Below are 54,731 nucleotides of genomic sequence, written 5' to 3'. Positions count from 1 at the left end.
GGCCTGGAACTGCCGAAGGCGACGGCGACCGGCATCGTCGGCGCCTACGGCGGGTTGGTGTATCTGTCCACCGTGCTCGGCGGCTGGATCGCCGACCGGTTGCTCGGCATGGAACGCACGGTGTTCTACGGCGGCGTGGTGGTGATGTGCGGCCACATCGCGCTCGCGATCGTGCCGGACCTGGCGGGGGTGGCTGCCGGGCTTGTGCTTGTCGCGCTCGGCTCCGGCGCGCTGAAGGCCAATGCCTCGTCATTGCTCGGCACCCTCTACGAGAAGGGCGATGCCCGTTGCGACGGTGGCTTCACTCTTTTCTATCTGGGCATCAATCTCGGTGCATTCATCGGCCCACTGATCACCGGCCTCCTGCAGACCCGTGCCGGATTCCATTACGGATTCGGTGCCGCGGCGGTCGGCATGGCGCTGGGGCTGGCGCAGTACGTGGTGTTCCGCCGGAATCTCGGTACCCACGGCCGGACGGTACCGAACCCATTGCCCCGCAGTGCTATTGGCCGGTTTGTGGGAGCGGCGGTGGCCGTCGTCGCCGTCATCGCGGTGGCTTTCCTGACGGGCTTGGTCAAGCTGGCCAACCTGTCGCAAGTCACCACGGGCGTCATAGTCGTGGCGTCGGTGGCGTATTTCGCCGTGATGCTGACGAGTTCGAAGGTCGCGGCGATCGAGCGGACACGGGTCCGTGCATTCATTCCGCTGTTCATCGCCAACGCGGTGTTCTGGTCGCTGTTCCAGCAGATCTTCACGGTGCTCGCGGTGTACTCCGATGAGCGGATGAATTGGTCCATCTTCGGCTGGACGGCGCCGTCGAACTGGATCGGCTCCATCGAACCCGTGTGGATCATCGCGCTCTCACCGCTTTTCGCGCTCATGTGGACGCGACTGGGCAATCGGGCACCGACCACACCCCGCAAGTTCGCCTACGGCGTGATCGGGATGGGCCTGGCCTTCCTGATGTTCCTGCCGATGGCTGGCACGACGGGCAAGGCGGTGCCCGCCCTACTCGTGGTCGGCATCATGGCGGTGTTCGCCATCTCCGAGTTGCTGCTGTCACCGATCGGGCTGTCGGTGACCACAAAGCTTGCCCCCGAGGCGTTTCGCGCTCAGATGATGGCGTTGTACTTCTTCTCGGTGGGCCTCGGCACCTCGATGTCAGGAGTATTGGCACGCTACTACGATCCGGCCCGTGAATTCGCCTACTTCGGAATCATCGGAGCTGTCGCCATCTTCGTCGGTGTGGTGGTGTTCTTGATCGCACCGTGGATCAGCCGGCTGATGGAGGGCGTGCACTAGCGCCGCGTGGCAAGCGTGACCTCGCCGAAACCGTAATCACCGATCGCAGGAGTCAGCATGGATCCGGAATCGGGTCGACGTAGGAGGCTGACCGATGTCGGTGGTTGCACCTATTGACGCGATGGACATCGGTGATGTGCCGCGGTCCGATGACGTCGAGCATGGCGTGGTGGCGGTGCGCAACTACGGTTTCGCCCACTCGCAGGCCGCATGCTCGTGCGGATGGACCGGCAGGCGCCGTTACCTGAAGGCGGCGGCCGAACAGGACGCATGGCTGCACTCACTGCACCGGAGGTGTGATATCGCTGTCCCGCTGGTGATTCCGGTTACCGCCGCCTGAATCAACCTGCCAGGATCTGCTGCAGCATCGGCGGCTCGACGTTGCCGCCGGACAGGATGAACACGGTGCGACCCGGCGGCGTCGCGCCCTTCCGGTAGGCAGCCAACGCCACCGCACCGCTCGGCTCGGCCACCAGATGTGCACGGTATGCCAATTCACGAACCGCGTCGCGAATCTCGTTCTCTGACACCGTGATCAGGTCATCGAGCACCTTCTGCAGGTGCGCGAACGTCAATTCCGACGGTTGCGACCGCAGGCCATCGGCGATAGTCCGGTTCCTGTCCTCGATCGACCAATCCACCCGGCGGCCAAGGCGGAGAGACTCGGCCGTGTCGGCTGCCAGCTCCGGTTCCACGCCGATCACGCGGGCGTCAGGGCACAACGCCTTGATCGCGGTGCCGATGCCTGACGCCAATCCGCCACCACTGACCGGGATCAGCACGTTGTCCACCGCAGGCAGGTCCTCGGCGATCTCGAGGCCGATGGTGCCCTGCCCCGCGATGACATCAGGGTGGTCGAACGGGGGCACCAGTACCCCACCGGTCTGCTGCAGGACGTCTGCGGCCACCTTCTCGCGCTGGCCCGCGCCGCACAACACCACCTCGGCGCCGTAACCGCGCGTGGCCGACACCTTGATGGTGGGAGTCTCCTCCGGCATCACGATGTGCGCGGGCACACCGTAGACCGCGGCCGCATAGGCCACTGCCTGGGCGTGGTTACCGCTGGAATACGCGACCACGCCGCGGGTGCGCACGGATTCGTCAAGGTGCCCGATCGCGTTGAACGCGCCGCGCACCTTGAACGCGCCGACCGATTGCAGGTTCTCCGGCTTGATCCACAGTGGCCGGTCGTCGTCGGCCCAGCCCGCCGGGACCAACGGTGTGCGCAGTATGTAGGGGCGCACCAGTTCCGCGGCGGCGCGAATGTCGTCGATGCTTACCAGCTGCACCTGTCCAGTCTGCCCGACCGGGCACTCACCTGCGGGTCGCGGTGAAGCTGCGGCTGTCGGCCGACGCCGCATCGACGTCGAAGCCTCGTCCCGCCAACAGCCGACGGAAGAACTCGGCGCTGACCTTTGCAGGCAACCGCACGCCGTATTCGCGCGAGTACACCCTGTCCTGCGGCAGTACGATCCCCTGCGGGCCGCCGGGCGGCGGCGTGAACTCGATGGTGGTGCCGTCGGCCGTCACCGTCGAATACTCGTACTCCAGCAACGGTGCCCAGCGCTCGCCGCTCCGCACCGACACCGCACCGTCGGGATGGACCTGGAACTGCATGCCGCGCTTGAAGAATGGGATCAGGTTGAAGAACAACAGCAGTAGCCCGGGGATGAGCAAGATGAACAACGCATACGCGTGCGTCTTCTCCAGTTCGGCGTCATAGGTCGGGGCGATCATCTCGGCGACCCAGCCCTCGACGAAGACTGCGATGTCGGTGAGCACCTCCGACACCGTCGCGCGTCCGGTGGACACGTCGTAGATCGCGGCCATCGAACCCGCGACCCCGCCGAGGGTGACGATCGCGCCGAACAGAACCAGCCCCCAACTGGTTCGGGAGACGAACCCACCGAGCAGATGACTGGGATCGCGCAGTTCATACTTCGGCCCGCCGAGGGGCTTCGCCATGCACCAGACGGAGATGCCGATTGCGGCGAGCAACGCCAGCCACTCCAGCGGCGAGAAGGACGCCGTCTGCGAGTTGTAGACCGCGAGCCCGAGGAACGTCAGCCAGGCAATCCAGCGCAGCGCCCGCTGCCACCACGTGATTCGCCGCTCGGAGGTGTCGTCCGGCCTCTGGCTCGCCCCCCGCCCGCCGCTGTTCGAGGTTGGTCCCTGCCACCGTTCCGTCCCTTTCACGCGAAGATCCTAACCGTGCTCACCGCCGCAGATACCGTCTGCAGCAAACTAGGGAGGTGCCGGCATTAGGGTGAAGCGGTGAACGCGTACTCCTTCCCGGTCGTGCCCCGGTTCGCGGAGATCGATCAGCAGGGTGTGGTCTTCAACGGTCATTACCTCACCTGGTTCGACGAGGCGTGCACCGGATTTCTCGACCATGTCGGCGTCACCTATCCGGACCTGATCGACACCGGTCACGACATACAGGTCGTGCACAGTGACATCGACTATCTGGCGGGGGTCCGCTGGCGCGATTCGGTGCGGGTCGCGGTGCAATGTGAACGCGTCGGCACCACCAGTTTCACGCTCGGGTTCACCGTGTTGCGGCGTGCCGGCGGCACCGAGGAGCACACCGCCGTTCAAGGACGCAATGTGTATGTCGTTGTGTCGACGGACGACTGGGCCAAACGGCCGGTCCCCGACCAACTGCGCGAGGCGTTGGCCGGGCCGTCGCGGCTATGAGGGGCTACGGTCTTTGCATGGGCCACGATCATGATCACCAACGCGATCTTCCGCCCGGCATGGCCGAGCAACTCGAGTTGGCCTACGCCGGAATGGTGTCGTTCGGGCATCGGCCGTTCCTGACCGAGGTCGGCCAGTTGGAGTCGTGGCGACCCGACGTCGCGATCGTCGGAGCCCCATTCGACATCTCCACCACCAACCGGCCCGGTGCCCGGTTCGGTCCCAGGGCGATCCGCGCGACCGCCTACGAACCCGGCACCTACCACCTCGACCTCGGGCTGGAGATCTTCGACTGGCTCGAAGTCGTCGACTTCGGTGACGCGTACTGTCCGCACGGCCAGACAGAGGTGTCGCACAACAACATCCGTGAGCGCGTGCACGCGGTGGCGTCGCGCGGAGTCGTCCCCGTCATTCTCGGCGGCGACCATTCGATCACCTGGCCTGCCGCGACGGCGGTGGCCGACGTGCATGGGTACGGCAACGTCGGGATTGTGCATTTCGACGCCCACGCCGACACTGCCGACGAGATCGAAGGCAATCTGGCCAGCCACGGCACCCCGATGCGCAGGCTGATCGAATCAGGCGCCGTTCCGGGCACCCACTTCGTCCAGGTCGGCCTGCGCGGGTACTGGCCGCCGCAGGACACCTTCGAGTGGATGCTCGAGCAGGGCATGACGTGGCACACCATGCAGGAGATCTGGGATCGCGGATTCAAGGACGTGATGCGCGACGCGGTGAGTGAGGCGCTCGCGAAGGCCGACAAGCTCTACGTCTCGGTGGACATCGACGTCCTCGATCCGGCGCATGCCCCGGGCACCGGCACCCCGGAGCCCGGCGGTATCACCAGCGCCGACCTGCTGCGGATGGTGCGCCAACTCTGCTACGAGCATGATGTCGCCGGTGTCGACGTGGTCGAGGTGGCGCCCGCCTACGACCACGCGGAACTGACGGTCAACGCCGCGCACCGCGTCGTGTTCGAGGCGCTCGCGGGCATGGCCGCCCGCCGCCGTGACGCCGCTTTGGCGAAGCCGGGGCCCCCGGCAAGGTAAATGCGCTTGCTGCAAGGTATTTAGCCGGCCGTGCGGCCGGTGTCCCGCAATGCATTCATCGGACAGGAATGGCTGTTAGCGTGCGCTTGTGGACCTGCTAGATCGGCTTCGCCTCGATGTTCCGGTCGCGCAGGCCGGAATGGGCGGAGGGCTCGCGGGACCCGAGTTGGCTGCCTCGGTCGCCGCCGCCGGCGGGCTGGGAACCCTGGGCCTGCTGCCACCTTCGGCGTTGCTCACCGCGATTCGCCACGTCCGAGACGCGATCCCGGACCGCTCGGTGGCCGTCAACCTGTTGATGCCGTTTGTCCGCCGCCGCCACGTCGAGGTCTGTGTTCAATCGCGAATCGACGTGGCGGTGATCGCGTTCGGGATGGACCGCAATCTCGTGCAACGACTCTCCGAACAGGGGGTGTTCGTGTTCGTGATGGTCGGCACCGAAGAGCAGGCCCGACGGGCATGCGTCTGCGGTGCCAGCGGTCTGATCGCGCAGGGCGGCGAGGCCGGCGGCCATCTGTCGGGCACGACGCGGGCGCTGGAATTCCTGCCGCGCGCGCTGGCAATCGCCCGCGGCAGGCCGGTGCTGCTGGCAGGCGGCATAGCGACCGGCGACGATACCCGGGCCGCGTTGGCTGCCGGGGCCGCCGGGGTGGTGGCGGGCACGAGGTTCCTGCTGACCGAGGAGTCTCGCGCGCATCCGATGTACCAAAGCCGAATTCTCAATGCCGACAGAACGATTCGGACGACTTTGTTCGGACTGGGCTGGCCGCTGGCGCACCGGGTGGTGGCGAACGCGGCGACCGAGCGGTGGTGTCGTGACGACGGGAGCGCCAAGCTGTTGCCGCGCATGATCAATGCGGGCAGCGGAGTGCTCGCCAGGCTTCCCGACCGGGCGGTGGGGTCGGTTCTGCGAATGCAGACCAGGGCACTGCCGATGTTCTCCCCCGTCACTCCGACCGTCGACATGCCGGACTCGGCCGTTGATCACACGGCGCTGTACGCGGGCGAAAGTGTGCTGAGGATGACATCCGTCATATCCGCGCGGAAGGCAGTGACTGCGCTGCGTCCCAAGTGAACAATGACGGTATGAACGGAGTCTTGTTCTTCGACGGGGCCTGCGGCATGTGTACGCGGTCGGTGAACTTCCTTGTCGAGCACGACAGGACCGGCGATCTGCGGACCGAGCCCCTGCAAAGCCCGGACGCAGCCGAGCGGCTGCGAATCCCTGGCGACAAGTTGCTGGACGCGATGCGGTGGCTGGACGACTCCGGCGCGGTCTTCAGCGGCGCCGAGGCGTGGGCGGCGGCCTGGTCGGTCGCGCTGGGGACGCGGCTGCCACTGCTGATCTACCGCACGCCCGGTATTCGCTTTGTTCAGGACGCGGTGTACCGGTGGGTCGCCAGCCACCGATACCGCTTCCGTGGCACCACGCCGTACTGCGAGTCGCATCCCGTTGCTTGCTGACGGCACAGAAAGGGTTGTCCGCCACCCAATTCCGGTGATCAGACCCACCACTGCCGACGATCTTGAGGCGATCGGCGCCATCTATGCCCACTATGTGCAGGCGGGTGTCGCGACGTTCGAGCTCGTGGCACCGGACGCGGCGGAATGGCGGCACCGGTTCACGGCCGTGACAGAAGCAGGCCTGCCGTTCCTCACGGCGATGCTCGACGGGAGGGTGGCCGGCTACGCCTATTGCGGGCCGTGGAAGACGCGGCCCGCCTACCGGCGCACCGTGGAGGACTCCATCTACGTCGCGCCGGACGCGGCAGGGCAAGGGGTCGGCGGCCGACTGCTCGACGCGCTGCTCGAGCACTGCGCGGCAGCGGGCGTTCGCGAGGTCATCGCGGTGATCGTCGACGCCGGGGGCGCGGCGTCTCTGGCGCTGCACCGCAATCGCGGATTCGTCGACGCCGGACGCCTCACTCGGGTGGGGTTCAAGCACGGTCGATGGTTGGACACCGTGTTGCTTCAGCGAAGTCTGCGGTGATCCCCGTCAGCTGAGTTGATCGGTCACCTCCCGCCAGACGGGGTTGTCGTTGCGATGATCACCGGTGTTGCGGCACTCGCCGTAGAGCTTCATGGTGGCGAAGCTGTCGTCGTTGACGCTGCGATAGAAGATCGCGGTGACGCCCCCTTTGGTCATCTTCTGGCCGAAGTGCTCGTCCGTCGAAGCGGCGCGCGTCCAGCCGTGTGTGGCCAGTGACGCGCCGACGTCGCGCAGGTACTTCACCGAATTGCTTTGCGGCAGAGAGAAATTCAGATAGGCCATGGCCTGGTACGGCGGCTCCGTCTCGTTCATGCACGAGACGAACGCGTAGCCGCCCGTCACGTCTTCCAGATCGGCGACGCCGACGATCTGCTTGGCTGAGTCGAGCACCTGCCGGGCGGCCTGGGCGTCGGTCATCGGCTCGCCCTTGACCTTGACGGTGCCGTCATCGCGGCCGGTGAGCCACAGCAGACCGGCCGCCACCGCGAGCACCGCCGCGAGTGCTGACAGCACCAGCACCGCGGAACGCGACGAACCCAGCCGACTGCTCATCGAGGCCTCGACTGCGAATCTACGCCCGCGATCCCGCTGATCAACCGGTCGCAGACGACGTCCATCTCCCTGCGCGCCTGGTCCGGCTCCGACGCGCGGGAGACGAACAGCGCCGCCTCGTCCAACGCTCCGAGCAGCACGTGGGCGGTCGGCCGCAGCGGCTGTTCCGGAATGGCGCCTTCGGCGACCGCCTGCGCCAACATGCCCTCGATCACCCCGAGGCCGTACTTCTGCCCCACTGCGCGCCACCGCTCCCAGCCCAGCACCGCGGGCGCGTCGATCAGGACGATGCGCTGGACGTCGGGCGCCGAGCAGCGGTCCAGAAACAGCCGGGCGCCTAACCGCATGGCGGCCAACGGGTCAGCCGGTTGGTCCTGCGCGATCTGCCTCGCGATGTCGGTAACCAGATCGCGTTCGACATCCTCATAGACCGCCGCGAACAACGCCGCCTTGTCGTCGAACTGGTGATAGAGCGCGCCGCGTGTCACGCCGGCGGCGGCGACGATGGCCTGGGTAGACACGTCGGCAAAGCCCCTGTCGGCGAACAACTTTCGTGCAGCCTCGATCAGTAGCGCGCGCGTGGCGGCGGTGCGCTCGGCCTGGGTGCGCCTGGTCGGGGTATCGGCGCCCGCTTCGTCGTTGACTTTCATACAGACTGCACGTAACTTCCATACTAAGTGTTTGTAAGTTTGATCGAAAGGATAGCGAAGATGCCGCAGGTCGCGTTGGACCAGGCAACGATTGACTATCGCGTGTTGGGCCCACAGGACTCGCCGCATCCGCCGGTGTTGTTCGTGCACGGCATCCTCGTCGACAGCCGGCTGTGGGACCCGGTGGCGGAGGCGTTGGCGCGGCGGGGCTTCCGCTGTTACCTGCCGAACTGGCCGCTCGGCTCGCACACCATTCCGGTCACCGATCCTGGCGCGCTGTCGCCGCGGGGGGTGGCCGCGATTATCCACGATTTCATCGGGGCGCTGGGCCTTTCGGACGTCACGCTCGTCGGCAACGACACCGGCGGCGGGCTGTGCCAACTGGTCGTGGACGCCTACCCGGATCCGATTGGCAGGATGGTGCTGACCAACTGCGACGCGTTCGACAAGTTTCCGCCGTTCCCGTTCACGCTGGTGTTCGCGATGTTGCGGGGGCCCGTCTCGATCAAGCTGCTGTTCGAGCAGATGCGGATCAAGGCCCTGCGGCACTCACCGCTGGGGTTCGGCCTGCTGCTCCGCCCCGACCCCCAGCTCACCGCGTCGTGGCTGGAGCCCGCCCGCACCGACGTCCGCATCCGACGTGATCTGGCCGCGCTGCTGCGCTCCGTCGCCAAGACCGACCTGGTCGACGTTTCGACCCGGCTTGGGCGGTTCACCAAGCCGGTGACGATCGTCTGGGGTCAGCGCGACCGCGCCTTCACACCGGCCCTCGGACGGCGGTTGGCCGCACTGTTCCCAAACGGTGCGCTGATCGAGGTGCCCGATGCCAGGACATTCGTCTCGCTCGACGCGCCGGGGGCGGTCGCCGACGCGATCGCGAAGGTGGGCGCGACCGCGTGATCAGCCCTTGGTCAGCGTGTACTGGCAGATGTCGGTGTAGCCGTCGCGGAACAACTCGGCGCATCCGGTCAAGTACTTCATGTACCGGTCGTAGACCTCTTGGGACTGGAGCTTGATCGCATCGTCTTTGCGCGCCTGCAGCTTGTCGGCCCAGATTTCCAGCGTGCGCGCATAGTGTTCGCGCAGGCGCTGGGCGCGGGTCAATTCGAAGCCGGCCTTCTGCGCCTGCTCCACGACGACGTTGAATTTGGGCAGGTCTCCGCCCGGGAAGATCTCGTCCATGATGAACTTCGAGAACCGAAGCAGCTTCATGGTCAGCGGCAGACCGCTTTCGACGAACTCCTCGTCGGTGGGCTTGATGATGGTGTGCAGAAGCATCACGCCGTCGTCGGGCAGCAGTTGGAAGGCCTTCTTGAAGAAGTCGTCATAGCGGTCGCGGCCGAAGTGTTCGAACGCCCCGATCGACACGATCCGGTCGACGGGCTCCTCGAACTGCTCCCAGCCGGCCAGCAGCACCTTCTTGTTCCGCGGGCTCTTGGACGCGGCGAACACCTTTTCGACGTGCGCCTTCTGATTTTCGCTGAGGGTGAGACCGATGACGTTGACGTCGTAGCGCTCCAGCGCACGGTTCAACGTCGCACCCCACCCGCACCCGATGTCCAGCAAAGTCATCCCGGGTTGCAGGCCGAGCTTGCCGAGGGATAGGTCGATCTTGGCGATCTGGGCTTCCTCGAGCGTCATGCCGTCGCGCTCGAAGTACGCACAACTGTAGGTCTGCGTCGGATCCAGGAACAGCCGGAAGAACTGATCGGACAGGTCGTAATGCGCCTGCACGTCCTCGAAGTGCGGCTTCAAATTCTGTGTGTCGCTCGTGGTGTCTGGCAAGGTCAGCCTTTGGCTTTGTAATTGGTGTGGACCGGGCTCCACGCGTTTCGAGAGCCACACCCCCGTCGTGAGGGCAGTGTACGCACAATCGATGTGAAGAGCTTTCAGCGCCCGCGCCACGTCGACATCGTTGACAATGTCAAGAAATTAGTTGACGATGTCAACTATGCCTGAGGTGGTCGACGACGTCCGTGGCTTCAACCGCTTCTACACCAAGGTGTTGGGGTTGCTGCAGCCCGACCTGGCCGGCTCGGCTTTCGGGTTGACCGAGGCCAGGGTGCTGTTCGAACTGGCGCATCGCGGTGACGTCGCGGTTGCCGACCTCCGCGGCGATCTGGGTCTCGACCCCGGCTACCTCAGCCGCATCCTGTCGAACTTCACATCGGCGGGCCTGGTGTTGCGCGAGAAGTCGGCGGTCGACGCGCGCCGCCAGATGGTGCGCCTGACCGATGACGGCAGGCGTGCATTCGAGGAGTTGGACACGTTGCAGGCGGGTGCGATCGCAACGATGCTGGCGCCCCTCGACGACGGCCAGCGCGCGGATCTGGTCACCGCGATGGGGCGGATCCGCCGGGCGCTGGGCGACGAACCACGCCGCGGCGGGCTGGTCCTTCGCGGGCCCGCACCGGGCGACCTCGGCTGGGTGGTCGACCGGCACGGCTACCGGTACGCGACCGAGTACGGGTGGGACGCGACGTTCGAGGCGCTGGTGGCCCGGATCGTCGCCGACTTCGCCGAGCGCAGCGACGCCAAAGGGGAAGCGGCGTGGATCGCCGAGCTGGACGGCGAGCGGGTCGGCTGCGTGTTCTGCACCAAGAATCCCGATGAACCAGGCGCCGCGCAGTTGCGGCTGCTGATCGTCGAGCCCTCGGCGCGCGGTACTGGCGTCGGCAGCCGACTCGTCGACGAATGTCTGCGATTCGCTCGACGGGCAGGTTATCGCCGAATCACCTTGTGGACCAACGATGTTCTGGTGGCCGCGCGCCGGATCTACCAGCGGGCCGGCTTCCAGTGCGACCGTCGCGAGCCGCATCACAGCTTCGGGCGCGACCTCGTCGGTGAGTACTGGTCCCGCGACCTGTGACCGGTCAGGCAGCAGGCGCAGCGCCGAGGACCCGCTGGATGTCCGGCTTCATGGCCTGCAGCTGACCACCCCAGTAGCCCCAGCTGTGTGTGCCGTTGGGCGGGAAGTTGAAGACGCCGTTACTGCCACCGGCCCGCGTGTAGGCCGCTTGGAAATCCTTGTTGGTGCGGATGGTCAGGCCCTCCAGGAACTGCGCGGGAATCTGCGCATTGCCAAGGCCCGCATCCAAATCCGTGGGATTGCCGTTGCCGCTGTACACCCAGATCCGGGTCCCGTTGGAGACCAGGCGGCCGATCTGCAGCATCGGGTCGTTGCGCTGCCATGCCGGTCCGCCGTATGGGCCCCACATGTCGAGCGCGTTGAACCCGCCTGCGTCGCCCATCGCGATACCGACCAGCACCGGCCACAGTCCCCTCGACAGATTCAAGAAGCCCGACAGTGCACCGGCATAGACGAACTGCCCGGGGTGGTAGGCGGCCAGGATCAGCGCCGCACTGCCCGACATGGACAGGCCGACAACAGCATTGCCGGTCGCGCTGATGCCCTTGTTGGCGGCCAGCCAGCCGGGCAGTTCGGAGGTCAGGAACGTTTCCCACTTGTAGGTCTGCGTGGTCCCGTTGCCGACCGCGGGCCGGTACCAGTCGGTGTAGAAGCTGGACATGCCGCCGACGGGTGCCACGACCGACAGTCCAGAGCCGTCGAACCAACTGAACGCGCCGGTCTCGATGTCCCAGCCGTTGCGGTCGTCGCGGGCGCGAAGGCCGTCGAGAAGGTAGACGGCCTTGGGACCGCCGCCCTGGAATTGCACAGTGATGTCGCGACCCATCGAGGGGGACGGAACGTTGAGTACCTCGACCGCGGCGCTAGCCGGCGCCGTGCCCCCGATGAAGCCGACCAGCACTGGTAGCAACGCTGCCACGAAGAACGCCGCCGACAGTCGGCGGATCCATTTGCCTGGTGCCTGGTGATTGCCTGGTGTCTGGTGAGAGATGTTCATGGTCCTACTTCGGTCGTCCCGACACCGGGTTAATCGCGGGCCAACAGCACTCAGTTACACCCCGATGGGGGGACAATCGAAGCGAGCGGAAGCGAAAGGAGCGGGCGATGAAAGCCAAAGTTGGCGATTACCTGGTGGTCAAGGGAACCACGGTCGAGCAACACGATCAGCGTGGAGTCATCACCGAGGTCCGCTCGGCCGACGGTTCGCCGCCGTACGTGGTCCGGTGGCTGAGCACCGATCACACCGCTACGGTGTATCCGGGCCCGGACGCAGTCGTCGTCACGCCCGCCGAACAGGAGGCGGCGGACGCGCGGCACCGATCTCACTAGTCGTTGACCAAACGGGACGGAGGCTTGCCATGACCACGCCTGAGAACATCGCGTTCGGCGACGACGACGCGTGGCTAGAGGCGGACCGCGTCAAGCGCGAACGGGGTTGGGACGCCAACGAAGCCGATGTGATCGAGCAGGCCATCGCCGTGCCGGACGACGAGTCCGAATTCGACCGCTGAGCGGTCAGTTGTGGATGGCTGACGACTCCTTGAGCAGCAGACCACAGCCGTTGCAGCAGATGCTGATTCGAAGAGCCTGGCTTGCCGTGTGGGTGGCGAGCCAGGCGCGCAGCGCGGGCAGTTGCTTCTCGACCGACACTTGCTTCACCCCGAGTTCGCTCAGCAGCGTGTGCAGACACCTGGGTTCTGTTGTGACGGCCATGCTGTCCCCCTTCGACGGCCCGTCGACCGATTTTATGTCGATGCGTACCGTCGCGAGGCGGTTTGCTCAACCGCTGTATCGCCGCCTCGGCAACCGCGAAAACGATAACTGCAGAAGGAGAATCATGACCCTCGGTGATGCCGTCCGGCCGTGCGCCACAGCACTGTGCGCGGCATTGGCCGTTGCGGTGTTGCCGGCAGCGCCCGCGCGAGCCGACGACCCCAACCCACTGGTGGCATTGGTGGACGCGGCCGCTCAACGGCTGCAGACGGCGGACCCGGTGGCGGCGACCAAGTGGCTCAAAGGCGGCTCGATCGAGGACCCGCCGCGCGTCGAACAGGTGTTGTCCGCCGTCGCGTCCGATGCGAATCACCGGGGCGTGGACAGCAGTTACGTCAGGCGGCTCTTCACCGATCAGATCGACGCCACCACCGGCGTCGAATACAGCCGGTTCGGGCAGTGGAAGCTCGACCCCGGATCGGCGCCCGCGGTGGCGCCCGACCTGACGGCGTCGCGCGGCATCATCGACCGCTTGAACACCGAGATGGTCCAGCAGATCGCACTGCAGTGGCCGGTGCTGCACTCCCCCGACTGCGGTCGTCTGCTCGACGAGGCGAGAACAGCGGTGGTGAGCGCAAGATCGCTCGACCCGCTGTATCAACAGGCACTGGATTTCTCGACGCACTCCTACTGCGGTGGTTGATGTTTTCGAGAAAAGATCGCACTCGGTGACCTTCGGCCGGTCCCCTGCCCTCCTGTGCGAGGTGCCCGGGGTCGACTACGACGTGGCAGCGACGATCACCATCGCGGGCCTCGTTGCTCTGTAGTAAGCAGGAGATCATGAATCTCCGCGAGGCACGAGAAGCCATCGGCGCACTTGACGCCGGACCGGGCGAGGCAGCGCACGTATTCGGGAAGGTGTACGAGACAGCCGACGGGACAACGATCGTTCCGGTCACCACCGGCCGCGAACCGGCGAAGGCCGCGGGCGTGTTCGTGGTCAAGGATGGCGAGGCGTCGTGGATACCCGCCGTGGATACCGGCCGCATCGCGATAATGGGGATTGTGGTTGGGTTGGTCGCCACGGCGCTGGCCGGCGTGGCTATGGTCCGTCGGCCGCCCTGGCCCGATCTGCACGGCGATATCTCACGCGCAGGCTAGTCGCCGCGGCAACCAACACCGCCATGGCCACCAACCATGGCCACGCGCCGTGCTGGTGTACCCAGCCCGCGACTGCACCTTGTACCCGGCCCGCCGCCGCGATCACCGGGTCTTCGGCGCTGCCGTTGCCGCTGAACAACCGAATCTCGTAGAACCCGTAGTAGCCGACGTAACCGCCGACCACGACGAGTAACGCACCGCTGATCCTGTTGACATGCGGCACGATTCGGCGCATCCGATCGGCGACGGCGGACGTGGCCAGCGCGGCCCCCATCGCGAGCACACCGACCACGAGGGCGAAACCACCCACGTAGGCGAGATACACCGTCGCTGCGCCGACAGCCGAGCTGCTGCGAAGCCCCGCGGCGGTGACCGCGAGAAACGGCCCGACCGTGCACGACAAGGATGCGATCGCGTAGCTGATTCCGTAGCCGAACATCGACCCCAGTCGCGCCGTCGGCGCCCACTGCGCGCCCCGTGCCAACAGACGCACGGGGCTGATCTCACGCCCGGTGAGCAACCAGATGCCAACGGCGACAAGCCCAACGCCGATGACGGCGGTGACGTACGGCAGGTAGCGCTGGACGGTCGAAGCCACCGAAACGGTGAGCAGGCCGAAGCCGCCGAAAACCGCGACGAAGCCCAGCGTCATCGCTGCGCTTGCGGTCGCCGCGCGCATCACCGCGGCGCGTCTGCGCGCGTCCCCGTCACCGGCACCGCCGCGCACCACGAGTGCGAGATACGCGGGCAACATGGCGAATCCGCACGGGTTCAACGCCGCCACCAAGCCGGCCCCGAAGGCCAGGCCGACCAGGTCTTGATCCACGCTGTGGCGCGCTTCTAGGTCAGCGCCGCTACCCGGTCGGACAATTCCTGCATCGGCATCGCCGAAGTCGGGTTGTTCACGAATGTCGACGATCCGTCGGACCGGTAGAAGACGTAGGCCGGCTGCCACGGCACGTTGTAGCGCGCCCAGATCGAACCGTCGGCGTCGTTGAGATTGGTGAAATTCAAGTTGTACTTGGAGACGAAGTCCTCCATCGCCGACACGTCGGCGCGCGCCGCCACCCCGACGAACGTGACTTTGGGGTTGGCCGCGGCGACCTGGCTCACGCCCGGCGCCTCGGCGTTGCAGAACGGGCACCACGGCGTCCAGAACCACAGCACCGAGGGCTTGCCCGTCAGGCTCGCCGCCGAGAAGGACGCGCCCGACAGCGTCTTCCCCGTGAACTGCAACCGGTCGTTGGCGACGGCTGATGGTGCGGTGATGAGGCCGAGCGTCAGCGCGGCCACCGTGGCGCTGAGGACAAGTGATCGGGTCAGTCGCGAGAACCGGGCGGTCATCGGGCAACTCCTTCGGGCGTGGGAGTGCGTGGCGAGCCTGCGTCGCACACTTCTATACACGATGCCACCGTCGTCGCGGTTCAGGCCGCGAGGCGCAACGCAAAGGCAGCGGGCCGCGTTTCGACCCTCAGACGCCGGGTACGCACGCAGCGTGGGCAGCGACCGAAGCGCCGGCGACTCTGGCGGCCAAGACCCCGACGCCGACCCTGAGATGAAGACCGAGAAAGCCGCGCGGCAGCCCGATCAGGCCGAAGGTGACGACGACTCGGCAGAGACAGATCCGGCCTGAATCCGCTCAGTTCTGCCGAGGCCCCAGTTCGGCAGTGAACCGGTCGATGAACCCTGCCATGTCGGCGGGCAGGGCGGGCCGGATGACGAACTTGGTCAGGCCCGCCGCCAGATAGGCATCCAACTGCCGGTGCAGTCGGGGCCAACCGCCCGCGATCAACTCGGTGGGATCGACGTCGGGTCTGCGCCGCTTGACGGCCGCGACCAAGGCGTCCGGCACCTCGCCGTCGCTGACTGCGAGGTTGATTCCGAAGTGGTCGGACTCGATCTCGCGACCCGCTGCGGCGGCTTCGCGCTGAATCTGCTCACGGCCCCGACGGGCCTCATCGGGGGTGAGGAAGCTACCGAGCCAACCGTCGCCGAGTTGGCCGATGCGGCGAAACGCCGCGGGCGCCGATCCCCCCAGCCAAATGTCGAGCGGCTTGACGGGGCGCGGTTCGATGCCCGCGGCGCTGACCGCGAAATAGTCGCCGTCGAACGCTACATCCTGTTGCTCCAGAGCCGATCTCAGCAGCCGCAGCGATTCGTCGAAGACGGCGGCACGCTGGCCCTCGGGCACCACGAAGAGCTCACGCTCTGCGGGGATCGCCGAGCGTAGGCCGAACACGGGCAGCACCCTCTTGGGGGCAAGACCGGCCAGTGACGCCAACTGTTTGGCCACCAGCACCGGGTGGCGACCAGGTAGCACCGCGACCGAGGTACCGACCTTGAGGTTCGTCGTCCTGGCCAACGCGAAGGCCATCCCGACGAACGGATCGACGGCCTTCGAGTACACCAACTCGGAGAACCACAGCGAGTCGACACCGGTCGCTTCCAAGTGGTCGACGATGCTCGCCAATTGCTCCGGACCCGTGTCCGCGCCCAACCCGATGCCGAACCGAATCTTCACTGACCCGATGCTACGGAAAGGCGCCAAGAACCCTTGTGCGCAGTTGACTCACGGGCCACAGTGAACAAATGAGCGATCCGTGGATTCGGGATTGTGTGGTCCAGCGGATCATGTTCCGCGGTGGCCTGGTGCTCAGCCTCGATGACAACGAACTCGTCATAGCGGTGCCGTTCTATCTCACACTGCCGAAGACGGCCACCGACGACGAAGAGGCCGTGCTGATCAATCCGAAGGCCCTGCGGCCCGTGGAACGGGCGTTGTTCGACTTCGCGGGATCGGTGTGCACGTACGCGAGCTGGGACGAGGACGGCAGCCTGCACCTCGGGTTCTCCGACGGCCACGAAATCCACGCGCACAGCGACGGGCACCAGACGGCGTGGGAGCTCTACGGCAAGCACCACGGGTATGCCGCCTGCCTGGCGCGTGGGCAGGTGCGCGTCGTCCGGCACGACCTGCCGGAGGACGAATCGGCTGAACGGTAGCGGCTAATCTGGCGGGCGATGAATGAACGGGTGTTTGCCCTCGCCGTGGCGGCGATGTTGCTGCTGACGACTTCGGGTTGTGGCAGGCAGTCGCCGCCGCAGCCGTCGACCGGTCCCGGCACGTCGTCGCAGACCCAGAAGCCGATGGCCGACGAGCTCGCCCGCCGCCTCGACGCCGCCGTCGATCACGCCATGACGGCAGCGGCGGTGCCCGGCGCGATCGTTGGTGTCTGGGCGCCCGACGGCGACTATGTCCGCGCGTTCGGCGTGGCCGACAAGGCAACCCGAACGCCGATGAAAATCGACTTCTACAGCCGAATCGGCAGTCTTACAAAGACATTCACGGTTACCGCCATCCTGCAGCTCGCCGATCAAGGCAAGCTCGGCCTCGACGACTCGATCGCGGAGTTCGTCGACGGGGTGCCCCTTGGCGATCGGATCACCTTGCGTCAGTTGGCCCAGATGCAGAGCGGACTGTTCAACTACAGCGCGTCACCGGAGTTCCAGCATGCGCTGTTCACCGATCCGCGGCGTGCCTTCACGCCGCGCGAACTACTGGCGTATGCGTTCAGCCAACCGAACCAGTTCCCGCCCGGCGAAAAGTTTGAATACTGCAACACCAACACGATCCTTCTCGGCCTGGTGGTGCAGAAGGTCGCCGGACAACCGTTGCCCTCGTATGTCGAAGACCACATCCTGACACCATTGGGCTTGCGCCACACCAGCTTTCCAACTGGCAATGCGTTCCCCGACCCGCACGCTGAAGGCTATACCGAGCAGACCGCGGACGGTGAAGAGGCCATCGCCACAGAATGGGACCCGTCGTGGGCGTGGGCCGCGGGAGCGATGATCTCCACGCTCGACGACATGCGCGCGTGGTCGGTCGCGTTGGCGACCGGCACACTGCTGACCCCACAGATGCAGCAGCAGCGGTTGCAGACGGTCGCCTCCCCGGGGCTGCCGGCCCAGGACGGATACGGCTTGGGGATCTTCAATCTCGGCGGTTGGGTCGGACACAACGGCAGCCTGCCCGGGTATCAAGCGGTCGTGGTGTACCTGCCGCAACGGCAAACCTCGTTGGTCATTCTGACGAACACCGACATCGAGTACCGGGGCGGTGAAGCAAGCACCACGCTGGCGACCGCGATCACGAAAGAGCTGACGCCGGACCATGTCTACTCGCTCGGTCCGCAGATGCCACGGTGAAAGGGAGGTAACAATGCAAGGATCGGCGACCGTGACCATGGCCGCGCCGGCAGACAAGGTCTGGGACCTCATCGCCGACGTCCGCAACACCGGCAAGTTCTCACCCGAAGTGATGGAAGCCGAATGGCTCCACGGCGCAACAGGTCCGGCACTGGGGGCGCGCTTTCGCGGGCACGTCAAGCGCAACGAGATCGGACCGGTGTATTGGACGACCTGCCGCGTGACCGCGTGCGAGCCTGGCCGCGAATTCGGCTTCGACGTGTTGATCGGTGACAAGGCGGCCAACACGTGGCACTACCGGCTGACCCCGGTCGACGGCGGCACCGAGGTCACCGAGTCGTTCCGGATGCCCGACAGCCTGTTCACGAAGCTGTTCGCGGTGTTGGGCGGTCAGCTGCGGCAGCGACGCAACATCCGCGACATGCGCACCACCCTCGAGCGCATCAAAGCCGTTGTCGAAGCGCCCGAGGGTGGGTGACGCGGGTTACTGAACCCCGATACCGAAGACCGGGACCCAGAGGCCGAACAGCCAGAAACCCCACTGGTGGAAGCCGTCATCCCAGACCGGGTTGACGTCATAGCCCCAGTAGTTGAACGGGCGCGGCGGTCCGCCGGCCCACTGATACGCCGGCGGTGGGCCCCAGCCCCACGGCGGCGCACCCCTGCTGTCGTCCCACCAGTCGTGCCTGTTGTTGGCCCACCACGGACCCTTGTCCCAGTCGGCGTGACGGTTGCCGTCGCCACACCACGGCGGGCAGTAGTCATCGTGCCCGTGGCCGTTACCCCGGCCGTTGTTGTCGCCACAGAATGGCGGGCAGAAATCGTCGTGTGGCTTCAGCGGTGCAGGCGCAACCGGGTCGGCGGATGCGATGGCCCCGCCAGGCCCGATGGCTCCGAATCCGAGCGCACCGACGATCATGGCTGCTGAGACGAACTTAGACAGCCCCATCGTGTATCGACTCCCAACTTGCGGCTCGACGCCGCATGCCGACGCCGAGCCGTCACTATTCATTCTCAATCCGGAGCAACGCAAGCCGTTGACTCCTCCGTGGATATCGGTACGGAAAGCTGTGGCGTTACCAACCGATGTCGTTGGCGGATCAGCGTTTTGCGGAAATCACCAGGCACGCAGGCGACGCCTTTGATCGCCGATTGCTCGCCGTGAAACGACGCGTGCGGCAGTGCTGTGTCGTTGCTCACACTTTCGGCGTTGACGTCGGCGTCAACATGCACGCGTTGGCGGTGTCTTGAAATTGCTCCGCTGCCCGTATGCGGCTGGTAGAACGAATGCTGCTTCCGCGAGCCGAAGGAGTCACCGATGGGCAAATGGTCACGCGAGGAACTCGAAGAGGCGTTCGCGGCTTATCAGCGCGACGTGGTGGAGGTCGGCAAGACGTGGGACTGGGCAGGCTACGCCGACCATTTCACCGAGGACGCCAAATACGTCGAGCACGCGTTGGGCAACATGGAGGGCCGCGACAACATCCGCGAGTGGATCGTCTCGACCATGAACGCGTTCCCCGGCAGCGAGATGCCGTCCTATCCGGTCGAGTGGTATTCGATCGACACCGACAAGGGCTGGGTCATCTTCAAGAACATCAACACGATGAAGGACCCCGGCGACGGCAGTGTGCACGGCGCGGCGGTGATCACGGTGCTGGAGTACGCAGGCGACGGGAAGTGGAGTTACGAGGAAGACGCCTACAACCCGATGAACTTCCTGATGATGATCCAGGGATATGTCAAGCGCTGCCACGAACTCGGCACGCTGTCCGAAGACGCCCGCGCGTTCGCCAAGAACATGAATTGGGAGCTGGCGTAATTTCTCTCGCGAGCAGACGCAAAACTGCCCATTTTTCGCGATTTTTGGGCAGTTTTGCGTCTGCTCGCGGAGGGTGATTAGCGGATGACGAAGTCGCTTGGATCGGCTTCGCGGGTCCACGCCCAGTAGTCGACAAGCCGCCACGGGCTCAGTCCGTAGACCTCGCCGAACTTGTTCTTGTAGAACGAGTGCTTGATCGACGGCTGCGACCACACCAGCTTGCGCATCTCCGCCTGGCTGCGGTCGAGCCAGTCGGCGGTCTTGTCCTTCCGCGGTTCCATACAGCGATGGCCGCCGTCGATCAGCAGCTCCAAACATTGTGTGATGTACCGCATCTGACACTCGGAGTGAAATATCAGGCTGCCGCCGCTGGCCAGGTTGGTGCCCGGCCCGTACATGCAGAAGAAGTTCGGAAAGCCCGGCACGGTGATCCCCAGATAGGCCGACGGCCGTTCACCCCAACGCTGGCTGAGGATTTCACCACCACGCCCGACGATCGTCATCGGCCACAGCATCTTGGTCGCCCGAAATCCAGTGGCGTACACGATGACATCGGCGGGATAGCGGACACCGTCGTCGTCCACCACCGCGTCCGATTCGATGCGAGCGATGCCCGTCCTGACCAGTTCGACGTTGTCGCGGGTCAGCGTCCGCAACCAGCTTCCGTTGTCCTGCAGGGTGCGCTTACCCGTCGCCGGGTAGTCGGGCAGCACCTTGGCCAACAGGTTCGCGTCGTCGCCGACTTGGCTGCTGATCCATTCGGTGAACATGATCCGCGTGATCTCGTTGATCTCGCTGACGGCGTTCTGCTGATCAGAGTAGTCAGGGTCGACGTACGCGGCGGCAAGGCCCTTGTCGCAGCCGGGCCAGAACAACAGGAATCGGTACCACCGGCCGTAGAACGGCAGGTGCCGCAGTGCCCACTGCACCCCCGGGCCGACCGGTTCGTGATAGTTCGGATTCGGGAACATCCATTGCGCGGTCCGCTGGAACACGGTCAGCTGCCCCACCGTGTCGGCGATGGCGGGCGCGATCTGGAATCCGCTTGCGCCCGCGCCGATCATCGCGACGCGCTTACCCCGCAGATCGACGGAGTGGTCCCACTGCGACGAGTGAAATGCAGGCCCGGCGAAGTTGTGCTGCCCCTCGATGTCCGGCAGGTTCGGCCGGTCGAGTTGTCCGACGGCGCTGATCACCGCGCGCGCCGTCAGCGTCGACGTAGCTCGGTCGCGGTCGCGGGTGAACACCGTCCAGGTGGCGGCGTCGTCGTCCCATACCGCCTCGGTCACCTCCGTCTCCCACCGCACATGCCTGCCGATGTCGTGCTTGTCCATCACCGCCTGGAAGTAGGCCTGCAATTCGGGCTGCTCGGCGAAGAAGTGCGTCCACTGGTCAGTGGGCTCAAAGCTGTAGCAGTAGAAGTGGTTTCCCACGTCGACTCGTGCGCCCGGATAGGTGTTCTGCCACCAGGTGCCACCGACACCCGCGTTCTTCTCCACGATCGTGAACGCAATGCCCGCCTCTTTCAGCCGGATGCCTGCCAGCAGGCCCGATTCCCCGCAGCCGATGACCACGACGGGAAAAGCTGCGGGGGTCCCCGGCACCGACCTGGCGTCGCGACCGTCGAGTTCCATCTCTTCGAGCAGCATCGGCACGTACTCCGGCGGAACAGGCTCGCACACCAGCCACTGCATCATCTCCTGCAGCAGTTCCGGCCCGATCGGTTCCGGCTCCGGGCAGCCGCGGTCGCGGTAGTCGGCGATCACCTCGCGCGCGAGCTTGCGCACCGCGGCCTTGTCCTCCTCGGACATGTAGCCCTGCACTTCGTTGAGAAACAGTCCCGCAGGCTTGAGTTCACCGCGGATCAGCCCTGGGTCCCCCGACATGTGCACCAGCGACAACATCAGCGTCGGAATGCTGACGTCCAGCAATGCCTCGGCGATCTGCTCGTCGGGCGTCGTAAACGGTTGCCCTGCATGTGGGTTGCGCACGCTTCGGTGCTACCACGCCGGACGTCGAATTGGAACATGTTCCAGAAATCCGTGACGGCGGCCTGGCCGGACCCTACGCTCGGGGCATGGGTATCGCCGCGCGCGTGAATGGGACGGCTCCCCCGTACGTGCCGCTGTCCGACGTCAACCTGGGCTCATGGGATTTCTGGGCGCTCGACGACGACATCCGCGACGGCGCATTCACCACGCTGCGCCGGGAGGCGCCGATCTCGTTTCACCCCGCCTACGTGGTGGACCCGACCCTCGAAGTCGCCGGTCACTGGGCGGTCACCCGCTACGACGACGTCTTCTACGCCAGCAGGCACCCGGAGATCTTCAGCTCCGCCCAAGGCATCGTGATCGGCGATCAGAATCCCGACCTCGCCGAGTACTTCGGGTCGATGATCGCGATGGACGACCCCCGGCACACCCGGCTGCGCAACATCGTCCGCAGCGCGTTCACGCCGCGGGTGCTGGCGGTGATCGAGGACTCGGTGCGCGACCGTGCGCGAAGACTTGTCGAGGCCATGGTTAGCGAACATCCCGACGGCAAGGGTGAGGTGGTCGCCGAGCTCGCCGGGCCGCTGCCCCTGCAGATCATCTGCGACATGATGGGCATCGCCGAAGAGGACCACGAGCGGGTCTTCCACTGGACGAACGTCATCCTCGGCTTCGGCGACCCCGACATCGCGACAGACCCCGACGAGTTCTTCAAGGTCGCCGTCGACATCGGCGCGTTCGCATCCGAGCTTGCCGACGACCGCCGAGCCCATCCCGCCGACGACCTGACCACCAGCCTGGTGCAGGCCAACGTCGACGGCGAACGGTTGACCTCCGCGGAGGTGGCCTCATTCTTCATCCTTCTTGTCGTCGCGGGCAACGAAACCACCCGCAACGCGATCAGCCACGGCGTACTGGCGCTCAGCCGTTACCCCGAACAGCGCGACGACTGGTGGTCCAGCTACCGCGAGGCGGCGCCGACGGCCGTCGAGGAGATCGTGCGGTGGGCGTCCCCGGTCGCCTACATGCGCCGCACCACCACCTGCGACACCGAGTTGGGCGGCGTGAAACTTCGGGCCGGCGAGAAGGTGACACTCTGGTACGGCTCGGCCAACCGCGACGAGTCGAAGTTCGCCGATCCGTGGAAGTTCGACGTACGTCGCCAGCCCAACCCGCATGTCGGCTTCGGCGGCGGCGGCGCGCACTTCTGCCTCGGCGCCAACCTGGCCCGCCGCGAGATCACGATGGCGTTCGAGGAATTGCACCGGCAGATACCGGACATCACCGCCACCGAGGAACCGGACCGGCTGCAGTCGGCGTTCATTCACGGCATCAAGCGGCTGCCGGTGTCCTGGACACCGCCTCGCTGAGTTCGGCGCGCGTCGGCCCGTCGGGAACCGGCGGGCGCCATCCGCTCACGAAGATCTCACGAGCGCGGTCATGGGCCTCGGCGAGGCTGGCGGGCGGTGCATCCATCGTGGTGTAGGCGCCGACGATGTCGGCCACCCCGGGATCGGCCGCGCCGGCCGCCACGATCAGATCGGAGGGCAATCGGCGGTTGACATCGACGTCCCCGCCCGCCCACCGGCGCATCCGGTCGGAGTCGGTGTAGCGGTGGTCGTCGAACCACGGCCGGATGTGGTCCGTGCACCATCTGTCGAATTGCTCTGTGGCCGTTGCGATGTCCGCCTGTTGCCCGTCGAGGATGTGGATGAGTTCACGAGCCTGCATCAACGCCAACGAGATCCCCCGCCCTGCCAGCGGCGTGGTGGTGCACACCGCGTCGCCGACGGAGATCAGCCCGGGTAGTGGGGGCCGCCCCGCGGCGCCGAGCTGTCCTCGATAGCTGTTGTACAGCCGGCCTCCCGGCAGGGCGCGCGAAACAGGCTGCGCCCGAAGCGGATCGATCCATTCTGACAGCTGCGGAATGGCGCGCACCGCGTCGTCGAACACCACGTCACGGGCCAACATCCGCAGCCGTTTATCGGTCCCGTCGTGCGTGAACGTGATGGAGAACGCGCCGTTGTCGTGAAGGAACGCGATGGCCAGGTAACCGGACAAGTTCAGCGACAAGCCAATCGGTGAGTTCATCGGCCCGGTGTCTGCGGTGTCGTGCAACCGGTACTGTCGCGTCACGTACACCGCTCCGCAGTCTTCGCCCTCGGCAGGCGGCCGGATGCCGTCGGTGAACCGGCTCGATCGGCCCGAGGCGTCGATCACCAATCCCGAAGACACCGTCGCGCCATCCACCGAGACCCCGATGACTTTGCCGCGGTGCTGCTCGATGCGATCGACATGCCCGCACTGCATGGTGACGCCGGGTTGTGCTGCCGCGTGGGCACGCAACACCCGCTCGAAAGTCGCGCGGCGGCACAAGATCGCCATCGGTCGCCCGTCGGCACCGATGGCCACCTCCGCCCCGGCCGCGAAGAGGCTGTCGAGCACATCGGGCATCTCGGCTGCCAGCACGTCGAGCACTTGGCGCCGGAACGTGTGCGCGTGCTGGAACTGCATCACGCCCTTGCGCTGCCATACCTGGCCCTGGTCCGGCGGCGGGCCGGGATCCCGGTCGACGACCAGAACCTCACGTCCCCGGCGCGCCAATCCGATGGCGATGAACAACCCGGTCGGCCCGGCCCCCGCTACCACGGCTCGCATACCCGCTCCAATTGAGGTAATCTATAGTGTAATGAATACACTCAGGGTTACCTAGATGGCCGCCGCTGTCAAGCGCGAGTACCGCTCGAATCTGCGCGCAGCGCACGCGGTCGAGACGCGACGCCGGATCGTGGCCAGCGCCGCTGAACTGTTCGTAGCGCACGGTTACGGCGCGACGACGGTCGACGCGGTCGCCGAAGCCGCAGGGGTCAGCCGCAAGACGGTGTTCACCGCGGTCGGAAGCAAGCTCGATCTGCTCATCACCGCGGTGGACTGGGCGGTCGCTGGCGACGACGAGCCGGTGCCGGTGGCCGATCGCACCGAGATGCGGGAGGCCTTACAGCAGCGCGATCCCGGCGTACTGCTGACCCGACTGGCGCATTCGATCACATCGATCGGCGCTCGGGTCGCGCCGCTGTACGGCGCGGTGGAGGTCGCTGCGGGCCTGGAGCCGGGGGCGCGCGCAGTCGTGGAGAACGCGCACCGCGGCCGCCTCGACGACGCCCGCAAGGTGGTCGACAGGTTGCGCGATCTCGACGCGCTGACCGGCGATCTCACCTACGAGGAAGCGGTGGACCTGGTGTGGCTGGCGACCGATCCGACACTGTTCGACCGGCTGGTTCACAGGCGCGGCTGGACGGTGGCCAGGTTCGAGGAATGGTTGGCCGAGGACCTGTGTCGTCAGCTGCTCGGCGGGTAACCCCGCGGGCATGCCTTGGGATCGTTTCCGCTCACTGCTGACCTCACCCGGCCCCTACGGCTCGGTGTATTTCGACTGGAACTCAAGAGGCGTGCACTGCGCGAACAGCTCGAGTAGCAGGGCGCCGACCCGGCTCTGCCGGCAAGCATCGAAGCGGCCATCGCCGGAGGCCGTCCCGCCGTGGGGCGCAGTGGCCGCGCGCGCTGACGGCGTGCTCATCAACGAACACCGGACCGGCCCGACGGTGCAGGTGTCGTCGCTGCCCTACACCGTGCCACTGGTCGAACACGGCGACGAGCACGTCACCGTCGCGCCCAACGAGAACGTCCTCTCCGAATTGGGCACGGCGCCGACGCAGACATTGCCCGCCGATGAGGCGCTGCCCATGCTCGCGGTTTCCACCGGCGCAGCGCTGGTCCGCACCGACAAGCATCGCCCCTCTGTGTCGGGGCGGTGCTGCGGTACTCGCTGCGCTGAGACCTAATCGCCGAGCTTGGCGATCAGCGTGTCGTCGAGGTGCTGGCACAGTTCGGCTGCGTTCTCGAAAACGGCTTGCGCACCGGCCTTTTCGAGCTCACCGCGGGAAACGCCGCCACTGAGAACGGCGATCGTCGGCAGCCCTGCCCGGTTGCACGCCTCGACATCCCATACCGCGTCGCCGACGAACACCGCATGGTCGGCGTCGACGTTGGCGCGGTCGAGTGCGACGCCGACGATGTCGGGTTGCGGCTTGGCGGTGTCGACATCTTTCGACGAGGTCACCGCCGCAACCAGGTCGTCGCTGGCCAGCACCTCCCGCAGGATCGCGAGCTCATCCTCCGGCGCCGACGTCGCCAGCACGATCTGCAGGCCAAGCGCATCGACGGCCTCGAGGAGTTCACGTGCACCTGGCAACCGCCGCAACAGCGACGTGGTCTGCTTGTAATAGCGTGAATGGAGATCCTTCAGCCGCGACTGGGTATCGGCGTCGGCGTCGCCGGTCAGCGATTTGACCAATGTCGAGCCGTCCATTCCGATGCACCGGTGGATCCGCCAGTCCTCGACGTCGAGGCCGGCTTCGTGGAAAGCGCGGTGCCACGCGTACACGTGCAGGTAGTTCGAATCGACCAGCGTGCCGTCGATGTCGAACAGCACCGCCGCCCCTCTGCCGCCCGTCACCTGCGCGGTTGCTGCTGTGGCGGGGTGTGCGGTTGCATCGGTTGCTGCTGCGAGGTGTGCGGTTGCATCTGTTGTGGCGAGGTATGCGGTTGCATCTGTTGAGTAGAGGTGTCCGGATGCATCTGCTCGGCGTCGTTGCGCCGCGGGTCGAGCTTGTCGGCGTGCTGGCGGCGGCCTTCGAGTTCCTCACGTGACGTAGTCGCCGTGTCCCGGTGTTGCGCCGCCGAGCTTTGCAGCCGGGCCGCCTCGGCCGCCTTCGCGTCGGCCTCAGCCTTGGCGGCTCGCGCCTTGGCCTCGGTTTCCTGGGCCAACGCCTCGCGCTTCTCAACATGACGGGAGTCGCGGTGAACTTCCTGCCTGATCTGTTCGGCATGCGCCTGCCTGCGCCGATTGCGCGCATTCCTAGCCAGATATACCAGCAGGGCGATGAGGATGATCGCGATGACCACCGCGACGACGATCCCGATCACGGTATTGGTGGCCATGACGGCTCCTTCCGTTGGTGTCCGTTGACGAACCCACTAATTCCGCCGGATGCCCTGGATATGACGTCCTTAAACCGCTGCCAGGGGTGAAGCCTGACGGAACACCGGTTTGCCGAATCGTGCGCCCGTTCGGCCGCGAACCCGCTCGCACCGAACCGACGTCGCCGCCGAGCGGACAAAGTCAACCGGTCATCAACGGACGCAACGGATCTAACCCATCGGACGTCGGCTGCCGCGAACGGTTACGTGACGGTCAGGGTGCCGTGCATGGACGAGTGGTACTTGCAATGGAACGCGTATTCGCCCGGTTCCTTGGGCGCGGTCAGCGTGCCCTGCTCCTTGCCGTCCACCTCTACGTCGAACTTGCCTGCCGCATCCGACGTCACCGAATGCTCGGCGGAATCGTCGTTCTTGACGGTGATCGTGGCGCCTGCGGGCACCGTGACAGGCTGGCCGAAATTCATGTTGGCAATCGTGATCGTGGCGGCACTCGCCGCGGCAGGGGTGGTGGCCGTATCCGACTCCTTGTTGGCTTGGCTTGACCCGCCACACGCCGTGGCCAGCGCTACGACCAGACAAATGGCCGCCAACAACAACGCGACTCTGTTCATCGTGCTCCCTCTCGATTGATCCTCGAGAGACACGGTTGGCGAACCGGTTTGGTTCACATCGACGTCTGTGGATTCTCGTCAGAAGTAGCCGTTGGCGGGCGGCCATACCCCGTTGACCGCGTAGTTTCCTGCGGCATAGGCCTTGTAGGCCAATGGATTATGACTTGCGAGCGTGCGGGTGTTGCGCCAGTGTCTGTCCAAGTTCAGTTTGCGGGCCGTCGCCGACGCTCCCCCGGTGTCGAACAGTCGTTCCGCGGCAGCGAGGGTCAGGCGCTCCGCCACCAGCTGTGCCTTGGCGATGGTGATGGACAGCTCGGCCAGCGCGTCGGGATCGGCCTGCCTGCCGGAGTCGACTACGGCGTCGATCGCGGCGGCCGCGGTGAGCACCAGCGCTTCTGCCGCCGCCGCGTTCGCCGCGATGTCGCCCACTGCGGCCAGGACGAACGGGTCCTCGGCCGCAGAGTCGGCTAGCGAATGCGACGCGGGGCGCGCCTTGTTCCGGACGTACGCCACCGCGTCGTCGTAGACGCCGTGCGCAATACCGGCCGCCACCGCCGCCAGGTACAGCTGGAGGAATGCGGTGGAGTGTCCGAGGTGCGCGCCGTCAGACACCGTTGTCACCTCGACCGGTTCGACGGCGACGTCGGTGAACCGGGTGCCCCCGCTGGCGGTGAGTCGCTGACCGAATCCGTCCCAGTCGTCGAAGAGCTCGACGCCGGTGCGGTCGGTCGGCACGATGGCCTGCAGGTCTCGGCCGTCGGCATCGACGGCGGACACCGCGATCAGATCGGCGAACAGCGTTCCGGTGGAATAGAACTTGTAACCGTTGAGCCGGAGCACCCCGTCGGCGCCGGCCAACAGCGTGGTGTCGGCGCTGCCGGGGGCCTTGCCGTTGGCGTCGGTGACGGCGTTGCCGAAGACAACGCCCGCATTCAAGACGGGATACCATTGCGCCCGCTCGGCCTCGTTGGCGCGGTTGCTCAGCAGTCGCTCCGAGAACCCGAAATGCGCCCGAAGCGATTGCGCCACATTGGAACTGCCGCGCGCGATCTGCACGACAGCGGAGACGACGTCACGTGCGCCGCCACCAGGGCCGCCGTAGCGCGTCGGTACCCGCAGGCTCAGCAGGCCGGCGCGACGCAACCGTTCAATGGCGCCGTACTGCAGGACACGGCCGCGTTCGGCGGCGGCGTCGGCACGGCGCAACTCCTCGACGATGTCGGGCAGCCGGGCCAACCGGTCTGCGACCGAGCCGCCACGCGGCTCTTCGGAAAACGCGGGGCGTGCCTCGATGGCTTCAAGGGTCACAATTTCTCCTAGCGGAAATGCGGAATGATCTTGTCGGCGAACCGGTCCAGTTCTGAGTCCAGTGGCTGGAACTGCAGCACGAACAACTCCACGCCCGCCGCGTGGAAGGCCTCGATGCGGTCGATGACCTGGGAGTAACTGCCGACCAAACCGGCCAATGTGCCGCCGTTGGAGCCGACGCGGCGAGAGCCGGCCAGCACCTTGTACATCTGGGTGTTCGGGTCGGTGCCCGACGCGGCCTCGGGTCTGCGCTCGCCGTCGACGAGCGACTGCAGGTACTCCAGTTCGGCCACCGCCTCGGTCTCGGTGTTGCGGGCGATCACGAAGGCGGACAGGCCGAACCGCAGCGGCGCACGGTCGCGGGGCCGGGCCCGCAGGTCGTCGATGACGTCGATCGTGTCGGCCAGCGGCCGTCCGTTGATGAAGAACACATCGGCGTGTTGCGCGGCCAGCGCACGGGCCGGTTCGGACTCACCCCCGAAGTACACGGACGGCGGCCGGTCGGGCATCGGACGGACGAGCGCGGGCTGACCACCGCCGCCGGCGATGTCGACCTGCTTGCCCGCCAACAGGTCGAGCACGATCTCCAGCCACGTCCGGGTATGGGCGTAGCGGTCATCGTGGTCGGCGGCGTCGAGGCCGAGCGCTTCCAGTTCGGGCAGGAACCAACCACTGACGACATTGATCGACAGCCGGCCGGCCGCGATGTCGCCGATATTGGCTGCCAGCTTCGCGAACACCAGCGGGTTGATCAGCAGCGGCTTGATCGCGCCGATGAGCTCGATGCGACTGGTGGCTTCGGCTACGGCTGCCAACGTCGACCACGTCTCGAGCACGTCGTCCTCCACATTGGAGGGATGAATCACGTGCTGCGCCAACAGAGTCGAGTCGAAGCCGGCCTGTTCCGCCCGGACCAGCAGGTCGCGGTTGCGGCGGTACCCGGCATCCGGCGCGTCGGCGGGGTGGTGACGAGCGCCGTGGTTGCCGTAGACCGGCGCCCACACACCGAACCGTGGTGACGTCATGAACTCGTCAGGTAGCGCTGGCGTTCCCAGTCGCTGACGTGGTTGGAGTACTGCTGCCATTCGCTACGCGCGATGGCCGCGAAGTCGCGGACGGACGCTGCGCCGAGGATGTCCAGAATGGTGTCGTCCTGCGTGGCGAGCGCCAGCGCGACACCGAGCGACTCGGGCAGCGGCGTCCCGGTGAAATAGAGGTTGCCGCCTTTCGGTTCCGGCGGTCGACGCTTCACCCGCAGCCCTGCCACCACCGCCGCGAGCGCGGAGGCGACCAACCAGTAGGGGTTCGCATCCGATGCGCCGCTGCGCAGTTCGATTCGAGTGGCTGCCGGATCGGCCTCGATGAGCGAACGCACTGCAGCGCTTCGGTTGTCGCGACTCCACGTCACCGTTGCTGGAGCGAAGGAGTCCGGAACGAACCTGCGGTACGCGTTGACCGAGTGCGCGCCGAACAATGTGATCGACGGCAGGTGTTCGAGCAGCCCTGCGATCGAATGCAACGCCACATCGTTCTCGACGCCGTTGTCCGAGGCGAAAGCCGCTACGCCGTCACGCCACAACGAGATGTGCACGTGCTGGGAACTGCCGGAGTGTTCGGAGAACGGCTTGGCCATGAAGCTGGCGATCTTGCCGTGTCTGCGCGCAACCTCCTTTGCGGCGTACTTCAGTCGCGCCGCATCGTCGGCGGCCGCCAGCGCGTCGGTGTAGACCAGGTTCGTCTCCACCTGGCCCGGCCCGTACTCGGTTTGGATGCCCTCCAGTCTGGTGAAGGCGCCAAGCGTTTCGTTCAGATCGGTGATCAGCGGGTCGAGGGCGTTGGCGTTTTCGAGTGAGTACGCGTGGATGTCGTGCTGAAACGGCGTCCCGTCCGCGGTGAGTAGATAAAACTCGAGTTCCACGCCGATCTTCGCGGTGTAACCCAGTTCGGCTAGTTGAGCCAACACACGTTTCAACACCGAGCGCGGGTCGAGCAATGACGGATTGCGGTCGTGCGCAACGATATCCGAGATGACGTGGCCGGCTCGTCGTCGCCATGGCAGCGCTCTGAAGGTCGCGAAGTCGGGTACCGCGAACACGTCGGGGTAACCGCCTGCCCAGTTGGTCAGCCCGAGGTCGTCGATGACGGTCCCGTCGGTGTTCCAGCCCAGCGAGGCCTCGCAGAACGCGAACCCGTCGCCCTTGGCGCGCTCGAGGAACTGCCCGGCCGGTATCCGTTTGCCCTGCGCGTGGCCGAACGGATCGCTCCACGCCACTTCGATCTCGGTCAGTGAGCCGTCGGTGATGCCCTGCAGCAGATCACGTTCCGTCATGCTGTCGCCTTTAAGACGCGGGTACCCACCGTGGCGCCCACCACGAACGAACCCACGAGCAGGCCAATGATGACCCACGCCAGAACGCTGGAGCCGCCGACGAGATCCCTCAGGTTGGCCAGTATCAGGATCAGCGCACCCGTCAGGCCGACCAGTCCGAGGAAGGGCGCGATGCGCACGCGCCACTGCGAGTGGCCGCGCCGGTCAGACGCGAAGAACACCAGCACCGCGACGCTGGTGGCGATCAGCAGCACCACGAATCCGACCGTGGTGGTGCCCGCGAACCAGGTGTAGAACTGCGCGGCCGGGTCGAGCTCGAAGGCCACCGCGAGTATGACGCTGACCGCGACGACACCGGAGATCCACAACGAAGCCTGATGCGGTGAGCCGTGTTTGGCGTGCGGATAGCTCAGCGACTCGGGAAGGACGTCGCGCTGCGACAGTGCGAAGACATACCACGATGCGACGTTGTGGAACGACAGGATGCAGGCGTACAGGCTGGTGAAGTACAACACGGTGATGATGTCGTTGCCGACAACGCCGATGTAGCGCTGCGCGGTGTCGGACAGGAAGGTGCTGCCCGACTGGGTGGCCCTGCTGACCGCTTCTGCGTCGCCCCATCCAGACACCAGCGCCCAACTCGTGACCGCGTAGAACGCGCCGATCAGGATCAGCGCGGCGTAGGTGGCGCGCGGAATGGTGCGCTCGGGTGTGCGGGCCTCGTCGCGGAAGATCGCCGTGGCCTCGAAGCCGACGAAACTGATCAAAGCGAAGAGCAGGCCGATCCCGACTGATCCAGAGAAGATCACGCTCGGATTGACGATGCCGGTCGACAGGCCGTGATCGCCGCCCCGCGCCACGATGACCGCGTCGAGCACCAACACGATGACGATCTCCGCGGTCAACAGCACCGCGAGCACCTGGCTGGACAACTGGATGCTGCGGTAGCCCAGGAAAGTGGTGAGGACGAACGCGACCGCCGCGAACAGCCACCACGGCAGCGCCGGGCCGCCGAACAACTCGACGACGGCCCCACCCGCCGGGCCGAGCAGGCCGTAGACGCCTGCCTCGATCGCCACGTAGCTCACCAGTGCGACGAAAGCGATGCCGATACCGGCGGGGACCCCCAGTGCGGCACGCACATAGGAGAAGAAGGCACCGGCCTCTTCGACATACGGTGTCAACGCGGTGAACCCGACGGCAAACAACAGCAAAATCACCGTCGATGCGATGAACGTCGCAGGGAACCCCGCCCCGTTGCCCGACGCCAGACCGAGCGGCACCACGCCGCCGATCACGCCGAGCGGGGCGGCTGCGGCGACGACCATGAACACGATCGCAGGCACCCCGAGGTTGCCCTTCAGCTGACGCCGCGGCGTCGCCGGCCGCTCGCCCAAAATGTCTGGGCTGGTGGTGATTTCGGACATGTTGACCGCCCTATCGGTGGAAGTTGGCTCGACGATAGGAGGAACACCCTTGGCGGCACCATATCTGGACTCACCATGAGTCATACGTGGTCACGCGGATACCGCACGAACGCGGATGCGGTTCGGCGCAGCGTGACGGGTTACAGGGTGGCGGTCAGCGGACCCATCGGCTTGCAGATCGGCTGCGGCGGGTTGCCGGTGTTGGCGCATCCCCTTCCGGTGGCGGTGTACGTCGCGCCGGGCCGGTACGGCTGAAAGAAGATCTGGGCGGAGAGGATGCCGACCTGCTGCGCGCATTGGCCAGGACCGTCGCTGCCCTGCATCTGGACACAAGCGACGGTCTGATACGCCACGGATTGGTCACAAGCCGCAACTGACAGCGTGGCCGTGACCGCGTTGGTTCCGGACAGCTGGACGACATGAGGCGGCGACAACGTGTACTGGCACGGCGGCGGGCTCAGGTCGGCGCGTGCCGAGGCAATGGCGCCCGCCAGCGCCAGCGTCACCGCGGCGGTCAGGATCATCGGCGACCGGAGCATCTCTGGATGGTAGTTCACCGAAGGTGCTGTTCATCGACGATGAACAGACACAGCGTCACTGCGAGGAATCCGGCGGGCAGCCAGATGGCGTGCACTCCGAGCGCTCGGCTGGCGAATGCCCCCACCACAGCCCCGGTGGCGAACGCGAGTATCAGCGTGCCGTACACGCCGAACGCCCGTAGCGACCCCGGTCGCCTTTCGACGAACCCGTCGTAGCCTGCCTCGACGAAGCGCATCAGGTTGCCGGTGGTGGCCACCGGCAGATAGACGAGTTCACCGATGTTGCGGAACAGCCCGATCTGCATCGCGGCCAGAAACGAGATCGGCACCGTGACGTAGCTGTGCGGGACGGAGGCCGGGACGAATCCGATCGCGGCCAGCGCGAGTGCCTGGACCGCCATCGTCCACACCAGTGGCCGGGATACGAATCGTTCCGTCCGTCCGGATTTGATGTGCGACGCCAGTCCGACGCCGGCGATGAAGGCGAGCAACGGCCAGAGATGGGCAAGCGCCGCGGCCCACTCCCGGTTCGAGGTATCGATGGCGCCGAAGATGACGTTGGCGGTCTGCACGTTGGCGAACACCCCGCCGCGCGAAATATAGGTGTGGGCGTCGAGGAACCCGTTGGCCAGGGTCAGCAGCAACGCGAACCACAGGCTTCTGGTGCGCTCGGTGTCCTCGGCCACCAGGCCAAACTAGCGCGGTCAGCGTGCGCCCAAAGCGCTCAGCATGCCCGCCGCCGACCGCGGCCAGGTGAATTGTTCAGCGCGTCGGCGCGCGCTGGTGCGGCGCAGCGGTTCGGGCTTGCTGATTATCGACGCGACCGCGCGGGCGATGGCGTCGGCGTCGTTGTCGGCGGTAGCGCCGCTGTCGGTGGTCAGGATTTCGGCGAGCGCGGACGTGCGGGATACCACTGCGGGGGTGCCCGACGCCAGCGCCTCCAAGGCGGCCAGCCCGAATGTCTCGTGTGGGCCCGGGGCGAGAGCGATATCAGCGGTCGCCAGAATGGTCGCCACCGTGTCGCGGCAGCCGATGAAGCCGGTGAAGTCGACCGGCAGGCCGGCGGCGCGCCGTTCCAGCCGCGGGCGCATCGGCCCCTCGCCGACGACCACCAACCTGGCGTCGACGCCGGAATCGCGCAGTGCGGCAACGGTGTCGATGCTGCGGTGGGCATGCTTCTCGACCGAAAGGCGCCCGCAATGCACCAGCAGAGTCTGGTCAGGACGAGCCCAGCGCTGCCGTACCGTCGCCGAGTGGCGACGCGGATGGAACTGGTCGAGATCGACACCCAGCGGCACCGTCTCGATGTTGGTCGCATGGATGCGGTCGAACTCTTCGCGCGCGAACGCCGTCGTGCAGACCACTGCGTCGTAGCTGTTGGCACTGCGGCGGTTGGCCATGTTGGCGACCGATCGCGCGATGCGTCCTGGAAGTAGCTGTCCGACAAGGCGATCCAACCGCTCGTGGGAAATCATCACCGTCGCCACCCCGCGGCGGCGACCCCAGGCGCCGAGCGAGCGAAGCGTCAGCCGGTCCGAAACCTCCAACGCGTCGGGTGCGAGGTGTCCGAGCAGCGAGGTGACCGGGCCGGGCAGCACTGCGCGATAGCCGCCGGTGAACGGGATCAGCCTGGCCGGCAACGAGATACGGACAACGCCCGACGGCAGTTCGCGCCATTCCGAGTTTTGACCCGGCACGACGAGGAAGACCTCGTGTCCGGCGGCGCGGTACTCCGCGCCGAGGCGATCCACCGCCGTGCGAAGCCCACCCGAACGCGGGCCGTAGAAGTTCGCAACCTGCACAACCCGCATGGGTGAGATCAGAACCGGCACGCGTGTTCGGTCAACAACGCGACATCAACCAGTCAGAGAACTGCCGGCGAACAGACGCGAACTTGCACAGAATCGACGCAGAATAGGCAACTTTGCGTCTGCTCGCCGGGGCTTCAGCCCACGTACTGCGTCATCCAGTCCTGGACGCGTCGCCAGGCGTCGTCCGCGGCGGCTGGGTTGTAGCGGTCACCCGTGTCGTTGAAGAAGGCGTGGTTGGCGTTCGGCTCGGTGACCAGTTGGTGCACCATCCCGGCGTGTTCCAGCGCCGCTCGCACGACCGGTTCGGTGGCGTTGACACGCTGGTCCTGCTCGCCGTAGAAGGCAAGCACCGCAACATTTTTCGAGTTCTGAAAATTGGGGTTGTCCGGCGCGGGTCCGTAGAACGGCATTGCTGCCGCCAGGTCGCCTGCGCCCGCGGCGAGCAGCTGCCAGGTCAGGCCGCCGCCCATGCAGAACCCGACGACGGCGAGTTTCTTGCCAGGCACCCGACGCGCCAACTCCCCCACCCCGGATTTCAGGTTCGCGACGAAGTCCTGCGGAGGGATCTTGCCCAGCGCCGCGGTGGCCGCGGCCGGATCGGTGAACGTCGCCGTGCCGCCCTGCCCGGACAGCAGGTCGATCGCCAGGGCCGAATAGCCGATACCCGCGAATCGGCCCGCCACCGACCGAACCCAGTCGGTGAGGCCCTTGTTCTCGTGGATGACGAGAATGCCGCCCTTGGCGTTCGGCGCCTCGGCCCAGGCCGCCTGCAGTTGACCCTGCGGGCCGGCCCAGGTGATCGGTGAGGTCGGCAGCGCCTTCGCCGAACCCGGCGGAGTCGTCGGGGCGCTGGCCGGCCCGCTCGACGTGACCGGGGCGCTCGAGGTGGCGGGTTTGTTCTCCCCACACGCCGCGATCACCGCCGTGGCGGCCGCGGTGCTGAGCCCGAGTAATGCGAGCCTGCGCATGGCCTCCCGGCGCGACAACAACCCGTCGACATGATCTGTGGCAATTTCTTCGGCGATATAGCGCTGTAGCGGCGTCACATTGGCGAGTATGCCCCTATGAACTGGACGCCGGATGCAGATGCGCTGCGCGGTCGCATGGCACTCGTTGCCGGCGCCACCCGCGGGGCGGGGCGCGGTATCGCCGCAGCGCTCGGTGAAGCGGGCGCTACGGTGATCTGCACCGGCCGAAGCAGCGTGTCGGGCAATTGCCAATCCGACTATGACCGTCCGGAAACCATTGAGGAGACAGCCGAACTTGTGACCTCCCTCGGTGGGGTCGGCATTCCGATACAGGTCGATCACCTCGACGTCGCGCAAGTGCACGCCCTTGCCGACCGAGTCCGCGACGACCACGGCGGCATTGACATCCTCGTCAACGACATCTGGGGCGCCGAGGTGCTCAAGGGTCAGCCGCCGACGTGGAACCGGCCGATCTGGGAACACAACCTCCGCGACGGTCTTCGCATCCTCGAACTCGGCGTAGGCACCCACCTGATCACCGCTCACTGCTTGTTGCCGCTGCTGGTCACCAGGCCAGGCGGCCTGCACGTCGAAGTCACCGACGGAACAAAGGAATACAACGACCACTCCTACCGGATCTCGGTCTTCTACGACCTGTCCAAGGTGGCGGTCAACAGGCTCGGCTACAGCCTCGGCCACGACCTGGCACGGTTCGGTGCCACCGCGGTGGCGGTCACCCCTGGCTGGCTGCGCTCCGAGATGATGCTCGACAACTGGGGCGTCACCGAAGAGAACTGGCACATGGCGTTGGACCCGAACCGGTCCGACGGCCCCATCGCTCCCCCCGGTTTCGCCGTGTCGGAGTCACCGCGGTTCGTCGGAAGGGGCATCGCCGCGATGGCCGCCGACGAGGACCGGGCACGCTGGAACCAGCGTTCGGTCACCTCGGCCGAACTGGCTCGGGTGTACGGCTTCACCGACATCGACGGCCACCAGCCGGACGGCTGGGCCGAGGTATAGACCCAGCTCAGCCCGTAAAGTAGACAATTTTTGCAATCTGTTCACGGATTTCGTTGACACCCGCAGGCATGGCCTGTTCTATGGCGTGGTGACCTACGACACCATCATCGCCAACGGTCGCTGGTTCGACGGCACCGGCGCTGACTCCGCGGTGCGGAACATCGGCATCCGCGACGGCCACGTCGTGGCCATCACGCACGACGAGTTGGACGGTGCGCACTGCTCGCGCGTCATCGACGCGACCGGCAAGTGGGTGCTGCCTGGCATGCTCGACATTCACACCCATTACGACATCGAGGTGCTGAACGGACCGTCGCTGTCCGAGTCGTTGCGGCACGGCGTGACGACCGTGATGCTCGGCTCGTGTTCGCTGTCGAGTGTCTACGTCGGCGGCGAGGACGCCGGCGACATCTTCGGTCGGGTCGAAGCGATCCCCCGCGAACACGTCATCAACGCGGTGAACACGCACAAGACCTGGACCAACGCCGAGGAGTACGTTGCTGCCCTCGAGGCGCGTCCGCTCGGTCCCAATCTGGCTGCGTTCATGGGCCATTCCGACATGCGCGCTGCCACCATGGGGTTGGACCGCGCGACGCGCAAGGACGAACGCCCCACCAAGCGGGAGCAGGCGCGGATGGAGCGGATGCTCGACGACGCGCTGCGGGCTGGTTTCGTCGGCATGTCGTCGCAGCAACTGCTTTTCGACAAGCTCGACGGCGACGTGTGCCGATCGCGCACGCTTCCGTCGACGTACGCCAAACCGCGCGAACTGCGCAGGCTGAAGTCCATCCTGCGACATACCGGCCGAATCCTGCAGTCGGGTCCTGATATACAGAACCCGCTGAACCTGGCGTCGCAGTTGACCCAGTCGCTCGGCATCTTCCGCAACCCGCTCAAGACCAGCCTGTTGTCGGCGGCGGATGTGAAGTCCAACCCGTACAGCATTCACGCATTGGGTCCGGCCGCTCGGCTGATCAACCGCCTCGGCGGCGACTTCCGCTGGCAGCATCTGCCGGTGCCCTTCGAGGTGTACGCCGATGGCATCGATTTGGTGGTTTTCGAGGAATTCGGCGCCGGCGCGGCCGCGCTGCACCTTCGGGACGAAGTCGAGCGCAACGCTCTGATGCGTGACGAGGCGTATCGCCGCCGGTTCCGCAAGGACTATGAGAGCAAGTTCGGTCTTCGGGTGTGGCAGCGTGACTTCTTCGACACCGAGATCGTCGACTGCCCCGACGCTTCGGTGATCGGCAAGTCCTTCGGTGAGGTGGGCAACGGTCGGGGCGGCCTTCACCCGGTCGATGCGTTTCTTGACCTGGTGCTCGAACACGGCACGGAATTACGTTGGCGGACAACAATTTCCAATCATCGACCTGAGGTGCTCAAGAAGCTGGCGCGCGACTCCGGTATGCAGATGGGTTTCTCCGACGCCGGAGCCCACCTGCGCAACATGGCGTTCTACAACATGGGCCTGCGACTGCTCCGGCACGTCAACGACGCGCAGAAGGCGGGAAAACCGTTCATGACGGTCGAGCAGGCAGTGCACCGACTGACCGGTGAGCTGGCCGACTGGTACCGCATCGACGCAGGCCATCTGCGCCGCGGCGACCGGGCCGACATCGTCGTCGTCGACCCGGACCGTCTCGACGCCACACTCGACGCATACGCCGAGGACAGGGTCGAGCAGTACGGCGGGCTGTCACGCATGGTCAACCGCAACGACGACGCGGTCAAGGCGGTGTTGGTCGGCGGTCGTCCGGTGTTTTTCAACGGCGTGCCGACCGATCTCGTCGGCACGCAACGCACCGGCCGCTTCCTGCGCGCCGCTCACAGAGCCCGGCTCTTGCAGAAAGCGAGTTACTCAGTGTCGGTTGAGGAAACAATCCATAGCATGTGGAAGGCGTTGTCGGCGCGGGACTGGGACGGGATGAAGCCATATTTGGCCGACGAATGCATCTATTACGACGTGCCCATCGGTCCGGCGGCTGCGGCGAAGGGCCCGGACGACATCGTCAAGCGCATCAGGATTGCCTTCGATCAACTGACCGCTTACCAGAACTTCCCCGGACTGCTGCTGGTTGACGGACCGAACGCCATGTATGAACACCATGAGGAATGGCATTGGCCCACAGGAGAATCCGCCGTGAACCGATTCGTCACCGTGCATCGGGTCGAGAACGGCAAGATCACGCTGTGGAAGGACTATTGGGATATGGCGACGCTTGCCAATTCTGCACCGCCTACGTGGCAAGAGGATTTGATGAAGGCCGATATGTCGTGGATGTTCGACGCGACCGGCTTGGTCTGACCCGAAAACACGCGGGATGAGCCGTTTCAAACCGGGTAATGCGTCGTGATGCCAACCTGCCGTTCGGGATTCGGGTTCCCTTAGGGCAAACGCGAGACTGCGGGCCCAGCGATATGTCATGCTTTGCTCCCAAAGAGGGGATCCGCTATGCATGCCGCCGTTCGTCCGTTCATCACCACAGGCATTGCGCTGGTGGGGGCCAGCGTCGTCGCAGTCAATCCGATCACGCCGGCGTCTCCACCCGATGACCACATCGTGAACACGGCGGTGCAGTTGACGGCCGTCCCGAGCGCCCTCGAGTTCTACCCATACGTGGTTCGGGCCACGCTCGAGAACGCCGGCATCATGGTGCAGCGGTATCTTGCCGAACCGGTCCCCATCGTCCGCGCGCTTCTCGGAGCGGAGGTCACTGCGCCGACGGACGTCCTCACGGCCCTCGGCCGGGTCGCAACGTCGTCCGTCAGCTGGGCGGTTCCCGGTGCACTCGGCGCTCTTCACGCAGTGGGAGACGTCGTAGGCGCAGGCTTGGCGCTCAATCCCGTCGACTTCGTGAATGCCCTTCTCAACGTCCCGCTGCGGATCGTGGATTCCCTGCTGAACGGCTACACCATCACGTGGTTGCAAGCCGATGTGGAGGGCCTCCTCGGCCTCGCAGGCTCGCTCATCGCGCTGAACCAGGCGATCGGAGCGGCCATCTCGGGGCTCTTGCGTCCCGCCTCGACAGCATTACTTGCTGCCGACGAGCTACCCCGGCCTGCAGCGATGAGGGTGAACCTGACAACGAGTCCGGCGGTGAACGACGACCAGGGGTCAGTAGATACGCGACTCCCCGAGCCCGGAGCCGACAGAACCACCCAGGTTGCCGATGGACCCCATGCGGGCACAACCGTCACAACGAACGAACTCTCTCAACCCGATTCGAATGCGGCAATCCAAGAACACCGTGAAACCAGCACACCCGCTGCCGAAGGTGCCGACGAACCCGACGAACCCGGCCAACCCGATGCACCGCTTCGGACCGGGCGTGAACTCGATACGTCGGTCGCGGAAGCGGCCAACGCCAGCCATGGACTCACCGACGCCCGGTCGCGCGCATCGGCAGAAGGACAGCGCGGACTCGACACCGCAACGACGGCAGTCACCAACCCGGGCAAGCATATTCGTGACGGCAACAAGGTACGCCCGAATCAGGCGGGTGGTGAGGGTGCGTCGTCCGGCAGCGATGACGGGAACGCCGACAAGCCACCAGCTGACACCGACACCGCGTCGGACGGTGCCTGACCGATGTTTGATCTGAAGATCACCGGCGCAACGGTCGTCGACGGAACAGGAGCCGACCGGTTCGCCGCCGACATCGGCATCAAGGACGGTCGAATCGCTGAGGTGCGCAGGCGAACCGGTGACGACCCAGGGCTGGAAGGGTTCGAGTACCCGGCTGCCGAGACGATCGATGCAGCAGGGCGCATCGTCACGCCGGGGTTCGTCGACATCCACACCCACTACGACGGCCAGGTCAGTTGGGATCCGCTACTGGCGCCGTCCAGCCTGCATGGCGTCACCACCGTGGTCGGCGGGAACTGTGGCGTCGGCTTCGCCCCGGTGACGCCCGGTCGTGAGCAGTGGCTCATCGAGTTGATGGAAGGCGTCGAAGACATTCCGGGTTCGGCGCTGGCCGAGGGCATCACCTGGGAGTGGGAGAGCTTCCCCGAGTATCTGGACGCGATCGAAAAGCGGCCGTTGGCAGTCGATTTCGGTACGCAGATCGCGCACGGCGCGGTCCGCGGCTACGCCATGGGCGACCGAGGGGCCCGTAACGAGGAGGCGACCGACGACGACATCGCCGCGATGGCCCGCATCGTCGAGGAGGCCATCGAGGCCGGCGCGCTTGGTTTCTCGACGTCCCGCACGGAAGGGCATCGCGCGGTCGACGGTCAGGCCGTGCCGGGCACCTACGCCGCCGAGCGCGAGTTGTTCGGCCTGGGCCGGGCGATGGCCGCGGCCGGCCGTGCCGTCTTCGAGGTGGCCCCGCAAGGCGTCGCCGGGGAAAGCCCCGCCGAGGCGTCGCTACGAGAACTCGAATGGATGGTCAAGCTGGCGGTCGAGATCGAGCGGCCGGTGTCGTTCGCGATGATCCAGACGCCGGGCGCTCCTGACCTGTGGCGAGAGATGCTCGAGCGCGCGGGCAAGGCACTCGAGAACGGTGTCGAGGTCTACGCCCAGATCGCGGCGCGGCCGTTCGGCATGTTGTTCGGCTTTCCCGGATACCACGCGTTCACGCATCGCCCCACCTTCCGCCAGTTGAAGGCCGAACTCGACCGCGACGAATTGTCCCACCGGCTGGCGGATCCGGCCGTACGTGCCGCGATACTGGCGGAGCCCGATCTGGCGCCGGACCCGACCGTGTTGTTCGACGCGATGTACGGCCTGATTCAGCACAGTGCCGACAACATGTATCCGCTCGGCTTCCCGCTCGACTATGAACCCACAGCCGATCAGACCGTCGCGGCGATCGCCGAGCGACGCGGGGAAAACGCGTTGGCCACGATGTACGACCTGATGCTCGAATGCGACGCCGGGGCGATGCTGATGCTGCCGTTCTACAACTACGCAGAGGGCAACCACGACGCCATCTACGAGATGCTCACCCACCCCGCTGCCGTGTCGGGGCTGTCCGACGGCGGAGCGCACTGCGGCCTGATTTGCGACGCCTCCTATCCGACGTTCCTGCTCTCGCATTGGGCGCGCGACCGCCACCGCGGTCCCAAGCTGTCGCTGGAGTATGCGGTGCGAAAGCAAACCCGTGATACTGCAACGCTTTTCGGTTTGTCCGATCGCGGAGTGATCGAGGTGGGCAAGAAGGCCGACCTCAACGTCATCGACATGGACGCGCTGGCGCTGGACCTTCCCCGAATGGTTTACGACCTTCCGGCTGGCGGCCGACGGCTGATCCAGGGCGCCAGCGGATACCTAGCGACCGTGGTCAGTGGAGCGGTCACCCGACGCGGCGGCGTGGACACCGGCGCGAGGCCGGGCAGGTTGATCCGCGGCGTGCGGTAGTCAGGCGAGCGCATAGACGCGGTTCGCGTTGCCGTGCGCGATCATGTCCACCACCCGTATCGCTTCGGCTTCGCTCCATTCTCGCGCGTCGACGAAACCCTGAAGCACGTGTCGCATCCCGTCCCGCCACAATCTGGCCCCGAGGTAATGCAGTTCGGGTGGGCCGAACGCATCCGACGAGTAGAGGATCTTCCGGAACGGCGCCAGCTCCAGCAGGCGACCGATGAAAGGCCCCGAGCGCGCACCGAGGTGGTTGATCGCGAGCCCACCGTCGAGGTAGACGTTGTTGTACGCCTGCGCGAGATAGCCTGCCTCGCGTTCGTACGGATAGCAGTGCAGCAGCATGATCGGGGTGTCTCCGCTTGTGCGCAGGAAATCACGCAGATGCAGCGGATTTACCTTGGCCAAGTCGCAGTCGCGGTCCCCGAAGCCGACATGAAACTGTAGCGGCTTGCCGAGGCGCAGGGCCTGATGCAGCCCGAACCGCAACAGCACCCGGTCGGTCAGCCGAGTCTGCCCGCTGTCCCGCCACCGACCCGCCGCGTCCGCCACCTCCGCGGCCGTCGGTGCGGACAGGTCGCCGTCGAAACCGCCGCGGTACGCCAGTATCGATTTGGTGGCGATCGCCGTCGCTGCCCGCTCGTCCAGAATCCGCGTGAACGCACACGCGTAGTCTTCGTCCGACGTAACGGCGGCCTCCGCCACCGATTCCAGCCTGACGATTTCGTGTACGTATCCGTCCGACAGCTCCGCGACGACGTCGAGATCGGCAACCCCGTCGGCGAATCCGGTGTCCACCAACCAATCCGACACCTTGGCATGTGACAGGAACAGCCTGGCCAGAGCGTCTTCGGAGTGTTGACTGCGGCGACTCCAGTACGAGTCGGCGTCGACGTGTCGCGGCAATCCCAGCAGCGGTGCACAGTGAGCGCGGACGGCGAATCCGAGTTGGGTGTCGAACGCCGAGTCGAAGTCGGCGAGAGGATCGGTGTTGGCCTCGTTGAGCCCGTTCTCGAACCGTGTCCGGTCCGGCGGGTCCAGCCAGCAGCCGTGCACATGATGGTCGACCAGCGGCACGGTCTCGATGTGCTCGGCCAGCAGAGACAACCTCATACACTCCACGCCAACCGGAACTTTTCGGCGAGTTCGTCAGCGCTCAGATTGCCGTATGTCCGAAGCTCGTAACGCCGGACGGCCAGCACGGCATCGACCGGTTCGTCGCCGAGAATGCCACGCATCAACGCGGATTCGTCCAGCGCATCAAGCGCGTCGGCCTGCTTGCTGGCCAGCAGTTTGGTACCGGCCTGTGCCCGCTGTTCAGCGGTGAGCTTGGCAGGGTCGACGGTGGTCTCCGGCGGTAGCCGCAGCTCGCGCTCGATGCCGTCGAGGGCGAGTCCCAGTATTGCGGCAGTCGCGAGATACGGATTGGCCGACGGGTCGATGACCTTCACCTCCACGTTGGCTCCTTGCGGATTGCTCGAGCCGCCGATCAGGTACCGCACTGCGGCTTCCCGGTTTTCGGTGCCCCAGCAGACATATGCACCCGACCAGAGTCCTGGCTGCATACGCAGTCCCGACACCACAGAGCCGGACAGGATGCCCTGCGCTTCGGCCAGCCCGGCGAGTAGACCGGCGACGGCCGACTCCCCCTCGGCTGTCATCCCACCTGCCTTCTCACCGCCGGAGAACAACGGCGTCTCATCTCGCTTCATCGAAAAATGTTGATGTGCACCAGATCCGACGCTGCCGGCAAAGGGCACCGGTGACAGGCTGACCCGCAAGCCGTATCGCCTGGCCACTCTGCCGATGATGATGCGGATCAGGACCAGCTGGTCGGCGGCGGCGACAGGTGAAAGTGGTGACAGCGAGATCTCGAACTGGTTGCGTCCATACTCGGGATGGAACTGCTCGATGGCGACGCCTGACGTCGTGGCGGCGTTCGTCACGTCTCGGACGAAGCCTTCGAACTCCAGCACCCCGGCCAGCCCGTACTGCGCCCACAGATGCGACGGCAGCTGACTGCCGTCGGGCCCGACGAGAACGAATTCCACCTCATGACCGACGACCGCGTCGATGCCTGCGTCGGCAAGCCGGTCCTCCATCCGGCTCAGCGCACCCCTGGTGCAATACGGATCCGGTGAGCCGTCTTGATTGAAGAAAGCGCCTGGGGCCCAAGCCAATCCGTCACCAAGGATGCGTAGCGCGCCCAGGTCGATTCTGATCCGCTGATCCCCCACCACGCCGGTTCGCTCACCGAAGACGGTGCCGACTTGATCGATGGCGAAGACATGCCAGACGGGGCTGGCGCCGAGGCCGGGGTCGGCGAACGTGCCCATCCGTCGAAGCGGCACGGTTTTGGCGTGCGTGAGGCCGGCCGGGTTGACGACCGTCCCGATCAGCGTGGCGACTCCGTCGGCTTCCAGTTGGGCGATCGCCGCGGCGGCGAGCGGTTTGGCTGCCATGACAGCCATTGTCCAATGATGCGACCCGAGTTACAGCGTGATCTTGCAGCTTTGGCCGATGTCGAGCGTGCGCAGCATCCGGCCCATGCCGAGCCACATCGCGCACGACAGCGCGAGATCCGTGAGCAGTTCGTCGCTGAAGTGCTCGCTGCAGCGCGTCCAGAAGTCCTCGTCGTCGCGAAGTCCGGTGTGATCGCCGGCGAAGCGCTCGGCGAATTCGGCCGCGATCCGTTCCTGCGCGCTGTAGCCCGGCCAGGTCCGCCACTCGGCGGCATGGTCGTACAGATCCTCGTCGACGCCGGCGGCGATGCCTTCGGAGTCGCGGGTGTTCTGGCACACGACGCATTCGTTGTCGAGGGCGATGACCATCCGAGCCAACTCACGCACCCGCATCGGCAGTCGGTTCTTGGTGTACACCGCGTTGGTGAACCTGGCCATGGCGACACCGATGTCAGGGGATTTCGTCACCCAACCGGCCGCGTCGTCGTCAGCGAGAGGTCCGATCCGGCTCATGGCCCGAATAATACGTGCCGAGACGGCAGAATTGGAACGCGTTCTAGAAACTGGTCCCGGTCGCTGCTAAAGGGAAGACGGCGGCCGCGACACGCACTGCGCCAGGTACAGCTGCTCGCCCAGCTTGTCCATCAGCTGCAACTGGGTCTCGAGGTAATCGATGTGTTCCTCTTCATCGGCGAGGATTCTCTCGAACAGATTCGCTGTGGTCGCGTCTTCCTTCTCGCGACACATCACGATGCCCGGCTTCAGCCGCGCCATCACTTCGTACTCGATGGCGAGGTCGGCTTCGAACTGCTCGCGCAGGGTTTGACCGACCCGCAGTGAGAACAGTCGCTGATAATTCGGCAGCCCGTCCAGAATGAGAATGCGGTCGGTGATCGCCTCCGCATGCTGCATTTCTTCGAACGATTCTTTGCGGGTGTGCTCGGCGATTTCGGTGAATCCCCAATTAGCCTGCATTTTGGAGTGCAAGAAATACTGGTTGATCGCCGTGAGTTCGCTCGTCAACTGCTCGTTGAGCAGTTTCAGAACATCGGCATCGCCTTGCATGGTCGCTCCTATGCAACGTGGGGGCTGAGTGAAGCTGCGCGGTCCGTGGTGCCCCATCAATCTAGTGCAGGCGCCACTCCGAGGGCCGCCATATGGGCTGGAGGCAGACGTGTTTTGGCCCTCGTCACCACCTACTCTGGACTGGCTACGCTAAGTAAGGTTAGACTGCGCTAACACCGCCAGCCACCTCGATCAGACAGGGGAAACGATGAGTGAGTCCGATTCACTCTCACTCATTCTTGCCTGCGATTTCCGAATCGGCGAGCGGTTCTGATCCATGTTCGTTTGCCTCTGCACGGGTACGACCAGCCACGCGGTCAGCGAAGTCGTGGCGAACGGCGCGACGACGTCCAGACAAATTGCCGAGGCCTGTGGTGCGGGTGGTGACTGCGGCCGTTGCCGCCGAACCCTGCGCGCGTTGATCGAAGCCCACTACGCCAACCGCGCATCCGAACCGGTCAGCCACTAACCCAACAGCTGTCGGACCCGTTCGACACAGAATCCCGCGAGATCGGATTCCGCGGTCAGCAGTCCCTGATCGCGGAGCCGACTTTCCAGTCGGGACACCGGAATGCCCATCTGGACCGCCGCGAGCACCTCGTTGTAACGCAGATTGCAGACCCCCCTGCCGGACATGTGTTCATAGCGAGCCACGGTTTCCTCACGGCTCGGCGTGCCTGTCAACCGCGCCACCCCCTGGTACTCCGAGCAGGCCCAGTCCACGAACAGCAGCCACGCCAGGTCCGCCTCGTGATCACCGATACAGGCGAGTTCCCAGTCCAGCACCGCGGCGACTTCAAACTGTGGCCCGTAGAGGATGTTCGACAGCCTGCTGTCACCCCAGCACAGCACCAGGTGTTCGGGCTCGTAGATGTTCTGGCGCAACCACTCCGCCGCGTCGAAAAGCTCCGGATAGCTGCTCTGTGCCGAGCCCCAGGCGAGCACCTCATCCAAGTACTCGACGGCCTGCTGCAGCGGTTGCTCTCCCCGTCGCGGCGCCATCAGCTTGTCCAGCCGCAGGCCGCGCCAGTCCAATGCGTGCACGTCGGCGATCGTCTGCACGCACCCCCACCACATGGTGGCTCGTTGGTCGGGCGTCGCGTCGAAATACAAGCCGTCCAGGTGATACGACGGGAAATCGCTCGCGCTGCCAATTGTCCGAACTTGTTCCATCACGAAGTAGGGCGTTCCGAGATCGTCGGACTGGCGGTCCAACCAGCACACGGTCGGCACCGGAATCGGGGTGTCACGCAGCCGGTTCATCACCATCACCTGACGCGTCAGGTCGTAATCCGGGTAGAGGCTGACAGCGGGCGGCCGCCGAAACACCAACCGTTGCAGTGTCGTTGGTCCGGTTCTGCCGTCCCGTTCGAGGTCGAACACGAACGTCTCGGTGGACAGCCCGCGGTCGGCGGGACGCCAGTTGACGATGCGGGCGTCGGCCGCTCCCGGAATCCGCCGTCGTACGATCGGCTCGAGAAGCGAGACGATCTCGTCCGCGGCGGGACGGGAATCCATCAGAATCAGTTCGTTCTCTTCTGCGTGAAGTCGGCCAGCGCGTCGGCGTTGGCCGCGCCCCCGAGAAGCTCGGCGAAGTGTGCGATCTCTCGTGCGGTCGCCGCCGCAATCTCCCCGCGAACCGGTTCCACGATCGTCCGCTTGACCGCCATCAGACTGGGAATGGGTCGGGAGGCGAGGATTTCGGCATGCCGTCGCGCTTCCGGCAGTAGGTCGTCGGGTTCGCACACCTTCCACGCCAGCCCCATCCGGTGCGCCTCGGTCGCGTCGACCCACTCCGAGGACATCAACAGCCACGCGGCGTTCTGCCTGCCTATCAACTGAGGCAACAGGTATGACGACGCTGCTTCGGGCGCAACCCCCAAGCTGGTGAACGGCGTCTTCAGCCGCGCGGTCGAGGACATGAAAACCAGGTCGGAATAGCCAATAACCGTTGCGCCGATGCCGACTCCGACCCCGTTGACCGCGCAGATCAGCGGCTTGGGCAGGTCGGTGAGTGCCTCGATCATGGTGGTGAAGTGGCTGCCCTGCGAGTTGAACTCGGGATCGGTGATGCGCCGGTGCATCTCCTTGAGGTCGTTACCGGCCGAAAATGCGCGTCCAACACCGGTCAGCAACACGACCGCCACCTCGGGATCGGTTGCGGCCTCGCGCAACGCAATCGCGGTTGCGTGATACAGCTCCTCGTTGAACGCATTCAGCGCTTCCGGCCGGTTCAGGGTGAGCGTGCGCACCCGGCTCTCGTCGGAGATTTGCAGGACCACGCCAGCAGCGTAATGGGTCAGCCGTTGCTGTAGACGCGGGTGGGTGCGATCAGCACCACGGTGCGGCGCTGTTCGGCCATCACCCTGTCGTATTCATCCCAGTCGTCGTGCGTGCCGCCGGCCGCGGTGAACACCTCGCGAAGCAGCAGCCGGAGCTGCTCGGCATCGGCGAGCCAAGGCGCGGTATCGTCGGGCCCCGCGAGCTCGGCGCGGCCCTCGACCGCCGCCCACATCCAGCCCTTGCGGTAAGTGACCGTCAGCTGGGGACGCGCCCGCAGATTCGCCAGCTTCACCTTTCCGTAGGTGACGAAGCCGAGCACTTCGTCCCCGGTTGCCGGATGTGCCAGCTTCCCGACATTGACGAGTGAGGTCTGGATGGTCTCGTCGGCGCGCAACGTCGAGACGATCGCGAGTCCGCTCTCGTCGGTGGCCAGCGCGACCGCTTCGTCAAGTGTTGTCATTGAATCCCTCCCCAGCAAAAGGCGTCCGGAAGACATACCGGCTCGTCGGCACGGTGTCCACGTCACGATTGGCGCCGAAAGCGGTGGTGCTGGCGACCATTTGCTCCATTCGGTCCCGCAGATCACCGTCGTCGGCCGCGCCGAAGAACGCGTGCAGGTCGGAGGTTGCTTCGATCGGGAAGAGCTCCTCGACGATCGCGTCGATGACGGGAGCCTCCGTCGTCAGCGGGTGCACCACCTTGTTCTGTATGTAGCCGAACGTCGACTGGGTGGCGATGGCGACCGGAGTGTGATCGATGTGCCAACGGTGCCGCCATGTCACGTCGTCGAGACCGGCGGGCCGTCGCAGAAGCGCGACGTTCGCCAGCCCGGGAGTGCGGTCTCCTGGGGCGGTCCGCGGCGGTGGAAGGGGTACCGATTCGGTCACCAGATACCCGGCCACCAGCTCGCACTCCTTTTCCAGCCGAGCGATAGCGGTGCGCACCTGTTCGCCGTACGACTGCTGCGTCCACAACGTCACGAATCCGACCACCGGCGGCTGCAGCGTTGTCAGGGTCATCAGCGAGGCGCGCACCGCATCGTCGCGCGCATTGACCACGAGCCCCGGCACGTGGAGGTCGAGCAATTCAGCAGTGACATCCTCGCGCAAGCGACTGCACCACGCCTCGTCGACATCGGCGTCGCGTAGGGTGATGATCACTTTCTCCACGGGACGACGCTACGCCTCCAGCCTCTCCCGGATCCTGGCGAGCCGTCGTTTCAGCTCGGCCTCGTCGATGATGCCCCGTGCCACCAACGAATGTGCCAGTGCGACGAGTTGGTTCTCGGGGTACGGCAGGCTGGCGTAGACCGTCGCCGACAGCTGGTCCTCCTCGTCGCGGCGTTCCTTGAAACTCGGGACGCTCTCGTCGCACGACGCGCGGTCCAGCGCATCGCACATGCCGTCAAGACTGGTCTTCCAAGGCGGCACGGGATTTTCGACGCCCCACTTGGCGGCCATCACCGGCCAAGTCTGATTCCGTTCGACGATCTCCTGTAGGACCTCGATGCGCTGACTCATCCGGCGTTCCCGGGATGGATCGCCGGCCTGGTGTCGGTGATGACATTGGTGGTGACGTCCGGCTTCGGTAACGCGACCCCGATCAGGCAGTCGCGCGTGATGATCTCGACCAGTTGGTCCTCGGTCCAGTCTTCGGTGCCCTTCGGCTGCAGAGGCATGACCATGAACCGGTGCTTCTGGTTGGAATCCTGTACATGCACGGTGATTTCGTCAGGGAGATAGAGCCCGAACTCCGCCAGCACCTGACGCGGCCACCGCACCAGGCGCCTGCGGTAATTCGGAGTGCGGTACCACTCCGGCGAATTGCCGAGGATCGGCCTGGGATAGCACGAGCACAGTGCGCACACGATCACGTTGTGAATCGTCGGGGTGTCGGCGAGGATTTGGAACGCCGTGAAGTCACTCGGTGTCCCCCACCCGGTGGGGTGCAGCCAGTCGACACCGACCTCCTTGCTGGCTGTCATCGGTTCTGCCAGCGCAAGCGTCTTGAATTCGGGATCACGCCACGCCTTGGCGACCAGACGGGCGGCGGGTGTCGGGCCGATCTGTTCGGCGAACTCGGTCATCAGGCGATGTTCTTCCGCGGTGAAGATCCCCTTCTCGATGCACAGTTCGCGCAGCGCGATCTCGAGCACTTCGAAGTCGGTTATCTCATCCACCATCGGCGCGACGGTGCGCTCGTGGTCATGGTCATGGTCATGGTCGTGGTCATGGTCGTGGTCATGGTCATGGTCGTGGTCCGTCATACGAAGTCCTTCCTGGACAAGCTATTTCGCAGCCTCGAGCCAATGCTCGGGAATTTCGGTCGAGATGATGTCCTGAGACGTTCCGGTGTAGCCGTAGAACAATTCGGCCAGGTTGAACCGGACGATGTAGAACCATTCCGGTTTCGCGGGACGGTCCCATGTCTCGTCCTCCGCGGCGGGGCTTTCGTATGCGACCGCCTCGATCTCGCCCCTGGCGCCGCGGACATACTCCGGGGTGCGGGTGTAGAAGATCACCGGAAGCTCACGCACCACCACCTGGTCGCCGACCTTGAACCTGGCGGGGCCGGCCTGGCCTTCATAGCACTGCGGATCGCCCTTCCCTTCCGCTTCCTCGGCATGGTTGTTGCGCTTGACCGTCGAGCCGTCACCTTCGGACTTCGGCTTGGCCTCCGGCATTTTCCCGTCGAGTCCGCTTGCGTAGCGTTCCTTGACCTCGGCCATGCGCTCGGTCAACTCGGTGAGGCCGATGTGTTGCTTCTCCACCAGGACGCGGGCGACCGCAATCAGCCAGCGACCGTAGTACGGCAGCCCCAGATACTGCGCCCGACCGACATCGACGTTGCCGATGCGGCGGCGTTCCTCCGACAGCCAGATGCCCCGCCACCCGAGCACCTCACAGATGACGTACGTCATGTGCTCCCACAGCTCGTACTGTTTGTTCTCGTACTTCATCGGGGCGTCCGGCTCACCGCCGACGTCGTGAACGGGTTTCAGGTACGCGGTGATGCGCTCATGGTCGAGCATGTCGGGCGTCGGTGCGTCGGGGAGCTCCGGATACGCGGACTTGAGCCGGGCTACGAGTTCCAGCTGGGCGGCTCGCTCGGCGGCCGTACTCATGTGGGCTCCCTTCGATTCTCGGACAGACCGCCCCATCGCGCGCAATGGACGATCGCGGCGCTACAACGGAAAAACCTCTGAGTACAGGACTTCGGATGGAAACCAGCAACACCGTCGGCGTTGTCGGCCATCGGCACCTCCGGCGGAGACGTGTGATCCGGTTAGCCGACCGTACCTCTCATAGCCGCCTCACGTGGGCAAATCGCCGACTGAGTTCAGCATCCGCTGTGCCACAAAGGTTTTGACGGGTTCGCTAAATCGGGCCGGAGTTTGCGGCGACGTCGACCGAAATTTCAGCGCGTGTGTTCACCGTTTGTGGCGCTCAGAGGGGCCAAAATGGTGCGATGACCACGGGCGGTGGCGTGATCACCCCGGCGGGCCGCGGATGGGCCAGGACGTTGCGGTTGACCACACCGGACATCGGAGCGGTGGCGCGCAGCCTGCTCGGCCTTCTCGCGGTGGCGGCCGTGGCGCTGGCGTCCGCTTCACCCCAAGCCGCTGTCTGGGCCGCTGGCGCCGCGGCTATCGCGGGCGCGATCGCCGTGCAGGACAGCCCCGCGGGCCGCGTCCCGCTCGTCATCGTCGTGTCGCTGCAACTGGGCTTCGTGGTGTTCCTCGGTGCAATCACCGCGCCCTACCGTGTGGTGTTCATCGCTGCCGTCGCGCTCTGGTGCTTCGCGGCGGCCATGCAGTGGGCGCTTGGCAGTAAACCGGCTTTGGTCGCCACGGCGGGCGCGGCCCTGTTGGTGATCTCGCCGCCCGTTCACTCGTCGCCGGGCGCGGTGGCGTTTTCGATAGTGCTGACCGTGGCCGCAGGCTGCATTCAGGCCGCGCTCATCGCGGTGTGGCCACCCCAACGCTGGCGCGGGCAACGGGAAGCGCTTACTCGCGCTTACCAGGGACTGGCCGGCGATGCCCGGCGCATCGCGGCCGACAGGACCGCTTCGGTGGGTGTCGGACCGCTGACGTGGCTGCGGGAGGCTTTCGTCGACAGCGACGCGATTCGGCGTCCGCTGGCCTATCACGGCGGTTACCGGTTGCCCGAGCGCCTGACCGCGACTCTGGGTGCAATGCGTGGCGGCGATGAGGCGGTGACGGCGCTGCTGGTGCCAGCCGCGGATTTCCTCGAAGCCATCGCGAGTCATCACTACAGCGCGCGGCGTGACGCCGAGTATGCGCTCGCCCGCGTCGATACTGGGGTAGCTGGCGTGGAAGAGCCGCAATCAATTGTTGCGCAGCGTCTTTCACAACAGCTCCACGAAGCTTTCGCGTCGCGATTTGGCGAATTCCGCCGTCCGGACCTGGTCGGCTCCATGCTTGCGGCCGTCGCGGCGATCCGTGAGCATCTGACGTGGACGTCGCCGGTGCTGCGGCACGCGGTCCGGCTGACGGCGGCCACCGCGCTGGCTGTCGCAGCAGGCCGATACGGCGTCGTCGGGTATGGCCAGTGGATCGCGTTGACCGTGCTGATGGTGCTGCGCCCGGAAACCGCTCACACGTACACACGCTGCGTCGGACGGGTGGCGGGCATTGCCCTGGGAATCGTTGTCACATGGTTGTTGACGTTGGTGTGGCAACCGGTCGGTTCGTCGGCCGCCGTGGTGTCCGCGCTTTTTCTGGCATTGACGTACGCGGTGACGCGGTACGGGTACCTGGCGGTGAGCGCTGCGCTGGCAGCCGCGGTCGCGTTCCTTCTCGACATCAATCCCGCGGCGGCACATGGCGCGGCCGTCGAGGATTTGTTGTTCGCGGTCGTCATCGGCGGCGGGCTGGCGGTGGTGGCCCATGTCGTGTTTCCGGACCATGCGCTGATCCGGTTGCATCAGCGCGCGGGCGAATTGCTGAAATCCGAAATCGACTATGCCGCAATGGTGATCAAGGCCTTCGTGCACGAACTCGATGACCCCGCCGAATCGCTGTCTTCTGCGTGGCAGCGGGCGTTCCGGGCACGCGCGGCATTCGAGGCGGCGTCGGGCGCGACTCGGACGGATTCGCGCGAGCTTCGGCGGTGGCTGCGGTCGTATCGGGCGGCGCTGAATGGCGTCACCAGCGCCTGCACCGCTCTGGAGGCGACTTTGACCAGCGAGCCATCCACCGCGCTGACCCCGGAATTCGTTGCTGCCGTGGATGATTACGTCGACGCGCTGCGTGGTGGACCACCCAACGCGGCCAAGCCATGGACCGTCGACATCGCCGAGTTGACCGCGGCGCATCAGCAGGTGCGCCAGCAGGGTGCGAGGCTCGCGGCCGACAACGCCGCCGCACGAGTGCTGGTCGCAGAGGTCGGGGCGATCACCAGGAACCTTGCGGACATCGCCACCAGTCCTCAGCCTGCCGCGTCCTAGCACGTGGGTGTGACATTTTGGGGTGGTTATCCCCAGGCTGGTGTTTGTCCACAGGTGGCGGGTTGGCCGCTGGGATTGGTCGGGGGTGGTGGATAACGTTGTGGTGTGGGCGAATTCATGACCGGTGCGGCGGCGCGGGAGCAGTTTGACGCGCTGGCCGATCAGGTCGATGCCGCCTATGCCCAGATGCGGCAGTTGTGCTCGACGGAGGTAGGTAATGCGTATCGGACCCGGTTCGCCGAACGGTTGGAGACCCAGGCGCGCGCCAATCGGGGGTTGATGTATCGGTTCTTCGGTCAGATCGCCGATCCGCCCGATGAGGCCAGGATGGCCCCCAGGATGGTCAACAGTCTGGCCGCGCGGTTGCGGATCACCCCCGGTGAGGTCAAACGCCGGATGACAACGGCGGCCACGCTGTGCCCGCGCCGCCAACTGTCCGGTGCACCGCTGCCACCGCAACTGCGGTATGTGGCCGCCGCCGTCGCGACCGGGCAGATCGGTGAGGACCATGTGAAGGTGATCGCCAAGGCGATCAAGGATCTGCCCGCCAATGTGTCGGTGCGCGACCGCGACGAGGTGGAGGCCTCGCTGGTGGGTGAGGCGCGCAAAACTGATGCCGAGATCGTCAAGAAGCTGGCCGAGCGTGTCGATGAGATCTTCAACCCCGACGGCGACTTCACCGATGAGGATCGTGCGCGGCGGCGCGGGCTGACGCTGGGCCCTCAAGGCCACGACGGAATGTCGAAGCTATCCGGCTATGTCGACCCCGAAACCCGCGCCTACGTGGAGAGCTGCGCGGCGGCCGCACGCCCGGGTCGCCACCTGCCCGGCGGCGGCATCGACGCAACCCCTGACGACCGCAGTGCCGCGCAGCGTTGCCACGACGGAGTCAAACTCGGGCTCAAGGCCGGCATCGCCTCGGGCGGGTTGGGCAGCCATCGCGGGATCCCGGTGACGGTGATCGCGCGCACCACCGCCACCGAACTCAACCAGGCCGCCAACGCCATGACCGATCCGGCGGTGCCGATGCCGGCGCCGGCGCGCACCGGTGGGAACACCTGGTTGCCGATGCGT

At 65.8% G+C, this 54,731-nt stretch carries 64 protein-coding genes and 1 pseudogene (1 of these 65 running past the window's edge); 29 read left to right on the top strand and 36 right to left on the bottom strand.

Annotation, left to right across the window (positions count from 1 at the left end; all coding sequences use genetic code 11):
• Together ACGFK1_RS19345 and ACGFK1_RS19340 are read left to right on the top strand one after the other, a co-directional pair.
• On the top strand, positions 1-1,302 hold the 3' portion of the coding sequence (locus ACGFK1_RS19345; RefSeq protein ID WP_393432583.1) for a peptide MFS transporter. 165 nt of this gene lie to the left of the window's left edge; only the last 1,302 of its 1,467 coding nucleotides appear in the window; its start codon lies off the left edge, out of view; it ends in the stop codon at positions 1,300-1,302.
• A gap of 94 nt (positions 1,303-1,396) precedes the next feature.
• Complete coding sequence (locus tag ACGFK1_RS19340) at positions 1,397-1,642, top strand: hypothetical protein (RefSeq protein WP_393432580.1); 246 nt, start codon at positions 1,397-1,399, stop codon at positions 1,640-1,642.
• Position 1,643: 1 nt separating this feature from the next.
• Here the strand turns inward: ACGFK1_RS19340 and ACGFK1_RS19335 are convergent, their stop codons facing one another.
• Together ACGFK1_RS19335 and ACGFK1_RS19330 are read right to left on the bottom strand one after the other, a co-directional pair.
• On the bottom strand, positions 1,644-2,591 hold the full coding sequence (locus ACGFK1_RS19335; protein ID WP_393432577.1) for a threonine/serine dehydratase: 948 nt from the start codon (positions 2,589-2,591) through the stop codon (positions 1,644-1,646).
• 25 nt (positions 2,592-2,616) lie between these two features.
• On the bottom strand, positions 2,617-3,498 hold the full coding sequence (locus ACGFK1_RS19330; protein WP_393432574.1) for a hypothetical protein: 882 nt from the start codon (positions 3,496-3,498) through the stop codon (positions 2,617-2,619).
• A 78-nt stretch (positions 3,499-3,576) separates the two neighbouring features.
• On the opposite strand from ACGFK1_RS19330, the gene ACGFK1_RS19325 reads away from it, so the two are divergent.
• From ACGFK1_RS19325 to ACGFK1_RS19305, 5 genes are all read left to right on the top strand, one after another.
• Positions 3,577-3,999 (top strand): acyl-CoA thioesterase, encoded by a 423-nt coding sequence (locus ACGFK1_RS19325; RefSeq protein WP_393432571.1) that lies wholly within the window; start codon positions 3,577-3,579, stop codon positions 3,997-3,999.
• A gap of 17 nt (positions 4,000-4,016) precedes the next feature.
• Complete coding sequence (gene speB, locus ACGFK1_RS19320) at positions 4,017-5,048, top strand: agmatinase (RefSeq protein WP_393432568.1); 1,032 nt, start codon at positions 4,017-4,019, stop codon at positions 5,046-5,048.
• An 88-nt stretch (positions 5,049-5,136) separates the two neighbouring features.
• Positions 5,137-6,120: an NAD(P)H-dependent flavin oxidoreductase gene (locus ACGFK1_RS19315; protein WP_393432565.1), complete on the top strand. Its 984-nt coding sequence runs from the start codon at positions 5,137-5,139 to the stop codon at positions 6,118-6,120.
• Positions 6,121-6,131: 11 nt separating this feature from the next.
• A complete protein-coding gene (locus ACGFK1_RS19310; protein WP_393432562.1) occupies positions 6,132-6,509 on the top strand; it encodes a thiol-disulfide oxidoreductase DCC family protein in 378 nt (125 codons plus the stop codon).
• A gap of 34 nt (positions 6,510-6,543) precedes the next feature.
• Positions 6,544-7,035, top strand: a complete 492-nt coding sequence (locus ACGFK1_RS19305; protein WP_393432559.1) for a GNAT family N-acetyltransferase — start codon at positions 6,544-6,546, stop codon at positions 7,033-7,035.
• A gap of 6 nt (positions 7,036-7,041) precedes the next feature.
• Here ACGFK1_RS19305 and ACGFK1_RS19300 read toward each other — a convergent pair whose 3' ends face one another.
• Both ACGFK1_RS19300 and ACGFK1_RS19295 read right to left on the bottom strand, forming a co-directional pair.
• Positions 7,042-7,587, bottom strand: coding sequence for a hypothetical protein (locus ACGFK1_RS19300; protein ID WP_393432556.1), 546 nt, complete (start codon positions 7,585-7,587; stop codon positions 7,042-7,044).
• The gene (locus ACGFK1_RS19295) at positions 7,584-8,237 is read right to left on the bottom strand and encodes a TetR/AcrR family transcriptional regulator (RefSeq protein WP_393432553.1); all 654 of its coding nucleotides are present in this window, start codon (positions 8,235-8,237) and stop codon (positions 7,584-7,586) included. Before ACGFK1_RS19295 ends, ACGFK1_RS19300 begins: the two co-directional genes overlap by 4 nt.
• Positions 8,238-8,297: 60 nt before the next feature.
• Between ACGFK1_RS19295 and ACGFK1_RS19290 the strand changes: the two genes are divergently transcribed.
• Complete coding sequence (locus ACGFK1_RS19290) at positions 8,298-9,137, top strand: alpha/beta fold hydrolase (RefSeq protein ID WP_393432550.1); 840 nt, start codon at positions 8,298-8,300, stop codon at positions 9,135-9,137.
• Here ACGFK1_RS19290 and ACGFK1_RS19285 read toward each other — a convergent pair whose 3' ends face one another.
• Positions 9,138-10,022, bottom strand: coding sequence for a cyclopropane mycolic acid synthase family methyltransferase (locus tag ACGFK1_RS19285; protein WP_393432546.1), 885 nt, complete (start codon positions 10,020-10,022; stop codon positions 9,138-9,140). It lies immediately after the preceding gene.
• Positions 10,023-10,188: 166 nt separating this feature from the next.
• On the opposite strand from ACGFK1_RS19285, the gene ACGFK1_RS19280 reads away from it, so the two are divergent.
• On the top strand, positions 10,189-11,106 hold the full coding sequence (locus ACGFK1_RS19280; RefSeq protein WP_393432543.1) for a GNAT family N-acetyltransferase: 918 nt from the start codon (positions 10,189-10,191) through the stop codon (positions 11,104-11,106).
• Between the two features lie 4 nt (positions 11,107-11,110).
• Here the strand turns inward: ACGFK1_RS19280 and ACGFK1_RS19275 are convergent, their stop codons facing one another.
• Positions 11,111-12,103, bottom strand: coding sequence for an esterase family protein (locus ACGFK1_RS19275; RefSeq protein WP_393432540.1), 993 nt, complete (start codon positions 12,101-12,103; stop codon positions 11,111-11,113).
• A 107-nt stretch (positions 12,104-12,210) separates the two neighbouring features.
• Between ACGFK1_RS19275 and ACGFK1_RS19270 the strand changes: the two genes are divergently transcribed.
• Both ACGFK1_RS19270 and ACGFK1_RS19265 read left to right on the top strand, forming a co-directional pair.
• A complete protein-coding gene (locus ACGFK1_RS19270) occupies positions 12,211-12,435 on the top strand; it encodes a DUF1918 domain-containing protein (RefSeq protein WP_393432538.1) in 225 nt (74 codons plus the stop codon).
• A 29-nt stretch (positions 12,436-12,464) separates the two neighbouring features.
• Entirely contained in the window at positions 12,465-12,617 is a 153-nt protein-coding gene (locus tag ACGFK1_RS19265) for a hypothetical protein (protein ID WP_393432535.1), read from the top strand.
• 4 nt (positions 12,618-12,621) lie between these two features.
• Here the strand turns inward: ACGFK1_RS19265 and ACGFK1_RS19260 are convergent, their stop codons facing one another.
• A complete protein-coding gene (locus ACGFK1_RS19260) occupies positions 12,622-12,819 on the bottom strand; it encodes a hypothetical protein (RefSeq protein ID WP_393432532.1) in 198 nt (65 codons plus the stop codon).
• 124 nt (positions 12,820-12,943) lie between these two features.
• Here ACGFK1_RS19260 and ACGFK1_RS19255 point away from each other — a divergent pair, with 124 nt between their 5' ends.
• Together ACGFK1_RS19255 and ACGFK1_RS19250 are read left to right on the top strand one after the other, a co-directional pair.
• On the top strand, positions 12,944-13,522 hold the full coding sequence (locus ACGFK1_RS19255) for a chorismate mutase (protein WP_393432529.1): 579 nt from the start codon (positions 12,944-12,946) through the stop codon (positions 13,520-13,522).
• Positions 13,523-13,659: 137 nt separating this feature from the next.
• Complete coding sequence (locus ACGFK1_RS19250; protein WP_393432526.1) at positions 13,660-13,980, top strand: hypothetical protein; 321 nt, start codon at positions 13,660-13,662, stop codon at positions 13,978-13,980.
• On the opposite strand, the gene ACGFK1_RS19245 is transcribed toward ACGFK1_RS19250, so the two are convergent.
• Positions 13,922-14,806: a cytochrome c biogenesis CcdA family protein gene (locus ACGFK1_RS19245; RefSeq protein ID WP_393432524.1), complete on the bottom strand. Its 885-nt coding sequence runs from the start codon at positions 14,804-14,806 to the stop codon at positions 13,922-13,924. The genes ACGFK1_RS19250 and ACGFK1_RS19245 overlap by 59 nt on opposite strands.
• Positions 14,807-14,820: 14 nt before the next feature.
• Positions 14,821-15,324: a protein disulfide oxidoreductase gene (locus ACGFK1_RS19240; RefSeq protein ID WP_393432521.1), complete on the bottom strand. Its 504-nt coding sequence runs from the start codon at positions 15,322-15,324 to the stop codon at positions 14,821-14,823.
• A gap of 151 nt (positions 15,325-15,475) precedes the next feature.
• On the opposite strand from ACGFK1_RS19240, the gene ACGFK1_RS19235 reads away from it, so the two are divergent.
• Complete coding sequence (locus ACGFK1_RS19235; protein ID WP_393432518.1) at positions 15,476-15,613, top strand: hypothetical protein; 138 nt, start codon at positions 15,476-15,478, stop codon at positions 15,611-15,613.
• A gap of 6 nt (positions 15,614-15,619) precedes the next feature.
• Here ACGFK1_RS19235 and ACGFK1_RS19230 read toward each other — a convergent pair whose 3' ends face one another.
• Positions 15,620-16,501 carry a TIGR03854 family LLM class F420-dependent oxidoreductase gene (locus ACGFK1_RS19230; RefSeq protein WP_393432515.1) on the bottom strand — a complete coding sequence of 294 codons (882 nt, stop codon included), beginning with the start codon at positions 16,499-16,501 and terminating at the stop codon, positions 15,620-15,622.
• A 68-nt stretch (positions 16,502-16,569) separates the two neighbouring features.
• Here ACGFK1_RS19230 and ACGFK1_RS19225 point away from each other — a divergent pair, with 68 nt between their 5' ends.
• The 3 genes from ACGFK1_RS19225 to ACGFK1_RS19215 are packed head-to-tail and all read left to right on the top strand — an operon-like array spanning position 16,570 to position 18,667.
• Positions 16,570-16,983, top strand: a complete 414-nt coding sequence (locus tag ACGFK1_RS19225; RefSeq protein ID WP_393432512.1) for a DUF6188 family protein — start codon at positions 16,570-16,572, stop codon at positions 16,981-16,983.
• An 18-nt stretch (positions 16,984-17,001) separates the two neighbouring features.
• Positions 17,002-18,189, top strand: a complete 1,188-nt coding sequence (locus tag ACGFK1_RS19220) for a serine hydrolase domain-containing protein (protein ID WP_393432509.1) — start codon at positions 17,002-17,004, stop codon at positions 18,187-18,189.
• Positions 18,190-18,202: 13 nt separating this feature from the next.
• Entirely contained in the window at positions 18,203-18,667 is a 465-nt protein-coding gene (locus ACGFK1_RS19215) for an SRPBCC family protein (RefSeq protein ID WP_393432506.1), read from the top strand.
• Positions 18,668-18,673: 6 nt separating this feature from the next.
• Here ACGFK1_RS19215 and ACGFK1_RS19210 read toward each other — a convergent pair whose 3' ends face one another.
• Both ACGFK1_RS19210 and ACGFK1_RS19205 read right to left on the bottom strand, forming a co-directional pair.
• A complete protein-coding gene (locus ACGFK1_RS19210; RefSeq protein WP_393432503.1) occupies positions 18,674-19,138 on the bottom strand; it encodes a hypothetical protein in 465 nt (154 codons plus the stop codon).
• Positions 19,139-19,203: 65 nt separating this feature from the next.
• On the bottom strand, positions 19,204-19,515 hold the full coding sequence (locus ACGFK1_RS19205; RefSeq protein ID WP_393432501.1) for a hypothetical protein: 312 nt from the start codon (positions 19,513-19,515) through the stop codon (positions 19,204-19,206).
• Here ACGFK1_RS19205 and ACGFK1_RS19200 point away from each other — a divergent pair.
• Positions 19,508-20,011, top strand: coding sequence for a nuclear transport factor 2 family protein (locus ACGFK1_RS19200; protein ID WP_393432499.1), 504 nt, complete (start codon positions 19,508-19,510; stop codon positions 20,009-20,011). The genes ACGFK1_RS19205 and ACGFK1_RS19200 overlap by 8 nt on opposite strands.
• Positions 20,012-20,088: 77 nt before the next feature.
• On the opposite strand, the gene ACGFK1_RS19195 is transcribed toward ACGFK1_RS19200, so the two are convergent.
• On the bottom strand, positions 20,089-22,002 hold the full coding sequence (locus ACGFK1_RS19195) for a flavin-containing monooxygenase (protein WP_393432496.1): 1,914 nt from the start codon (positions 22,000-22,002) through the stop codon (positions 20,089-20,091).
• Positions 22,003-22,088: 86 nt separating this feature from the next.
• Between ACGFK1_RS19195 and ACGFK1_RS19190 the strand changes: the two genes are divergently transcribed.
• Positions 22,089-23,372, top strand: coding sequence for a cytochrome P450 (locus ACGFK1_RS19190; protein WP_393432493.1), 1,284 nt, complete (start codon positions 22,089-22,091; stop codon positions 23,370-23,372).
• Here ACGFK1_RS19190 and ACGFK1_RS19185 read toward each other — a convergent pair.
• The gene (locus ACGFK1_RS19185; protein WP_393432490.1) at positions 23,335-24,660 is read right to left on the bottom strand and encodes an FAD-dependent oxidoreductase; all 1,326 of its coding nucleotides are present in this window, start codon (positions 24,658-24,660) and stop codon (positions 23,335-23,337) included. The genes ACGFK1_RS19190 and ACGFK1_RS19185 overlap by 38 nt on opposite strands.
• A 55-nt stretch (positions 24,661-24,715) precedes the next feature.
• On the opposite strand from ACGFK1_RS19185, the gene ACGFK1_RS19180 reads away from it, so the two are divergent.
• Together ACGFK1_RS19180 and ACGFK1_RS19175 are read left to right on the top strand one after the other, a co-directional pair.
• Positions 24,716-25,360: a TetR/AcrR family transcriptional regulator gene (locus tag ACGFK1_RS19180; RefSeq protein ID WP_393432487.1), complete on the top strand. Its 645-nt coding sequence runs from the start codon at positions 24,716-24,718 to the stop codon at positions 25,358-25,360.
• Between the two features lie 10 nt (positions 25,361-25,370).
• Positions 25,371-25,844, top strand: coding sequence for a hypothetical protein (locus ACGFK1_RS19175; protein ID WP_393432484.1), 474 nt, complete (start codon positions 25,371-25,373; stop codon positions 25,842-25,844).
• On the opposite strand, the gene ACGFK1_RS19170 is transcribed toward ACGFK1_RS19175, so the two are convergent.
• The 11 genes from ACGFK1_RS19170 to ACGFK1_RS19120 all read right to left on the bottom strand — a co-directional run bounded on the left by ACGFK1_RS19170 (position 25,841) and on the right by ACGFK1_RS19120 (position 36,074).
• Entirely contained in the window at positions 25,841-26,518 is a 678-nt protein-coding gene (locus ACGFK1_RS19170; protein ID WP_393432481.1) for an HAD family hydrolase, read from the bottom strand. The two genes, ACGFK1_RS19175 and ACGFK1_RS19170, sit on opposite strands and share 4 nt — an antisense overlap.
• Entirely contained in the window at positions 26,515-27,003 is a 489-nt protein-coding gene (locus tag ACGFK1_RS19165; protein ID WP_393432478.1) for a hypothetical protein, read from the bottom strand. Before ACGFK1_RS19165 ends, ACGFK1_RS19170 begins: the two co-directional genes overlap by 4 nt.
• Positions 27,004-27,245: 242 nt before the next feature.
• Positions 27,246-27,614: a cupredoxin domain-containing protein gene (locus ACGFK1_RS19160; protein ID WP_393432475.1), complete on the bottom strand. Its 369-nt coding sequence runs from the start codon at positions 27,612-27,614 to the stop codon at positions 27,246-27,248.
• A 78-nt stretch (positions 27,615-27,692) separates the two neighbouring features.
• Entirely contained in the window at positions 27,693-28,922 is a 1,230-nt protein-coding gene (locus ACGFK1_RS19155) for an acyl-CoA dehydrogenase family protein (protein ID WP_393432472.1), read from the bottom strand.
• An 8-nt stretch (positions 28,923-28,930) separates the two neighbouring features.
• Positions 28,931-29,947: an LLM class flavin-dependent oxidoreductase gene (locus tag ACGFK1_RS19150; protein ID WP_393432470.1), complete on the bottom strand. Its 1,017-nt coding sequence runs from the start codon at positions 29,945-29,947 to the stop codon at positions 28,931-28,933.
• Positions 29,944-31,251: a glutamine synthetase family protein gene (locus ACGFK1_RS19145; protein ID WP_393432468.1), complete on the bottom strand. Its 1,308-nt coding sequence runs from the start codon at positions 31,249-31,251 to the stop codon at positions 29,944-29,946. The genes ACGFK1_RS19150 and ACGFK1_RS19145 overlap by 4 nt, the downstream gene beginning before the upstream one ends.
• Positions 31,248-32,678 carry an APC family permease gene (locus tag ACGFK1_RS19140; protein WP_393432466.1) on the bottom strand — a complete coding sequence of 477 codons (1,431 nt, stop codon included), beginning with the start codon at positions 32,676-32,678 and terminating at the stop codon, positions 31,248-31,250. Before ACGFK1_RS19140 ends, ACGFK1_RS19145 begins: the two co-directional genes overlap by 4 nt.
• Positions 32,679-32,818: 140 nt before the next feature.
• Positions 32,819-33,217 carry a hypothetical protein gene (locus ACGFK1_RS19135; RefSeq protein WP_393432462.1) on the bottom strand — a complete coding sequence of 133 codons (399 nt, stop codon included), beginning with the start codon at positions 33,215-33,217 and terminating at the stop codon, positions 32,819-32,821.
• Positions 33,218-33,231: 14 nt separating this feature from the next.
• Positions 33,232-33,903 (bottom strand): YoaK family protein, encoded by a 672-nt coding sequence (locus ACGFK1_RS19130; protein WP_393432459.1) that lies wholly within the window; start codon positions 33,901-33,903, stop codon positions 33,232-33,234.
• A gap of 18 nt (positions 33,904-33,921) precedes the next feature.
• Entirely contained in the window at positions 33,922-35,028 is a 1,107-nt protein-coding gene (locus tag ACGFK1_RS19125; protein ID WP_393432457.1) for a glycosyltransferase, read from the bottom strand.
• A 134-nt stretch (positions 35,029-35,162) separates the two neighbouring features.
• Positions 35,163-36,074: a dienelactone hydrolase family protein gene (locus ACGFK1_RS19120; RefSeq protein ID WP_393432454.1), complete on the bottom strand. Its 912-nt coding sequence runs from the start codon at positions 36,072-36,074 to the stop codon at positions 35,163-35,165.
• A gap of 18 nt (positions 36,075-36,092) precedes the next feature.
• On the opposite strand from ACGFK1_RS19120, the gene ACGFK1_RS19115 reads away from it, so the two are divergent.
• The 5 genes and pseudogenes from ACGFK1_RS19115 (at position 36,093) to ACGFK1_RS19095 (ending at position 42,378) form a co-directional block, all read left to right on the top strand.
• Positions 36,093-37,016 carry an SDR family oxidoreductase gene (locus tag ACGFK1_RS19115; RefSeq protein ID WP_393432451.1) on the top strand — a complete coding sequence of 308 codons (924 nt, stop codon included), beginning with the start codon at positions 36,093-36,095 and terminating at the stop codon, positions 37,014-37,016.
• An 88-nt stretch (positions 37,017-37,104) separates the two neighbouring features.
• Positions 37,105-38,850: pseudogene (locus tag ACGFK1_RS19110) on the top strand (amidohydrolase family protein); the annotation flags it as partial.
• A gap of 54 nt (positions 38,851-38,904) precedes the next feature.
• A complete protein-coding gene (locus ACGFK1_RS19105) occupies positions 38,905-39,321 on the top strand; it encodes a nuclear transport factor 2 family protein (RefSeq protein WP_393433179.1) in 417 nt (138 codons plus the stop codon).
• Positions 39,322-39,468: 147 nt separating this feature from the next.
• Positions 39,469-40,602, top strand: a complete 1,134-nt coding sequence (locus tag ACGFK1_RS19100; RefSeq protein WP_393432448.1) for a hypothetical protein — start codon at positions 39,469-39,471, stop codon at positions 40,600-40,602.
• A 3-nt stretch (positions 40,603-40,605) separates the two neighbouring features.
• Positions 40,606-42,378 (top strand): amidohydrolase family protein, encoded by a 1,773-nt coding sequence (locus ACGFK1_RS19095; RefSeq protein ID WP_393432445.1) that lies wholly within the window; start codon positions 40,606-40,608, stop codon positions 42,376-42,378.
• On the opposite strand, the gene ACGFK1_RS19090 is transcribed toward ACGFK1_RS19095, so the two are convergent.
• From ACGFK1_RS19090 to bfr, 4 genes are all read right to left on the bottom strand, one after another.
• Positions 42,379-43,491: an amidohydrolase family protein gene (locus ACGFK1_RS19090; RefSeq protein ID WP_393432442.1), complete on the bottom strand. Its 1,113-nt coding sequence runs from the start codon at positions 43,489-43,491 to the stop codon at positions 42,379-42,381.
• Complete coding sequence (locus ACGFK1_RS19085; RefSeq protein ID WP_393432439.1) at positions 43,488-44,849, bottom strand: glutamine synthetase; 1,362 nt, start codon at positions 44,847-44,849, stop codon at positions 43,488-43,490. Before ACGFK1_RS19085 ends, ACGFK1_RS19090 begins: the two co-directional genes overlap by 4 nt.
• 21 nt (positions 44,850-44,870) lie before the next feature.
• Positions 44,871-45,353: a carboxymuconolactone decarboxylase family protein gene (locus ACGFK1_RS19080; protein WP_393432436.1), complete on the bottom strand. Its 483-nt coding sequence runs from the start codon at positions 45,351-45,353 to the stop codon at positions 44,871-44,873.
• 66 nt (positions 45,354-45,419) lie between these two features.
• The gene (gene bfr / locus ACGFK1_RS19075; protein WP_393432433.1) at positions 45,420-45,905 is read right to left on the bottom strand and encodes a bacterioferritin; all 486 of its coding nucleotides are present in this window, start codon (positions 45,903-45,905) and stop codon (positions 45,420-45,422) included.
• A 277-nt stretch (positions 45,906-46,182) separates the two neighbouring features.
• Between bfr and ACGFK1_RS19070 the strand changes: the two genes are divergently transcribed.
• A complete protein-coding gene (locus ACGFK1_RS19070) occupies positions 46,183-46,374 on the top strand; it encodes a bacterioferritin-associated ferredoxin (protein ID WP_393432430.1) in 192 nt (63 codons plus the stop codon).
• Here ACGFK1_RS19070 and ACGFK1_RS19065 read toward each other — a convergent pair.
• From ACGFK1_RS19065 to ACGFK1_RS19035, 7 genes are read right to left on the bottom strand one after another with little or no spacing between them, the layout of a single operon-like run.
• On the bottom strand, positions 46,371-47,423 hold the full coding sequence (locus ACGFK1_RS19065; RefSeq protein WP_393432427.1) for a phosphotransferase family protein: 1,053 nt from the start codon (positions 47,421-47,423) through the stop codon (positions 46,371-46,373). The genes ACGFK1_RS19070 and ACGFK1_RS19065 overlap by 4 nt on opposite strands.
• 5 nt (positions 47,424-47,428) lie before the next feature.
• Positions 47,429-48,187, bottom strand: a complete 759-nt coding sequence (locus ACGFK1_RS19060; protein ID WP_393432424.1) for an enoyl-CoA hydratase/isomerase family protein — start codon at positions 48,185-48,187, stop codon at positions 47,429-47,431.
• A gap of 17 nt (positions 48,188-48,204) precedes the next feature.
• Positions 48,205-48,648: a TIGR03618 family F420-dependent PPOX class oxidoreductase gene (locus tag ACGFK1_RS19055; RefSeq protein ID WP_393432421.1), complete on the bottom strand. Its 444-nt coding sequence runs from the start codon at positions 48,646-48,648 to the stop codon at positions 48,205-48,207.
• Entirely contained in the window at positions 48,635-49,357 is a 723-nt protein-coding gene (locus ACGFK1_RS19050; protein ID WP_393432419.1) for a hypothetical protein, read from the bottom strand. Before ACGFK1_RS19050 ends, ACGFK1_RS19055 begins: the two co-directional genes overlap by 14 nt.
• A 9-nt stretch (positions 49,358-49,366) precedes the next feature.
• On the bottom strand, positions 49,367-49,708 hold the full coding sequence (locus ACGFK1_RS19045) for a thiocyanate hydrolase (RefSeq protein ID WP_393432416.1): 342 nt from the start codon (positions 49,706-49,708) through the stop codon (positions 49,367-49,369).
• Complete coding sequence (gene scnC, locus ACGFK1_RS19040) at positions 49,705-50,454, bottom strand: thiocyanate hydrolase subunit gamma (protein WP_393432413.1); 750 nt, start codon at positions 50,452-50,454, stop codon at positions 49,705-49,707. Before scnC ends, ACGFK1_RS19045 begins: the two co-directional genes overlap by 4 nt.
• A 21-nt stretch (positions 50,455-50,475) precedes the next feature.
• Entirely contained in the window at positions 50,476-51,312 is an 837-nt protein-coding gene (locus ACGFK1_RS19035; protein WP_393432410.1) for an SH3-like domain-containing protein, read from the bottom strand.
• A 344-nt stretch (positions 51,313-51,656) separates the two neighbouring features.
• On the opposite strand from ACGFK1_RS19035, the gene ACGFK1_RS19030 reads away from it, so the two are divergent.
• Complete coding sequence (locus tag ACGFK1_RS19030) at positions 51,657-53,657, top strand: FUSC family protein (RefSeq protein ID WP_393432407.1); 2,001 nt, start codon at positions 51,657-51,659, stop codon at positions 53,655-53,657.
• Positions 53,658-53,762: 105 nt separating this feature from the next.
• A partial coding sequence (locus tag ACGFK1_RS19025) for a DUF222 domain-containing protein (protein ID WP_393432405.1) occupies positions 53,763-54,731 on the top strand: 969 nt, incomplete at its 3' end.

It is taken from the genome of Mycobacterium sp. NPDC048908 (genome assembly GCF_043197955.1).
Lineage (GTDB): Bacteria > Actinomycetota > Actinomycetes > Mycobacteriales > Mycobacteriaceae > Mycobacterium.
This window is presented reverse-complemented; position numbering and strand designations above follow the sequence as displayed.

Coding starts and splice junctions, on each gene's coding strand:
- ACGFK1_RS19340 (WP_393432580.1), top strand. CDS start 1,397: ATGTCGGTGGTTGCACCTATTGACGCGATGGACATCGGTGATGTGCCG.
- speB (WP_393432568.1), top strand. CDS start 4,017: ATGGGCCACGATCATGATCACCAACGCGATCTTCCGCCCGGCATGGCC.
- ACGFK1_RS19310 (WP_393432562.1), top strand. CDS start 6,132: ATGAACGGAGTCTTGTTCTTCGACGGGGCCTGCGGCATGTGTACGCGG.
- ACGFK1_RS19300 (WP_393432556.1), bottom strand. CDS start 7,587: ATGAGCAGTCGGCTGGGTTCGTCGCGTTCCGCGGTGCTGGTGCTGTCA.
- ACGFK1_RS19295 (WP_393432553.1), bottom strand. CDS start 8,237: ATGAAAGTCAACGACGAAGCGGGCGCCGATACCCCGACCAGGCGCACC.
- ACGFK1_RS19290 (WP_393432550.1), top strand. CDS start 8,298: ATGCCGCAGGTCGCGTTGGACCAGGCAACGATTGACTATCGCGTGTTG.
- ACGFK1_RS19280 (WP_393432543.1), top strand. CDS start 10,189: ATGCCTGAGGTGGTCGACGACGTCCGTGGCTTCAACCGCTTCTACACC.
- ACGFK1_RS19275 (WP_393432540.1), bottom strand. CDS start 12,103: ATGAACATCTCTCACCAGACACCAGGCAATCACCAGGCACCAGGCAAA.
- ACGFK1_RS19270 (WP_393432538.1), top strand. CDS start 12,211: ATGAAAGCCAAAGTTGGCGATTACCTGGTGGTCAAGGGAACCACGGTC.
- ACGFK1_RS19265 (WP_393432535.1), top strand. CDS start 12,465: ATGACCACGCCTGAGAACATCGCGTTCGGCGACGACGACGCGTGGCTA.
- ACGFK1_RS19260 (WP_393432532.1), bottom strand. CDS start 12,819: ATGGCCGTCACAACAGAACCCAGGTGTCTGCACACGCTGCTGAGCGAA.
- ACGFK1_RS19255 (WP_393432529.1), top strand. CDS start 12,944: ATGACCCTCGGTGATGCCGTCCGGCCGTGCGCCACAGCACTGTGCGCG.
- ACGFK1_RS19250 (WP_393432526.1), top strand. CDS start 13,660: ATGAATCTCCGCGAGGCACGAGAAGCCATCGGCGCACTTGACGCCGGA.
- ACGFK1_RS19240 (WP_393432521.1), bottom strand. CDS start 15,324: ATGACCGCCCGGTTCTCGCGACTGACCCGATCACTTGTCCTCAGCGCC.
- ACGFK1_RS19225 (WP_393432512.1), top strand. CDS start 16,570: ATGAGCGATCCGTGGATTCGGGATTGTGTGGTCCAGCGGATCATGTTC.
- ACGFK1_RS19220 (WP_393432509.1), top strand. CDS start 17,002: ATGAATGAACGGGTGTTTGCCCTCGCCGTGGCGGCGATGTTGCTGCTG.
- ACGFK1_RS19215 (WP_393432506.1), top strand. CDS start 18,203: ATGCAAGGATCGGCGACCGTGACCATGGCCGCGCCGGCAGACAAGGTC.
- ACGFK1_RS19210 (WP_393432503.1), bottom strand. CDS start 19,138: ATGGGGCTGTCTAAGTTCGTCTCAGCAGCCATGATCGTCGGTGCGCTC.
- ACGFK1_RS19200 (WP_393432499.1), top strand. CDS start 19,508: ATGGGCAAATGGTCACGCGAGGAACTCGAAGAGGCGTTCGCGGCTTAT.
- ACGFK1_RS19190 (WP_393432493.1), top strand. CDS start 22,089: ATGGGTATCGCCGCGCGCGTGAATGGGACGGCTCCCCCGTACGTGCCG.
- ACGFK1_RS19185 (WP_393432490.1), bottom strand. CDS start 24,660: ATGCGAGCCGTGGTAGCGGGGGCCGGGCCGACCGGGTTGTTCATCGCC.
- ACGFK1_RS19180 (WP_393432487.1), top strand. CDS start 24,716: ATGGCCGCCGCTGTCAAGCGCGAGTACCGCTCGAATCTGCGCGCAGCG.
- ACGFK1_RS19175 (WP_393432484.1), top strand. CDS start 25,371: ATGCCTTGGGATCGTTTCCGCTCACTGCTGACCTCACCCGGCCCCTAC.
- ACGFK1_RS19165 (WP_393432478.1), bottom strand. CDS start 27,003: ATGGCCACCAATACCGTGATCGGGATCGTCGTCGCGGTGGTCATCGCG.
- ACGFK1_RS19160 (WP_393432475.1), bottom strand. CDS start 27,614: ATGAACAGAGTCGCGTTGTTGTTGGCGGCCATTTGTCTGGTCGTAGCG.
- ACGFK1_RS19150 (WP_393432470.1), bottom strand. CDS start 29,947: ATGACGTCACCACGGTTCGGTGTGTGGGCGCCGGTCTACGGCAACCAC.
- ACGFK1_RS19145 (WP_393432468.1), bottom strand. CDS start 31,251: ATGACGGAACGTGATCTGCTGCAGGGCATCACCGACGGCTCACTGACC.
- ACGFK1_RS19140 (WP_393432466.1), bottom strand. CDS start 32,678: ATGTCCGAAATCACCACCAGCCCAGACATTTTGGGCGAGCGGCCGGCG.
- ACGFK1_RS19135 (WP_393432462.1), bottom strand. CDS start 33,217: ATGCTCCGGTCGCCGATGATCCTGACCGCCGCGGTGACGCTGGCGCTG.
- ACGFK1_RS19125 (WP_393432457.1), bottom strand. CDS start 35,028: ATGCGGGTTGTGCAGGTTGCGAACTTCTACGGCCCGCGTTCGGGTGGG.
- ACGFK1_RS19115 (WP_393432451.1), top strand. CDS start 36,093: ATGAACTGGACGCCGGATGCAGATGCGCTGCGCGGTCGCATGGCACTC.
- ACGFK1_RS19105 (WP_393433179.1), top strand. CDS start 38,905: ATGTGGAAGGCGTTGTCGGCGCGGGACTGGGACGGGATGAAGCCATAT.
- ACGFK1_RS19100 (WP_393432448.1), top strand. CDS start 39,469: ATGCATGCCGCCGTTCGTCCGTTCATCACCACAGGCATTGCGCTGGTG.
- ACGFK1_RS19095 (WP_393432445.1), top strand. CDS start 40,606: ATGTTTGATCTGAAGATCACCGGCGCAACGGTCGTCGACGGAACAGGA.
- ACGFK1_RS19090 (WP_393432442.1), bottom strand. CDS start 43,491: ATGAGGTTGTCTCTGCTGGCCGAGCACATCGAGACCGTGCCGCTGGTC.
- ACGFK1_RS19085 (WP_393432439.1), bottom strand. CDS start 44,849: ATGGCTGTCATGGCAGCCAAACCGCTCGCCGCCGCGGCGATCGCCCAA.
- ACGFK1_RS19080 (WP_393432436.1), bottom strand. CDS start 45,353: ATGAGCCGGATCGGACCTCTCGCTGACGACGACGCGGCCGGTTGGGTG.
- bfr (WP_393432433.1), bottom strand. CDS start 45,905: ATGCAAGGCGATGCCGATGTTCTGAAACTGCTCAACGAGCAGTTGACG.
- ACGFK1_RS19070 (WP_393432430.1), top strand. CDS start 46,183: ATGTTCGTTTGCCTCTGCACGGGTACGACCAGCCACGCGGTCAGCGAA.
- ACGFK1_RS19065 (WP_393432427.1), bottom strand. CDS start 47,423: ATGGATTCCCGTCCCGCCGCGGACGAGATCGTCTCGCTTCTCGAGCCG.
- ACGFK1_RS19055 (WP_393432421.1), bottom strand. CDS start 48,648: ATGACAACACTTGACGAAGCGGTCGCGCTGGCCACCGACGAGAGCGGA.
- ACGFK1_RS19045 (WP_393432416.1), bottom strand. CDS start 49,708: ATGAGTCAGCGCATCGAGGTCCTACAGGAGATCGTCGAACGGAATCAG.
- scnC (WP_393432413.1), bottom strand. CDS start 50,454: ATGACGGACCACGACCATGACCATGACCACGACCATGACCACGACCAT.
- ACGFK1_RS19035 (WP_393432410.1), bottom strand. CDS start 51,312: ATGAGTACGGCCGCCGAGCGAGCCGCCCAGCTGGAACTCGTAGCCCGG.
- ACGFK1_RS19030 (WP_393432407.1), top strand. CDS start 51,657: ATGACCACGGGCGGTGGCGTGATCACCCCGGCGGGCCGCGGATGGGCC.